Genomic DNA, 56541 nt, shown 5'->3' with positions numbered 1-56541 from the left:
GGCGATGAGCTTCGCGCGCTCCGGCATCGCCAGTTCCCCCGGTACCGGCACCAGCGTGCCACCCGCCTTCAGCACGGCCAGGGACCAGACGATGTGGTCGATCCCATTCGGGATGCTGATGGCCACCCGCGCGTGGCGCGGAAACAACGGCGACCGCTCCAGTGATGCGGCGGCCTGCTCCATGAGGGTCCGCAATTCGCCATAGGTGACCCGGATCCCGTCCTCCACTAGGGCGGTGGCGGTGGGGTCGCAGCGGCGGAAGATTTCATCGGTGATGTTCATGGTCTGCCGGTGAGGGATGAAATGAAAGCGGCCTGGAGCGCGGATGCTTCCTCCGTGGTGAGCACCCCGTCGCGCCAGGAGGTGGTGATGGCCATGCGGCCGCGGTGTTCTCCCACGAAGACTCCGGTGCCAGGTGGTCCGTAGAATCCGGGGGCATGCCATGCGTTGGTGATGGCGGCCCCGCAGAATGATTCCAGCCCGCCCGCGAACAGCCCGGTGTGGCTGTGGTGGAAGGAGGTGGTCTGGCCCTTCATCTGCATGTCCAGGAACTTCGCGTACACCGGGGAGGGCAGGATCATCATCCACCGCTGCATTTCCGCGAAGGAGTCCGCCAGCTTCGCACGCATGGCTTCCTGCTGCCTGCGGATGAGCGCGGTGGTCAGCGTGGCGATGTCACCGGCCTCGTCCTGCCTCGTGTGAAGGAACATCACGGAAACATTATTGCGGAAGATGGGGCCGGGCTTGCCGCGCGGCCGGTCCTGCAGGGGCAGGGCGACCACATCCTGCTCCGGCAGTCCGCCGCGGAACCCCCGCCAGACGGCGTGGTGGGCCAGGATGGCGGCGGCCAGGTAGAAATGCGTCTGCACCAGCGGCCCGCCAATGGTGGCGGCCCGTTGCTTCACCCCCGCGGATTCCTCCTCGGTCAGGACGTGCCGGGAAAACCTGAGCCTGCCAACCTTCGAACCCGGTGGTGTCAGGGAGCGGATGCCGGTTTTGAGCAGCCCCATCAGGTGGTCCAGCATCGGCTTCGTCGCCTGCCAGCGTTCGTGGAGGCTGTCCCTTTTCGATCCGGTGGGATGGGAGAAACCGGGGGCGACGGACTCCGCCGACGGGTCCTTCCACAGCGCGGCGATCTCACGGACCAGCCACTCCGCCCCCACGCCATCCAGAACGATGTGCCGCCAGGTCAGGATCAGGTCGCAGGTGCCGCCGGCGTGGATCACCGCGTCCATCCGCACATGGCAGCGGCGTGGCTTTTCCAGTTCCGGACCGGCGTCATTGAGGAGGTGGTCCAGCAACGCGGCGGCGGAACCGCCTTCGTGGAGGTGGAGGGGAATGGTGTCCGCGGCATGCTTCGAGCGGACATACCAGGCGTGCAGGGATGGCAGCGGGCGGCTGACAGCGGACCCCAGGATGGGATGACGCCGCATCGTCTCCTCCAGCGCCGTCCGCAGCCGGGTGAAGTCCGGCACGGCGGAAAGTTCCAGTACGGTGCAACTCACGTGGCGGCCCTGCCGGCGGCCCATCCGGCTCTCCGTCGCCAGCACGTAGGCGTCGGTCTCGCCGACTTTGACCAGCTTGTCCCCCATTGCCGCGCTCACGCCGTCTGTTTTCCGGTCACCAGCCCCGAGATCGCCGTGGTGGTGTGGAAGTTATCCCGCGTGACCTCCCCCATGGGAATCTCCACGCCGAAGTTCTCCTCGATCAGGAGCAGCAGTTGCATGATGGCCATCGAATCCAACCCCGCCTCGAACAAATCATCCTCAGCGCCGAATCCGGGGGATAGCTCGATCAACTGGCCGTCGATCAGATCGCGGATCCGGTCGGGTGTGGGAGTGGAGGCGCTGGGCATTGGCTGGTCAATGCGGAGGCTAGAAAACCCGGCCATCCACCGCAAGCCGGAATGGCCGCGATGGATCCTGCCCGGGCGGAAGTCCGCCACCCGGGCCCCGTGGATTTTCCGCCTCACACCATGGAGTGCAGGCCCACGACGTTCCCTTCGGTGTCCTTGAACAAGCCCATGAAGCCGTGGGGCGGGATGGCGGTTCGCGGCTTGATGACTTCTCCGCCCGCGCCGGGGATCCGGGAGAGAACACCGTCGAGATCACCTCCCGCGTTCAGATAGACCAGCGTGCCACCCTCGCCGGGCTTGCAGCCATCCATGAGGGTGATGCAGCCGCCCACGCCCTTGTCATACTCGGCGGGGAAAAGCGCCATCTTGCACCCGCAATCGGTCACCTCCATCGGCGCGCCGAGGATCGTTTCGTAGAAGGCCTTCGCACGATCGAAGTCGGCCACCATGATCTCAAACCAGTTCACTGCGTTGTTTTTCATCTTTTCGGGTAGTTGGGGTTGGAACGTCCGGAGTCATCCCGGACACGCAGCCATCCAACCACCCGCCACTGACAACCCTATGTCAGCAGGTTGAAAAAATTTCCGCCGAAATCCTCAGGCCGTTCCTAAAGCCGCATCACCCTCCCTACTTTTTCTTTCGCGAAATACTCGATGGTGGCTCCCTTGGGCAGCCGGTATGCACCCAGTGCCCCAACAACCAGATCGAGACTCTTCTTCCCATCATAGATCAGCAGATCCACGTAGCAATTCCGGTTCCCCATACCCCCGCCGACAAGCCTCCCGGCAGCATGCTTCCGCAAGGCTTCATCCAGAACATCCTCCAACTCCGCTCTCTGTTCGACTTCCCTCCCTGATTCCAGAAATCCATTGGGGATACGGACATAAATGTAATCAGCCCCTACTCCCTCGAACGGATCATCAAGCTGGCCCTCCGCCTTCTGATAATCATAGAACAGATGCGGGACAGCCGTACTCAATGTCATCAGGTCCCCTCGTGGAAATGATCTTTCCCCGGGACTGATCCGAAAAAGATTATGAGCCTCACCGGGCGGATACTTTTTCCAGCCTTTGGCTGCCGAAATTCCAGAGACGTATTCAGGCAGCTCCGAAAGAGGAAATGATTCCGCCAGCCTGTCATCCCCAAAACGGATCTGCCCGATCCACCACTTCGTACCATATTCGCCGAGAGCTTCGTCCAGAAACAAAAACACCACCGTCCACCGTTGCCGCTCTTCGATGCGAGGCCACTCAGGATGCCAGATCGTCAGGTCAATGCGTTCATCCTCCTCATCAATCACGGGAGTCACCCACATGCCTTTGGCCTCGAACTTCGTCCCCCCGATTTCAAAATAGCCCTCTGGATTTCCTGGTTGCCTCGAAGCATGGAAAGTCCACCCCTCGATGCGTGGTGCCAAAGACAACCAATGTAGTGCGAGCAGTTGACGGCTCTCGACTCCCTCTCCGCTCAGAGTGAAAGAATGCCCTCCATGTTCACCCGGGCCATAGACCCATGCAAACCCCGGAAAAAGCTCATGGACCTTTTGGCTGGTGACGTCCGTGAGATCGCCACAGCGGCCATCGTCGATCGCTTGTCTGAATTCCGGAGCCACCTGCTGGAACCAATTCCAGAACCGGCGGACTCTGTCGTTGAACGTGTTTTCCCGATTTTCCGGAGCGCGTCGTTTGAAAATGGATAGCATGATGTTATCAGGCCACCATGACTAGCCTGTCGGCAAGGCCATGGCAATGACCAGAATCTCCAGGTGAGGAACCATGTCCCTGCCAAGGGTCAGCAGGGTGAAAAAATTTCCGAAAGCCGGTATCTCCCCGCCATTTGCCCCACCAGCGAGCGGATTTCCTCCCGCAGTTCCGCCGGTTCCTCCACCTCCGCATCCAGGCCGAAGCCCATCACCCAGGACGCCATCCACTTCGTGCAGGAGGTCAGTCCCTCCACCCTCACCCAGCCATCGCCCAGCGGACACTCCGTGAGGGAGGCGGAGTAGCACTCCGTCCGCACGCGTTCCATCACCTCCTGCCGGAAGCGGATGGCCATGGGGATGATCTCGTGCGCGCGGATCTGCTCCGCGAGAAAGTCCTTCATCGAAAAGTCATCATGGCCGTGGAAACGCTCTTCCAGCACCTGCCAGCGGTCCATGCGGTCCAGCCGGAAGTCCCGCACCGCCCCCCGGAGCTGGCAGTGGGCGATGAGATGCCACTGTCGGCCGTAGAACACCACCCCCAGCGGTTCCACCAGCCGGTCCGTGACCAGACCGCGCCTGCCCGCATCGTACGTCAGCGCCACGCACTGCTTCCGCACCACCGCCTGCTGCAGCGGCATCAGTGACTGGCGCTCCTCATCTCCCGAAGAAGGAACCGGCAGCCATACCCGGACGGACCGGGAAAGCCGGTTCAGGTAGTCCCGCTTTTCCGCAGGCAGCACCGCCCGTATTTTCAAAAGGGCATCCCGCAGCGCCTCGCGCAGCGATTCATCCGCGATCTGCTCCGTGACCTCCCCGCTGAGGAAAAGGGCTGCCGCCTCGTTTTCCGTGAACATCACCGGCGGCACGTGGTAGCCACGCATGAGCGAGTAGCCCATGCCCGCCTCGCCGATGATCGGTACGCCCGCCTCGCCCAGCGCCTGCAGATCCCGGTAGACCGTCCGCACGCTGATCTCGAAGTGCGCCGCGATCTTCTCCGCCGTGATCACACGGTGGCTCTGCAGCAGGAGGATCATCCCGGTGAGACGGTCGATGCGGTTCATCGTGTCCGTTCTATAACAGACACGGAACCGCGCAACAATCGCGGGGTAGTGAACTTCCCCGGGGTAGCGAACTTCGTGAGAAGTTCGGCTGGGAAGACGTCCACTACGGAAAAGCTCAGGCTCGCCGATGGATTCCTGCTGCTTCCGTTGGAAGGAAGTGCACCCCGCCGAAGGTCTCACGACCTTCGCTACGGAAGATGATCCCTCAGACCGCCGCGGCGATCTTCGCGAACTTGTCGTCGATGAAGCGCAGTACCAGTTCTTCCGTCGCGTCGTCCTTCAGGCGTTCCACCACCTCGACGGAGAAGCCGCGGGCGATGAGCTGGCGGGCGGTCACCGGGTCGATGCCGCGGGCGCGGAGGTAGAAGATCTCCTCATCGCTGATCTGGGCGGAGGTGCTGCCGTGGGAGCACTTCACCTGATCCGCGTTGATTTCCAGGCCGGGCATGGAGTTGGCTTCCGCATCGTCGCTCATGAGCAGGTTGCGGCAGGTCTGGTAGGCGTCCGTGTAGTGCGCGCCCTCATCGACGAAGATGAGGCCGGAGAACACCGTGCGGGTGCGGTCGTAGAGGGAGTTCTTGTAGAGCAGGTCCGAGTAGGCGTGGTCCGAGGCGTGGTGCTGGAACGTGCGCTGGTCGTATTCCTGTTCGTGGGAAGGGATCGAGACGGAGAGCATTTCGGACCGTGCGCCCGGCCCTTCCAGGCGGGAGAGCGATTCGTTCCGCACCCACGACGCGCCGGTGTTCACGATCAGGCCGATGGTCGATGCGTCCTTCGACGTGCCGGTCTCGTTGATCTGGATCATGCGGGTCTGCTCGTTGAGCGCCTGCAGGGCGATGTAGTCGAGCTTCGATCCGGCGGAGGTGCGCAGGTCGTTGAAAGCGATAACCACGCCCGGCTCCGCATCATCCGCGGAGCGGAACATGTCCACCACGCGCACCTTGGCGTGCTTGCCGGTGGCGATCAGCGTGTGTGGGAAGGCGATGACGTTCTTTCCGGAAATCCAGTGGTGCACCTCGATGGTGCCGGCCACCTCGACATTGTCCGGCACGTGGACGAACAGGCCGTTGGTCAGGGACGCCTCGTGCAAGGCGGCGAACTTGGCGGAGCCCAGACGCGTTTCCTGCTTCATGAAATGTTCCTGCACCAGTTCGCCATGCGAGACGAGCGCCTCGGCGAGGGAAAGGCAGACGACGCCTTCCGGCAGACCGGCGGACGCGGAGCTGACCAGCTCATCATTCACAAATACCAGCTTCGCCGCCGGGGCTTCCAGGCCGGTGGATTTCGCCACCAGCGCCGCGGACTCCACCTTTCCGGCGCGTTCGAAGCCGGTGAAGTCGAGCTGTTTGAGGTTCGCAAAACGCCATGGCTCGTCACCGCGCTTTGGCGCTGGGGTGGCGAGGTAGCGTTCCCAGGCCGCCTTCTGGCGGTCGGCGAACCATGCGGGGAATGAGGCGGAAGTCTGTGGCGCCGGAGCGAGCGTAGTGGACATTTCGGGAGAGCTGAGGAAATCAGGCGGAGTGACGGAAATCATGGATCGGCGGGTGCGGGATCAGCCGACGGAGCCTTCCATCTCGAGATCGATGAGGCGCTTGAGCTCGACGGAGTATTCCATCGGGAACTCGCGGACGAGGTCGTTGATGAAACCGTTCACCGCCAGCGACATCGCCTGGCCTTCGTTGAGACCGCGCTGCATGAGGTAGAACAGCATGTCTTCGGAAACCTGAGAAACGGACGCCTCGTGCTGGGTGGAGTGCTTGTTGCCCTTCACCGTGATGGCCGGGTAGGTGTCCGTGCGGCTGTTGGTATTGATGAGCAGCGCGTCGCACTCGGTGTTGTTCTTGCAGCCCTTGAGATGCTTCGGGATGTGGACCTGGCCCCGGTAGGTGGAGCGGCCCTCGCCGACGGAGATCGACTTGGAAACCACGTTGGACGTCGTGTAGTCCGCCGCGTGGATCATCTTCGCGCCGGTGTCCTGGTGCTGGCCGTTGTTCGCCAGCGCGATGGAGATCACCTCGCCGCGCGCGCCTTTGCCCTTCATCACCACGCCGGGATACTTCATCGTCAGGCGGGAGCCGATGTTGCAGTCGATCCAGCGGATCTCCGCGTCCTCCATGGCCAGACCGCGCTTGGTCACCAGGTTGAACACGTTGGACGACCAGTTCTGGACGGTCACGTACTGGATCTTCGCGCCCTTCAGAGCCACCAGCTCCACCACCGCGGAGTGCAGCGTGGAGGTTTCGAACTTCGGTGCGGTGCAGCCTTCCATGTACATCACCTCGGCGCCTTCGTCCGCGATGATGAGCGTGCGCTCGAACTGGCCGAAGTTTTCCGAGTTGATGCGGAAGTAGGCCTGCAGCGGTTGCTTCAGCTTCACACCCTTCGGGATGTAGATGAAGGATCCTCCGGAGAACACGGCGCTGTTGAGCGCGGAGAACTTGTTGTCACCGGTCGGGATGACCTTGCCGAAGTAGGGGCGGAAGATCTCCTCATACTTGTGGAGGCCTTCGGTGGAGTTCACGAAGATGACGCCCTGCTTGGTCAGCTCCTCCTTCACGTTGGAGTAGGCGGCCTCGGAGTCGAACTGGGCCTCCACACCGGCGAGGAACGCGCGCTCCTGCTGCGGGATGCCGAGACGCTCGAAGGTTTCGAGAACGTCCGGCGGGACCTCATCCCAGGAACGCTTCGGCTTCTCACCGTCGGAGAGGTAGTAGCGGATGACATCGAAATCGATGTTCTCCAGATCCTTCGTCGCCCAGTTGGTGGGCATCGGCTTGTCATTGAAAACCTTCAGCGCGCGGTGGCGGAAGTCGCGCAGCCACTGCGGATCTCCCTTCACATCGCAGATGTAGTCCACCGTCTTCTCCGTCAGGCCGCGGCCCGCGTCGAACTTGTTGCGCTCCGGGAACGTGAAGTCGCCCTTCGTGCGGTCGATGTCGATCGCGTCGCGGGTTTCCGAATCGAGAACGGCTGAGTCTTCGTAGGACATGATTTTCAGGGAAAAGGGAATTAGGCGAGGGCAGGTTCCTTGAGGAATTCGTAGCCGTCTTTCTCAAGCTCGAGCGCCAGTTCGGGACCGCCGGAGCGGACGATGCGGCCTTCGGCCATCACGTGGACGTAGTCCGGCTTGATGTAATCGAGCAGGCGCTGGTAGTGGGTGATGAGGAGGAAGCCGCGGTCAGGGGAGCGCATGGAGTTCACGCCCTTGGCGACGATCTTGAGGGCGTCGATGTCGAGGCCGGAATCCGTCTCATCGAGGATCGCGTATTTCGGGTCCAGCATGATGAGCTGGAGGATCTCGTTGCGCTTCTTCTCACCACCGGAGAAGCCTTCGTTCACGGCGCGGGCGGTGAATTTCCGGTCCATCTCCAGCAGGTCCATCTTGGAGTAGAGGTGCTTGTAGTAGGCCACGGCGTCCAGTTCCTCGCCCTTCGGCAGGCGGGCCTGCAACGCGGCGCGGATGAAGTTGGCGTTGGAGACGCCGGGGACTTCGGAAGGATACTGGAAGGCGAGGAAGATCCCGTCGCGGGAACGCTCGTCGATCGGCTTCTCCAGGATCTCCTCACCGTCGAGGGTCACGGAACCGGAGGTGACGACGTAGCCCTCATGGCCGGCGATCACCTTGGAGAGCGTGGATTTGCCCGATCCGTTCGGTCCCATGATGGCATGGACTTCACCTTTCGGAATTTCGAGGGTGACGCCCTTGAGGATTTCGGTGCCGTCTTCGAGCGTGGCGTGCAGGTCTTGGATGTGGAGGCTCATGTGTGGTGGGAGAGGTTCAGGCGTTTGGTTGGGCGGCGATTTTCCCGCTGACGGTGATCTCGATCTCATCGACCAGCGCACCGGGCGGCAGGTCGAGGAAGTCGGCGGGGTTCACCCCTGGCTTGAAATGCACGTCGAGGATCGATCCGGTCACGGAATCGTGGAAATGGCCGTGTTCCTGCAGGTTGGAACAGTAGCGCGACGGGCCGCGCTCGAAGTTCACCTGCCGGATGATGTTGTGTTGGACAAGCGCTTCGAGGCAGTTGTAGACGGTCGCCAGCGAGATGTTCGGCAGGCGGTCCTTCACCCGCATGAACACGTCGTTTGCCGTCGGATGGTCCGGTTCCTGCATCAGGATCCGGTAGACTTCCTGCCGCTGGCGCGTCATCCGGAGCCCGGAAATCTCCTCGGGGAGACCGGAGTCCGCTGGGTTGGATGAGTGGTCGCTGGCCATCGCGGCGGGAACGTCCTCCCACGGGCAACCGATATCAAGAATAATTCTAATTATTTATTTAGGATAATCTAAGTAATCAGGTGTCGGATGATTCCGCGCCCAATCTCCCGGGCAAGGAGCGGTGAAATCAGCTTTTGATGACCGTCGCGGCGACCTTTCCGATGACCCGGATTACCTCAAATGCAATGTCCAGGCCGGTGAAGGTGTCCAGGACGGTGTCCGCGGGCTTGCCCCACGTCCACTCCTCCCGCTTTTCCGGGAATTCGATGCTACCGCCCGTCGGGTTTGCTTTGCGGGGTGGCGGCGCGAACAACCGTCCGATCCGTTTCGCTTCTTCCTGCTGGTGAATGAGTTTTCCTCCGGCGCGCCACCATTCCGCGAGGCGGCGCAGTTCCCCGCCTTCTAGCCACAGGCCGTGGGTGCCGCAGCGGTCCAGGATCACGCCGCTGCGGCCGCCGAAGTTCAGGTGGCTCATCCGCTCCGCGCACATCGGGCATTTCCGGTAGATCACTTCGTGTTGGAAGCCGTAGTCCGCCGCCACTTGGTCGAGCATCAGGGAGTCGAACCGCACGGAGGCCTCTGTCTGCTGGTGCAGCACCGCCTCCAGCTCGCCCGGATTGAAGAACATGCCGAAGCATTCCCCGCAGCGTTCCACCTTCATCGGCGGTGAGCTCGCCACCTCGATGACGTGCAGGAGCTTCGTGCAGGACGGGCACGGCAGTGCGGTGTCCGGCACGCTCAGGTCCCGGAAATGCATTTGCCGCAGGTCGATGTCCTGCCGCACCCCGCAGTAGGGGCAGAAGTTCATCGGGCCTTTCAGGGCACCACCGCAACTGTGGCATTTCATGGACGCCGTATTTATAGAACCGTCCACCGCGAGTCCATTCCACACGGAGGCGGTGTTTCCATCGGGAAATCCCGACCGATTTCCCATGGTTGACCCTCCCCCCCGGCGTTGCTAGCGTCCGCGCCCCGTCATGAGTGACTCCGCAAAGAACTACAAGGACACGCTGACCCTGCCGCAGACGACATTTCCGATGCGCGGGGACCTCGTGGAGAACGAACCGAAGCGCCTGGAGCGCTGGGAATCGAGCGGACTCTACCAACGGATTATTGGCCGCCGCCGCGAACAGAACGCGCCGGAGTTCATCCTCCATGACGGCCCGCCCTTCGCCAATGGCGACGTCCACATGGGCACCGCGCTCAACAAGGTGCTCAAGGATCTGGTGGTGAAATCGAAGACCATGGCGGGCTACACCGCCCCCTTCATCCCCGGCTGGGACTGCCACGGCCTGCCCATCGAGTTCAAGGTGGTGAAGGAAGCCGCGGGCCTGGAGCCTGCGGAGATCCGCCGCCGTTCCGCCGAGTTCGCCAACAAGTTCATCGACATCCAGCGCAATTCCTTCCGCCGCCTGGGCGTGTTCGGGGATTGGTATAACCCTTACCTCACCATGGCCCCGGCCTATGAGGCGGACATCCTCCGCGTCTTCGCGAAGCTGGTGGAGGGCGGCTGCGTTTATCAGTCGAAGAAGCCGGTCCAGTGGTCCTACGGGGCGCAGACCGCGCTGGCCGAGGCCGAAGTCGAATACCACGACAAGGAAAGCCCGGCGATCTTCGTGAAGTTCCCGCTGCAGGACGTGCCGCAGTCCGTCTGCGCGCTGGAGGGAGCCTCCATCGTCATCTGGACCACCACCCCGTGGACGCTTCCGGCGAACCTCGGCATCGCCGTGCATCCGGAGTTCACCTACGTGGTCGGGCGTTTCGAAAAGGATGGCCGGGAGGAGATCCTCGTCATCGTCCGTGAGCTGGTGGAGGCCTTCGAGCAGAAGACCGGCTTCAAGCTGGCGAAGCCGCTGGAGGAGATCCGCGGCCGCGAGTTCGATGGCCTGCTGGCGCAGCATCCTTTCCTGGACCGGACCTCGAAGCTCATCCTCGCCAACTTCGTCACCACGGAGACCGGCACCGGTGCGGTGCACATCGCCCCCGGCCACGGCGCGGATGACTATGTCGCCGGCCAGCAGAACGGCCTGGCCGTGCTTTCCCCGGTGGACAACGAAGGCAACTTCACCGCCGAGGCCGGCCTCGACGAGCTCGTCGGCAAGCACGTCTTCAAATCGAACGACCGCATCATCGAGATCCTCGAGGAGAAGGGCGTCCTGCTCGGCAGGGAAGTCTACAAGCACTCCTACCCGTATTGCTGGCGCTCCAAGACGCCGATCATCTTCCGCGCCGTCGAGCAGTTCTTCATCTCGCTCGACACGCTCCGCGGCCTCGCGCTGACGGAGATCGACAAGGTGGAGTGGCTGCCCGCGTGGGGCCGCAACCGCATCTATGGCACCGTGGAGGCGCGCCCGGATTGGTGCATCTCCCGCCAGCGCACCTGGGGTGTGCCGCTGCCCGTGTTCTTCGACGAGAACAACAAGGCGATCCTCTCCGCCGATGTCGCCCGCAAGGTGGCCGATCTGGTCGAAACGGAAGGCACCAACATCTGGTTCGAAAAGACCGATGCGGAGCTGGCCGCCCTGCTCGGCCTGCCCGCCAACGTGACCCGCTGCCGCGACACGCTGGACGTCTGGATCGACTCCGGTTGCTCCCACGTTTCCGTGCTGGAACGCCATCCGGAGCTGCACGCCCCGGCCGACCTTTATCTGGAAGCGACCGATCAGCACCGCGGCTGGTTCCAGAGCTCCCTCATGATGAGCGTGGGCTGGCGCGGCGTGGCCCCCTACAAGTCCGTGATGACCCACGGCTTCGTCGTGGACAAGGACAAGAAGAAGCTCTCGAAGTCCGAGGCGGAGAAGGCCGGCAAGCCCATCGACGCCGCCCACTTCTACAACAAATACGGCGCGGACATCGTCCGGCTGTGGGTGTCCTCCGTCGATTGGCAGAACGAAGTGCCGTTCGGTGAGGAACTCTTCAAGCAGGTGGCGGAACCCTACCGCCGCCTCCGCAATACCCTGCGGATCCTCTTGGGCAACCTCGACGGCTTCGATCCGAAGACCGCCCCGGCGGCACCGGCCTACACGCTGCTGGACCGCTGGATCCTGGAACGCCTGCACGGGGTGACCGCGGAGTGCCTCCAGGCCTACGAGAACTACGAATTCCGCAAGGTCTTCAACGCGCTCAACCAGTTCTGCACCACCGACCTTTCCGCTATCTACATCGACGCGCTGAAGGACCGGATGTATTGCGACGCCGCGGACTCCCCGCGCCGGATCGCCTCCCAGGCGGCGATGCATGAGGTGTTCACCGTGCTGGCGAAGCTGCTCGCGCCCATCCTCGCCTACACGGCGGACGAGGCGTGGGAGCACGCGACCTTCACCGAAGGCACCATCCATGAGCAGGACTTCCCCGCCGCCAATCCCGCCTTCGCCCCCGGTGAGGCGACGAAGACGGTGGAGCGCCTGTTCGCCATCAAGTCCGTCATCCAGACCGCCATCGAGGGCCGGATCCAGGCGAAGGAGTTCACCCGCAACAACGAGGCGCATGTCACGCTCACGCTGCCTGCGGAGGATGAGGGCATGGTCTCGCTTCTCAGCGACCGGGACTTCGCCACGGAGTTCTTCATCATTGCCGGGCTGGATGTGAAATGGAGCGACCATCTCTCCGCGACCGCCGCGAAAACCGAACTCTGCCTCTGCCCGCGCTGCCGCAAGCATGAACCACTGCTGGAAAGCGGTCTCTGCTCCCGCTGCGACGCCGTGGTGTGATCCAAAAGAAACGATGACCTTCTTCACCAAGCTCCTGCTCTTCGTCACCCTCCCGCTCTACGTGATCGACCAGATCACGAAGTTCTGGACGGTGGCGAAATTCGCGCCCCCGTGGTCATACGACGCCCACCAGTGGGAGGTCATCAAGGACGTGTTTCACTGGGTGCGGGTGCACAACCAGGGCGTCGCCTTCGGCTTCGGCAACGGAACGGCCTGGGCGCCGGTCGTCTTTCTTTGTGTGCCCGTCATCGCGCTCACGATGATCCGGATCTTCTGGAAGAAAGGTGTCTTCGACAACGCGGCGTCCAAGGTCGCGGTGGCCCTCCTGCTCTGCGGCATCTTCGGCAATCTGACCGACCGTCTGGTCCAGGGATTCCTGCTGGAGGAGTTCAAGAACGGGTCCTTCTGGCAGCGCCTGTCCGAGGGCTACGTGGTCGATTTCATCTCGGTGAAGCTGCCGTTCTACGAAAAGATCGTCCCGGCCAGCCAGGGCTGGTGGCCCTCCTTCAACGTTGCGGACTCCTGCATCTTCATCGCCGCTTTCACCCTGTTCTTCGCCGGCATCCGGGAGGAAAAGAGGAAGAAGGCCGTGGAGGGCTGACGATGGGGCGGCAGGTTCGTCCCACGGTGGTGTCGGACTGAGCCTGCAAAGGCCGGTCCGCCTGAGCTTTCGTGCGCATCTGATGAAGGTCCCTTTCCAAGGGGGGCATGCCCGTTTCGATGAGGCGATACCGTGCTACGGACTGATTGACTTGGAGTTTGACAGCTTGGAAGGAATCGTGATTAATGCGCTTTTTCCAATAAAAAACCACACAAACAAAGAAAAACAAAATTTCCCGGTTTGTATGAAAACTCCTTTCTTCCTCATTCTATTGTCAGCCGCGCTGTCACTGCCGTTGTCAGCCGCGACCATGTCATTCCAGCAGGGAGTCTCCCCCGATGGATTCTACGAGCATGTTTCCTATGATTTCCGGAGCAATGACTCATCCAGCAACGTGGCGCTTCTGGCCATTGGCAATCAGGTCGGCGGCGTCGGCCTGATCCGGGGATTGCTCGGCTATGATCTCAGTTCCATCCCTTCGGGTTCCACCATCGACAGCATTTCCCTCACGGTGACCGCTGTGAGTGGCAACGCCGTGGGCACCATCAATCTCCACCAGATCACCCCCAACGGCAGCCTGACGAACGTCATCTCCGAGAACCAAGCCAAGTGGATCAACTGGGAAACCAGCGGCCCGACCGCGTGGAGCAATCCCGGCGGGGACTATGGCGGGATTTTGGCCACCACGACGGTCAGTTCGGTCGTTGACGGAGCTACCCATACATTCGGTTCCTCCTCCAGCTTCATCGCGGCCGCCCAGGCCGCGCTGAACGCGAATGCCCCCCTGCAGATGATCCTCATCGCCCCCGACTCGGAAGCGTCTGGCAGCACGACCTTGATCCGGTTCGGTTCAGACGATCACGCCACGCCGGCCTACCGTCCGCTGCTGACCATCAACTACACCGTGCCGGAGCCTTCCTCCGTGGTGCTGGTGGGGCTGGGGGTGCTCGCCATCTGCGGCAGGAGGAAGAGGTGACGGGACGGGGACACCGCTGGATCAGCATCCCCCGCCAGCGGCGACTGGTGGCCATCCCTTCAACGTGGCGGATGCCTGCATTTTCATCACTGCCTCCACCCTGTTCTTCGCAGGCATCCCGTAGGAAAAAGAAAGCGAAGGCGGAGGAGGGTTGAGCTGAAAACAGGTGTTCAGCGAATCCGTTTTCTCCAACCATCATCGTGCCGTGCGGCATGTAGCACGGCGATGACGAGAATCGCCCGTGCTGCTTCATCCACCGTGTAAATAACGCGGTAAGGGAATCTCGCGGGATAACGCCATCGCAGATCCAAGGTTGAATGACGTTTCCCGCCAATCAGCGGAAACTCGCAGATGTCATCCCAAACTTTGAAGATTTCTTCGATAAAGTCGTTGCCAAGCCCGGGCTCCCTCGACTCATACCAGTGAGCCGCCTGGGTGACGTCCCTCCGAACCTCCGGACGGAATTCCACCATCCAGCTCATCGCTTGAATTCCTCCCGGAGCAACGACTTCATTTGCTCAAACGGGATCGCCGAAGAAGGATCGCGCCGGTGATCCTCCAGTCTGGAGAGCACCAACCGCTCATCCTCCGGAGCAAGGCCGGAATCATCCAACTCCATCGCGCGGAGAACCAACATCTGCCTTTCCGCAACGGTGAGGGTCGGAAGTTCTTCAAGCACTTGGGCCAAGCTCATGTCGTCACCCTAATCCTTTGCGGGGCACAAGTCAGGGAAATTCCTCCCCGCCATCAAACCGCCAGCAGCCCGGTCGCGAACAATGCGCCGACGACGATGCCGAGTGCGATGCGGTACCAGCCGAAGACCGCCAGGCCGTGCTTCTGCAAGTAGCTGACCAGCCATTTCACGGCCAGGGCTGCGGCGACCGCCGCGGAGACGATGCCGATCACCAGCGCCAGCGTGCCATATTGGCTGTGCATCAGCATGGAGCCACCGAAAAGCGTGTCATATTGCGCGGGGATGCCCTCGCCGGAGACCGGCCAGATGGCCTTTTTCACGGTGGCCGCCGTCAGGGTCAGCACGCCCAACAGGAAGGAATACTCCACCGCCGCGCGCAGGGACAGGCCCACCAGCAGGCCGCCGACGATGGTCATGAGGCTGCGGCTCGTTCCCGGCCACATCGCCACGCACTGCAGTAGGCCGATGACCAGTGCCATCTTCCACGTCAGGTCCAGCAGCTCCCTGCCCTTGCCCACGGCTTCCTTCCGGTTGCGGAAGGATACCAGCAGGATCGCCACGCCACCGACGAAGAGTGCCGCGGTGATCGGCCAGGGGGAGAAGAGTTTTTCCTCGATCCAGTCGTTGAACAGCATGCCCAGCACGGCGGCGGGGAGGAAGCCTGCCAGGATGTTGAACGCCAGCCGGAGGCCCTCGGGGTCTTTTCCGAGAAAGCCCATGGCCATCTGCAGCGTTCTTTTGAAGTAGAGGCCCAGCACCGCCAGGATCGCACCGCCCTGGATGCAGATGGCGAACGCGTCCGCCGCCGCCTTGTCCATCGCCCCCGCCGTCCCGATCCCCATGAAATGCTGCGCCAGCAACAAATGCCCCGTTGAACTGATCGGGAGGTATTCCGTGATCCCTTCGATCACGCCGAGGACGAAAGCTTGCCAAGGTTCCATAAGCCGCGCCGAACCTGCGGGCAGAAAACACCCCCGGCAAGGCATTTGCGGTTGATTCAAAGGCGAACCCGACGAACCTTCCCGCGCCCGCTCCCTCACCGATGAAGAAACGCTATCTGAAACTGGTCCGCAGCGCCTTCCGCGCGTTGCGGCACAGGAAGCTGCGCCACCGTCCGTGGTGGCGGAGCATGACGAAGCCGCTCTTCGCCCGGGAACTGTGGGTGCCGTGCCGGGACACCGTGGCCAACGGCCTGGCCATCGGACTTTTCTTCTCGATGATCCCGATGATCCCGCAGGCGATCCTCTCGGCGATCATCGCCATGCGGGCGAAGGCGAACGTCCCCTTTGCGATGGCGGCCTGCTTTGTGAGCAATCCGTTCACCAATCTGCCCATCTGGGCCGCCCAGGTGAAGCTCGGCTCCTGGTTGTACCATTTGCTCCCGCTGCCGGACGATATCATTCCCGGCCACTTCAAGGTCCCCGGTGTGGGGCTTGTGAGCGCCGCCACCATCATCCTGGGAGTCATCGCTTCCGGCGTGATCCTCTCGTTGATCTCCTACCCGCTCGTCCATCTGTTCTCCGCGCTCATGCCGCACCATCTGCCGGCGCTGCGCCACAAGCCGGTCAGGATCGCCCGCCCGTCCCAAACCGGCGGGAACTGACCTCCCCGCCGCCGTAAGGCGCGCCCAGCCGCTCGGAAGCCTGGACGTCAGGGAAATAAAAGCATCTCCCGCCCCCGCGGCTGTCGGAGCGGTGCACCAGCAATGCCGCCATGAGTCCGAGCAGCGCCAGCGCGGCGGCGCCGCCCACGATGATGAGGCCCATTTTGACCGACCGGTCCCGGGACACCGGCTGGTTCTTGCGGAGGAAATACCCGTTGTAGCCGTCCACCACCTGGGATGCGAAAGTATCCAGCATCAGCTCCGCGGAAGCCGCATTCACATTCGTCTTGGCCTTTTCCAGGATCAGGTTCGTCTCATACGACGGAACCTGCCCGGCGGGTGCTTTCGTGGGATCCGCCTCCTGTTCGAAACTCTGGCCGATGCCGAGGCTGCGCGTGTCCATTTCGAACACCAGCACCATCCCGTCCCCTTTCGGGATCCAGCTCCTCCTCAGGCGGCTGGCCAGCAACTGGGGATCCCCGGACACGAGGACGGACTCCAGCAGGATATAAAGTTGGAATCCATGGTCATCCCGCAGTTGCCGGATGCCTTCCCTCAGCTTCGCCACCAGTGCCGGATTCCGGTGTCCCAACCCCGCATGATCCACCAGCCCATCCGCGGGCGGAGGGCCCACCGTGTCCTCGCCGCCGGGCATGGTGAATGTCTGGCCGGCTCCGCAGAGCAACGATCCCATCCAGAACCCGATCAATAGAAGCCACCGCCGCCAAGTGTTCACGTGGTCCGATCATTCCTCCGGACCCGGCCATTTGGCAAGCCCGCGCTCAAGCGGGAGACTTCATTCCGCATTTTTATGGCGAATTATCATTTTTGTTCGCGTGAACATCTTTTTGCTTGCGGTGAACACCTAGACCGGTCATCGGTATTCCAACTCACCACACTCCCATATGGCCGCACGCATCACTCCAGACGACTCCGTTTCCGACAAACTCGCCGAAGCCCGCAAACGCAACCTGGATCTGGCGATCTCCAACATCCAGAAGGAGTTCGGCGAAGCGGCCATCATGCGCATGGGTGATGAGCACCGCGTGGATGTGGATGTCATCCCCACCGGCAACCTGCTGATCGACCGTGCGCTGGGCGTCGGTGGCTTCCCTCGTGGCCGGATCATCGAAGTGTTCGGCCCGGAGTCCTCCGGTAAGACGACCCTGACCCTCACCGCCATCGCCCAGGCCCAGAAAAAGGGTGGTCTGGCCGCCTTCATCGACGTCGAGCACGCCCTTGATCCGCAGTATGCCAAGAAGCTGGGCGTGAACCTGGATGACCTCCTCGTTTCCCAGCCATCTTCCGGTGAGGAAGCCCTCCAGATCTGCGAGGCCCTCGTCCGCTCGAATGCCATCGACGTCATCGTCCTCGACTCCGTCGCCGCCTTGGTGACGAAGCAGGAACTCGACGGCGAGATCGGCGATTCCACGGTGGGTGCCCAAGCCCGCCTGATGAGCGCCGCCATGCGGAAACTCACTGCCCTCATTTCCAAGGCAAAGACCGTCTGCATCTTCACCAACCAGATCCGCGAGAAGATCGGCGTCATGTTCGGCAACCCGGAGACCACGCCCGGCGGCCGTGCGCTCAAGTTCTTCGCCTCCGTCCGGATCGACATCCGCCGCATCGCCCAGATCAAGGCCACCGATGGCACCGTGACCGGCAGCCGGACCAAGATCAAGGTCGTCAAAAACAAGGTCGCCCCGCCCTTCACCGAGGCCGAGTTCGACATCATGTACAACGAGGGCATTTCCTCCACTGGCTCCCTGCTCGACCTCGCGCTGGAGATGGACATCGTCCAGAAGCGCGGTTCCTGGTTCAGCTACAACGGCACCCAGCTCGCCCAGGGCCGGGACGCCGCCAAAGAACTCCTCAAGTCGGATGCCGCCATCTATGCCGACATTGAGGAGAAGGTGAAGGAAGGCCTCGAAACGCGGAAGAAGAGGTAAGGATTTCCGAGGAGTTCGCGTTCCCGGACGGGAGGGGGCCTGCGGGCCTGCCTCCCGGTTTTGTTTTGGTGATGATCGGCACGCTCTCCAAGCGGTAAGGATTGGCGTCAGCCAGGGAACCATACTGGAATTGCTGAAGCGGTCCGCCGGTCCAGGGAATTGGATGAAAATCCGTCCATGGGCTGTTCTTGGGAGGAAATCAGAGAATCATTGGGGCGATAGTGGATGGATTTCGGCCTGAGCCGAGGATAGGCCGGAATCTCAGGAGATTTTCAGGAGACTCACTGCGTGCAACCCTGGAACGTGCCTCCGGTCAGGACGGCGCGGGCATCCCCGACGAGGAAGAGGGAACCGGCGACGAGCACTGTCGGCCCGCTTTCCTTTGCGGCAGCGAAGGCGCTCGGGAAATCCGGGAACAGACGGTGCGGAGAAGCGCCTTCTGGCAGGGCTGCGGCGATTTCCTCCACGGGGGTGGCGCGCGGGGTATCGACCGGGCAGATGAAGATTTCCGAAGCGAGGGGTGCGATGGGGGCCAGGATGCCCGCGATGTCCTTTGAGGAAACCGCGCTGAAAACGAGTGCCGCTTTCTGGTCCGGAAACTCCGCATCCCACGTTTCCACCAGCACCCTGGCGGCGTGGGGATTGTGCGCGCCGTCGAGGATGACGGCCCGGCCATCGACTTCGAACCGCTCGAAGCGTCCGGGCCAGCGGACGCTGGCGAGGCCATGGCGGATGATGTCGGAATTCAGGGGCAGGCCGCATTTGAAAAGGGCGGCGACGGCCAGTGCGGCGTTCCATTTCTGGTGCTCTCCCGGCAGGGCGACGCCGTAGCCGAGCAGCGGCTCGGTCACGAACTCCAGCGGGCTGCGGGATTCGTTCGCCTCCACCTCCAGCACGCGGCGGGCGGCGGGATCCTGCGGGGATGAAACGGCGGGCTTGCCGGGGACGAAAATGCCCGCCTTCTCCGCCGCTACCAGTTCCAGCGTATCGCCCAGCCATTGCGTGTGGTCGAGGCCGATGGGGGTGATGACGGCGATGTCCGCCTGAACGGCGGTGGTCGCATCGAGCCGTCCGCCCATGCCCGTTTCCAGGATGATCACCTCGCACTCCCGCTCCCGGAACCAGCGCATCGCCAGCGCGAGCGTGATCTCGAAAAAGGTCGGGTGCGTTTCCAGGCGTTCGCAGAGGCCGCGCAGTTCGGTCAGCATGTCCGCGCACGCCTCTTCCGGGATGTCCACGCCGGACACTTTGATCCGCTCCCGGTAGTCGATGAGATGCGGGGAGGTGAACAGGCCGGTCCGCTTCCCGCTGGAGCGGGCGATGCTGTCGATCATCGCGCAGGTGCTGCCCTTGCCGTTGGTGCCTGCCACGTGGATGACCGTCACTCCGTGGGCCGGGTGGGCCAGGTATTCCTTCAGCAGGCGGCGCGGGCCTTCCAGCCCCAGCTTGATGCCGAACATCTGGGTCGAGAAGAGCCAGGCGATCGATTCGACGTAGTTCATCAGGTCGCGGTCAGGGAATCAGATGGCAGCAGATGATGAAAAGGATGGATGCGAGGATTCCGAAAGATGGATTCAGAATTCCGATGAGAAACTGGCTGCGAGCGGTCCGGAACTCCGAGGCCACACGCAGCACGGCGAACAGATGCAGGATCCCGAAGATGAAGCAGAGGACCATCAACGCCAGGGTCACAGGCGCGATCAGCAGCAGCAGGGAGGTCCCGAAATCGACCATGGCCTCCCAGCCATCCGGGGTCAGCGGGAACTTCCCGCCTCCGGCAGCGAAGAGCCCGAGAATCAGGTAGAAATGGATGGAGGACGGCAGCACCAGTCCCAGAAAAACCGACTGCGCCGTCCTTCTCATTCAGTTCACAGATCCTTCACCCAGATGTTCGCGAACTCGATGGCCTGGCCGTGGTGTTGCAGGCCGATGGGGCCTTTGGCGGGGATGCCGGGAAGCTGGGCTTCTTCGATGACCTTCCGCCCGTTGAGCAGGACGGTGAGGACGTCTCCCTTCAGCGTGATCATCATGCGGTTCCATTCGCCCTGCGGGCGGTCCATTCTCACCGTGGGGGTGACCCCCGCGCGGATTTCCTCCGGCTGGGACTTGTCCATCCGGTAGCCATAGACCTCGCCGGAGCCGACGCTCCAGTTCCAGAGGTTGACCTGGGCCTTCGTGGAGCCGCGGAGGTAGATGCCGCTGTCCATTTCCTCGATCTCTTCGGTCACCGGCTGGCCGTCCGGCCCCACCTTGTGGTTGCCGTCCGGCAGAACCACCGGCTGGGCTTTCTTGTTGCCACGGCCGGTCCAGCGCCAGTCGAAGGCCATCTGGAAGTCACCGTATTCCTTCTCCGTCCACAGGTCCTTGATCTCCGCGGCTTTCCCGTTGTGCTTGAGGATGCCGTTGACCGCCGCCCAGTTGGCGGTGTTCGGGTCGTGCTTCCAGCCGGCCAGGTCCTTGCCATTGAAGATCTGGCTGAACCCGGCTGCCGTCACTCCGGCGATGTTCGCGTCGAGCGGCATTTCCTCGATGGTGATGTTCTTGAAGGAAACCTTGTCGCCGTGGCCGAGGAACGCGATGTGCCCGGCGATGCGCTGGGCGCCCTTGTGCTTCCGGTTGCGGAGGGAAAGGTCGTCCAGGTCGCGGCGGAGGATTTCATTGCCGTTCAGCACCACCACCACGCTGGAGCGGGTGACGGTCACCTTCTGGTGGTTCCATTCGCCGACGGGTTTCAGGCTGCCCTTTTTCGCCGCGGCGAGAAGGTAGATGGAGCCGTGGAACTGGGCGTCCTTCAGGTCCTTGTACTTCTCCGCGGTATCGTCGAGGATCTGGAGCTCCAGCCCGGTGTAGGCGGCGTCGCCCTCACCCGGATAGTTGATGCCCAGGCCGTTGTTCGCTCCCGGTGTGAGCTGGAAGTCGAACTCCAGCACGTAGTTCGCGAAGGTGTCCTCCGTCACCAGGTTCCGCGCCTTGGGGGTGGCGACGATCGCGCCGTCCTCGACGATGTAGCCCTCACCCTTCCAACCCGTGAGGTCCTTGCCATTGAAAAGCGGACGGGCTTGGGCGAATGCCTGGCCCGCGGCGAGCAGGGGGATCAGAGGGAGAAGATACTTTTTCATGGTCGGAAATAAATGGGGTGGATGGGCCGGATTGGCTTCCGGCGGTTCCGCAACCTATGCGCCATCCCAGCAGAGGGAAAGAGAAGATTGGTGAAGGAATCCGCCCCCTTTCCACGTTTTTCCAGCATGGATTTCCGGTTTTCCGCCGCTTTGGTTCTGGCCGCCACCCTTTGTTCCGCCAGGGGCGAAGCGGTCGCGGTTTTCACGGAGGGTGACGATGGCTACCACAGTTTCCGCATCCCGTCCGTCATCGCCGCGAAGGATGGCTCCCTGCTCGCGTTCTGTGAGGCGCGGAAGAACAACCGCAAGGACCACGGCGACATCGACCTGGTGATGAAGCGGTCCACGGACCATGGCCTCACCTGGTCCGGCTTGGAGATGATCCATGATGGAGGCGGGGTGGGGGAGGTCACCATGGGGAATCCGGTGCCGGTGGTGGAAGCTGGATCGGGAACGGTCCACCTCCTCTTCTGCCGGAACAACAGTGATGTCCTCCACATTTCCTCCGGCGATAGCGGGAGAACCTGGTCCGCGCCGGTGGAGATCACACGGGGTCTCAAGAAAGATGGCTGGGGATGGTATGCCACCGGTCCGTGCCACGGCATCCAGCTTTCCTCCGGAAAGCAGAAGGGGCGGCTGGTGATCCCGGCGAACCACCGCCAGGGCATCCCCGGCGATGACAAGGGCACCTATGGCAGCCATGTCATTTACTCCGATGATGCGGGTAATACGTGGAAGCTTGGCGCGATCAATGGCGAAGCCGATGGCATCCACCCGAACGAAACCACCGCCGTCGAGCTCCCCGCGACGGAGGAGGGAGGCTCCCGCATCTTTTTCAACACCCGCAACAACAAAGGGGGGAATCCGCTGGGCCGCGCCTCCGCCACCAGCCTGGACGGAGGGGCGACGTTCACCTCCACCTACCGGGGCATCCCGGAAATCGACGCGCCCGCCTGCCAGGGCAGCATCCTCCGCTGGGACGAAAAGCGGATCTTCTTCACCTCCCCGCGCGGCGCGAAACGGGAGAACCTGACGCTGTGGAAGTCCACGGATGAAGGTGGCACCTGGGCGGGAGACCGTCTCATCTCAGCCGGGCCGGTCGCGTATGCGGACATCGTCCGGACGGCGGACGGAAAGCTCGGCGTGCTGTTTGAAAACGGCACGCGGCATTCCTACGAACGCATATCGTTCGACCGGCTGGAGATCGACTGACCGCTCAGCGCCGCTGCTCGAACAGCCACCGGATGGCGGCGTGGTCGTCTTCGGTGAACGCCTGCCCGGCGATGCCGTGCCCGCCCTCGGGATATTCGGTGTATTTCACCTTGCCGCCGAATCCTTCCAGAGCCTTCACGAGGTCCCGCGTGCGCTGGACCGGAACGACTTCATCCTTCGCGCCATGGAAGGTCCAGACGGGGACCTTTGAAATGGGTTCCGCCCGGGAAACCTCGCTCAGTCCGCAGACGGTCATCACCGCGGCGAACTGTTCCGGCTGCCGCGCCGCCCACGACCATGAACCACTGCCGCCCATCGAGACACCGGTGAGGTACACCCGCGCCGGATCGACGGGCTGGCGGTCCAGCACGTCCTTCAGGGCCGCCATCGCCGCCCGGAGCTGGTCGCTGGCTTCGTCGTCGCTCTTCAGCCAGAGGGCGGGGGCGGCGGTCTGGTTCTCCCACTTCGTCCAGTTGTAGGGCCTCCCGTCCTCATACAGTCCCTCCCGGCATTGCGGGACGAGGACGAAGCAGGGAAAGCGCCCGCGCATGTCGGGTGTCGCCAGCAGTTTCGGCAGGGGCTCGTTGACCGGCTTCAGGCCATCCTCGCCACGGGAGCCGCCGCCATGGAGATAGACCACCAGCGGGAATTTCTGGTCCGGCTTTTCCGCCACGCCCGCCGGTACCAGCAGGCGGTAGGTGCGGTTCACCGTGGTCGGCAGAGGGACGCTGTCCGGGATGGACTGGCGCAGGTAGAGCTGTTCCGCCGCGTGTGAGGCGAGGGCGGTGGCGGTGAGGAGGATGCCGGCGAGCAGGGATTTCACTTGGCGGGTGCGGGGGCTTTCGGTCCGTCTCCGGGGGTGGCGAGGTCTTTCCGCTGCCAGACCCGGACGTAGTCGATGACGAAGTCGGCGGGCAGTTGCTTGTCATCCACCGCATTGTTGTCCCAGCCGCCCTGGGGCAGGGTGTACATCAGGTGGGACTGGATGGCGGACATCCGGTCCGTCTCCCAGCGGGCCATTTCCACACCATTGAAGTAGTAGATGGCGGCGCCGGGGAGCCACAGCAGGCCGACGGTGACAAAGCCATCCTTGTCCGGCTGGACGTAGATGTTGCTGCTGCCGATCGCCTTGTGCTCCTTGCCGTAGCCGTCCCAGTGCATCGCCACGTTGTAGCGGTACGGACCCCAGCGGGTGAGGTGCTCGATGATATCGAACTCCATGCCGCCGTTGCCGGTGTCCTGGCGTTTCCACTTCTCGCCTGCGGCGGCGCCGCGGTCCGGCATCAGCCAGAATGCGGGCCAGAGGCCGGGGGACGTGGGGAGCTTGGCACGGGTCTCAAAGTAGCCGTAGCGCTGGGTCCACTTGCCGTAGGTGTCGAGGAAGCCGGTGGTGTAGTCGAACTTCTTGGCTTTCGGGTCGTCGTTGTGGTGGTTGGTTTTCCGCTCGTAGCGGAGCTTGGCGAAGCCGCCCTCCACCAGCAGGTTGTCCTTGGAGAAGGCACTGGCCTTGTCCCAATAGTTCTCCGCGTAGACGTTCCACTTCGCGGCGTCCGGAGAGGTGCCGTCGAAGTTGTCCTCGAAGGTCACCGCCCATTCGCCATCGACGGGTGGCTTCTTGCCCAGCCATTCCGGCATCTGCGGCGTGGGCGGGAGGTTCGCCTTCACGGACTGGAGGACGAGCGACCGCTCGCTGTCGATGTTCGGCACGGCGACGATCACGGCGGAAATCGCATCGCTGGCGATCTTCGTGCCCGGCTGGCCGCCGGTGGCCTTTTTGCCCTTCTGGCCCGCGTCCTTCGCGCCGATCCAGATTTCCTTGGCGGGGAAGGGGACCACCACTTCCTTCGATTCTCCCGGAGCCAGCGAGCCGGCGTCGATGGTATCGGAAGGACCGCCGTTGCTTTCCAGGCGGATGTTCGGGGAAACGGCGGTCGCACCGTCGTTCTTGATCTTCACCACCACCTGCAGGGATTGGGAAAGATCCCACCGTCCCTGTTCCGGCCGGAACACTAGGGAGCCGGTGTCCTTCCCGCCGGGATAGACCGCACGGATGCCGTCGGCAACCACGGTGGCGGTCGCCTTGTTCCAGGTGTCGATCTGCTTCTCCGCGTTGATCTTGGACGAGGCGTCATAGACCACGTCGCCCTTTGGCTTCACCCGGATGGTGGCGGGGTCGATGGCGGGGAGTTCGCCGGGAGTGCCGCCCGCGATCATCGACTCGATGCGGAACGACTGCTCCGCTTCGGACTTCGTGGCGAAAAACAGGATCTGGGAGATGTTCTCCGGCTTCAGCGGATAGGATTTCTTCTTCCCGTAGGAGTGGCCGAAAATGAGGTTCACCACGCCCGTTTCGCCGGGTTTGAGGTAGAGGTTCTCCGTGTTGTAGGGGTTTTTCTTCCAGTCATCCGGGTTGTCCAGACGCAGGCCCAGGGCCAGGTCCTTCTTCCCGGTATTGGCGACCTTCGCCTCCACGTGGCCGTGTTTCGAAAGATCGAAGGGCGTGCCGTCTTTCTTCGCGAGGGACAGGCCGGGATAGCCATCCTCACCCGGGGTGATTCGGACGGTGATGCCCTCTCCGCCCGCTTCCGCAGTCACCTGGGCGGAGCTGGGCTTGAGCTGGATGTTCTCCGCCTTGCCCTCGAAAACGGGCTTGGCGGGGACGCCGAATCCCTGGGCGTGCAGGGCGGCGGGAAAGGCAAGGCAGGCGGCAGTGACGGCGGAGAAGTGCTTCATCAGGGAAAAAACCGGGCTTCCGGCCCCGCAACCTCACCCTGCCCGCGCCGCGTTCCAATCAAAATTTCAGCTCAGCCGGGAAAGTTGTCGTCACCCTGCCCGTTCTCCCGCCGCATGTCTTCCAGAGTGCCGGACATGTCCTCCAGGGTGTCCCACAGTTCCCGCAGCACGTAGAGCGGTGCGCCGGAGCGCACCGCCAGGGCGATGCAATCGGATGGGCGGGCGTCCAGTTCCACGATCTTCCGCTCCATGATCTCATTCTCCGCTTCCAGGATCAGACGGGCGAAATAGACCTCGCTCTCCATCCTCACGATGACCGCCCGTGAGACGGTCGCGCCGAAGGCCTTGAGCGCATGCTGGAAAAGATCGTGGGTCAGCGGCCGCGGCGGAAGCTGGCCGCTCAGGGACGCGTTGATGGAGATGCCCACCGCAGGGTCGATGTAGAAGACGATCGATTTCTCCCCATCCCCCAGAAAAACGGCACATCCGGCCTGGGTGGGGAGCAGGGCGATCGGTTCAACTCGGACAAGATCTGGCATCGGGCGGATTATCCGCCGCAACCGGTCGATTTCCAAGGGGAGAAAATCAGCGGGCGAGGTATTTGCGCGAATTCACCACGTATTTCTCCGCCCAGTGCTTCACCTTCGCTTGTTCGTCCGGAGAAAGGGTGCGGACCACCTTTGCCGGGGACCCCAGAACCAGGGAGCCGGGCGGGATGATGGTGCCGCCGGTGACGAGCGCACCGGCGCCCACGATCGACCGTTCCCCGATGACCGCGCCGTCCAGGACGATGGCCCCCATGCCGATGAGGACCTCATCCTTCACCACGCAGGCGTGCAGGATGGCGGAGTGGCCGACCGTCACCAGCTCCCCGATGTGGCAGCCGAGGTCGTCCGCGAGGTGGATCACCACGTTGTCCTGGATGTTCGAGCGCGGGCCGATGGTGATCTCGTTGATGTCGCCGCGCAGGGTGGCGTTGTACCAGACGCTGGATTCCTCCGCGATGGTCACCCGGCCCACCACGTCCGCGCTCGCGGCGATGAACACGGATTCATGGATGGTGGGATGGATGCCTTCAAAACCCTCGATAGCCATGGCCGCAGTATAGGCTCAGCGGCTCCGGCGGCGCAACCCTGCCAACAGGGTGAGTCCACCCGCCAGGGCGATGCCGGTGGAAGGTTCCGGAACGACGGTGTAGTTCACCGTCAGGGTCGGGCGGTTGGATTCCGTCGCATTTTCGTCGCTCAGGAACCGGGCGAAACCGCTCCCGGACTCTGTCTGGAGAAAGAGGCGGATGGTATTGTCCGGATCGTTCGCCAAAACGTCGGCCACGGCGGATTGGAAAGCGGAGGTCGAGCCGAAGGTGCGCGTCTGGTTGACCGCATTCGGGACAAAGCTTTCCGAGCTCAGCAGGGTGCCCGCCACCCCTCCCGGGCCGCCCGGCGCATTGGTCCAGTTCACCGTCGATTCATCGAAATCCAGGTTGTTCCCCAGCAGGGAAAGCTGGAAATTCAGGGCGGTGGCGCCCGAACCGGCGGCGGATGAGGTCCGCAACGACAACGTCACGCTGTCGATGGTGAACGGGTTGCCGGCCGCCGCCGCCTCGATGGCGCTCAGGTCGAACTCGAAGAAACCGTGCAGGACGATGGTGCCGGTGGTGCCGGCGATGATGGTGTCCGTCGGAGGGGTCACGGCTCCAGTGGTGCCGGTGGATGGGTCGTCGCTGCGGACGGTGGCTCCCCCGGTGTTGTATCCTGCGGTTTCCCTGAAGACATAGGTCGCCGCTGATGCCTGGCCCGCTACAAGTGCTGCGGCCAAACCAGCCGCCCACATCGTGCTTACTCCGCGTTTTTCCATATCCCGATCCTATCGGGGGGACTACCCCGGTCAAGGAAAGGTCGCCGCGGTTCCGGCCAAGATTCTTCGCGCACCTGCTTGCCATGGGTGACGATTCCGCCACAATCCCGGCCCAGCCATGATTTCCATCCAACGCCTTTTCGGGAAAGAAGACCGGTTTTTCGAGCTGCTGCTCGCCAGCGCCAACGAGGCCCACGAAAGCATCGACTTCCTCACCGACATCCTGCGCCGTGAAAAGGAGCACTCCCTCAATGAGTTCGCCGCAGTGCGGAAGAAGGACAAACAGATCACCAGGGAAATCAGCGAGTTGCTGGTGAAAACCTTCGTCACCGCACTGGAGCGGGAGGACATCGAGGCTCTCTCCTCCGCTCTCTACAAGATCCCGAAGACCGTCGAGAAGTTCGTGGAACGCTACATGATCTCCACGGACCGGGTGGCCAGCACGGACTTCACGAAGCACGCCGCGATGCTTGATGAGGCCACCGTCCACGTCGTGGACCTGATCAAAACCCTCAAGAAGGGCATGGATATCGTGAGGGTCAAGGAGCTGAACGACCGCATCCAGCAGATCGAGGGGGATGCGGACAAGCTGATGCTGGATTGCCTGAAGGACCTTTACTCCGGCAAATACGATCCTCTGGACGTGCACATCATTTCCAAACTCTACGACCTCCTGGAGAAGGTGGTGGACCGCTGCCGTGACGTCGGCAACGTGGCGACCCAGATCGCCTACAAGAACTCCTGAGCCGCCTCCGCATGACGCTCATCCTCATCGTCATCCTCGTCGCGCTGACGTTCGAGTTCATCAACGGTTTCCATGATACCGCGAACTCGATCGCCACGGTGGTCTCGACGAAGGTCCTGACCCCGCGTCAGGCCATCATGCTGGCCGCCATCACCAACCTCATCGGCGCATTGGTCGGCCACGCCGTGGCGAAGACCATCTCCTCCGGGCTGGTGGACGCCGCGTTCGTGACCACTTCCACGATCATCTGCGCGCTTCTGGGCGGCATCGTCTGGAATCTGCTCACCTGGTGGCTGGGCCTGCCGTCCAGCTCCACCCACGCTTTGGTCGGAGGCTTGGTCGGCGCGACACTGGCGAACGCCCAGAACAACTGGGACGCCATCCTGTGGTCCACGGAGAAGATCAAGGATGGCAAGATCGTCCATGAGGGGATCCTGCACAAGGTGGTCATCCCCATGTTCACCTCACCGATGATCGGTCTGGTGGGCGGATTCGTCGTGATGACGCTCCTTTACCTCCTGCTGCGGAACTCGCGGCCGATGTGGGTGAACCGCTTTTTCGGCCGGGCACAGGTGTTCAGCGCCGGCTACATGGGCTTCGCCCACGGCCTGGCGGACGCCCAGAAAACCATGGGCATCATCACGCTCGCGCTGGTGACGGCGACGAGCGCGGGCACCTTCAACGATCTCCCGAACTGGCTGACCTTCCTGAAAATGGACAAATCCGCCGTCGCGGAGGAGCAGATCATGAAATTCGTGAATGGCGCCGTCGATCAGGAGGCCGCCGTCATCCTGGAGCAGGAAGCGGACAAGCTGAAGCCGGGTGAGTTCAAGGAATCCTTCTACGTGCTGGCCGGGATGGTGCACGAAGCGGCCGGTGACAACACCGCCGCCGCCGCCGTCCGGGCGAAGGCACATGAGATCCACAAGCAGGACATCGCCATCGAGAACGCGCGCATCCTGCCGAAGATCCCGCTCATCGGCACCTTCGCCGCCGCGGAACCCACGGAGTGGGATGTTGTCCTGGCCGGTGCGGCGGAATCCGCCGAAAAACGCGGCAAGCCGGGCCTGCCCGCCGCCGCCACGAAGGTGAACGACCTCACCCCCGGCGTGCCGCCGTGGATCAAGATCATCTGCGCCATCGTGATGGCCGCCGGCACCGCCTCCGGTGGCTGGCGGATCATCAAGACCATGGGCCACAAGATGGTGAAGCTGCAGCCCGTCCACGGCTTCGCCGCGGAAAGCACCGCCGCCACCCTCCTCGCCGTCACCGGTCACCTCGGCATGACGGTCTCCACCACCCACGCCATCACCACCGCCATCATGGGCGTGGGCGCGACGAAGCGTTTCAGCGCCATCGACGGGAAGATCGTGAAGAAGATCCTGGGTGCCTGGTTCCTCACCCTCCCCGCCGCCGCAGGCGTCGCCTACGTGACGATGTGGATCTGGCTGAAGGTGGCGGGTTGATCCCCACCTCGCTTCCGCCTCCGGCCCCTCAGTACTCCGCCACCGGGCTGGTGGCGGATTGCTCCGGGATCTCCGGCACACGGTCGGCGAGGGCAGCGATGGCCGCGCACGTCTCGTTCCACTTTTTCTCCGACCACGGGGCCGGGTCGTGGAGCTTCTTGCGGCGGAAGCGGTCCACGCGCTCCTTCGCCTCATCGACCATCCAGATGGGCAGCTCGGCGATGGCGCGTGCGGCGGTCTCCGCGCTGGCGATGTTGTGACAGATGAGGGCGAGGTCATTTCCCGCCTCGATGGCGAGCTTCACATCCGGCCCGCGGCCGTAGCGTTTGGTGATCGCGCCCATGTCGAGGTCGTCGGTGAGGACGACGTGCTTGTCGAAGCCGAGCTGGTCGCGGAGGAAGCGGCGGATGATCCGCGGGGAAAGTGAGGCGGGGAACTCCGGATCGATGTTCGGGAACTCGATGTGGGCGAGGAGGATGGCGTCCAGCTCCGGGGCGAGCGCGGTGTAGGGGATGATGTCCTCCTTCATCAGATCCTCGAGGGTGGCGTCGGAGGAAGGCAGATCGTGGTGGGGATCGGAAAGGGCGCGCCCGCAGGCGGGGAAATGCTTCCCGCAACTGGCGATGGAGCGTTTCCGCAGCCAGCGGTTCCAGTTGCCCGCGTGGTCGATGACCCGCTGCGGGTCGCGGCCCCAGCAACGCCCGCGCAGCGCGTTCTGCGCGCCCGGGTGGTAGTCCAGGTCCAGCACGGGGCCGAGGTCCATGTTGATGCCCAGCAAGCGGAGCAGATCTCCGGTGAAGGCGCCGGCGTTCGCACTTTCCAGCGTCTTGCCATGCGCGGCCAGCGCAGGGGCGGACGGGGCGACGGGGGCGATCTCCTTCGTCCGGGTGACGCGGCCGCCTTCCTGGTCGATGGCGATGATGGGCATCTCCGAGGAAAGGTCGCGCAGGTCGTCGGTGAGCTTCCGCGTCTGTTCCTTGGAAACGATGTTGCGGGAAAAGAGGATGAACCCGGCCGGTTGCAGGCGGCGGAAAAGATCCGCTTCCTCCACCGTCAACTCCGGCCCGGCCATGCCGAGCACCAATAAGGATCCATCCATCATGTGGCGGCAGCAGAACATGGAACCCGGAGGATGTCCATTCGGGGAAGCGGCTTATCGCAGGGTCACTTCATCCTGGATGAGGCTCTGGGTCTAGCGAAGCGTGAGACCTTCGGCGGGGCTGACGTCCATGAGGAGGCGGAGTGGTCACGGCATGGGGACGCCCACCCCGCCGAACCTCTCACGAGGTTCGCTACCCTCTCTACGGCACACACCACCACAGGATCAGCAGCAGGACCGCCAGTCCTCCGAGGCTGGACAGCAGTCCCGTCCGCCGCCGCCGCTTGATGTAGAGCAGCAGGGCGATGCCGGTAAGCGAGACGATGATCAGCAGGATGGCGGAGATGTCGATGACCAGCGACCATGCCTTTCCGGAATCCCTCCCCTTGTGGAGGTCGTTGAAAAAGGCGGTGGCCCCGGCGAACCGCTGGGTCACCTCATACTTGCCGGATTCGCGGTCGAGGAAGACATCCGCGGAGTAGGCGGGGCCTTTCAGGGTGATGGAGCACTCGCTTTCATCGACGGTGAAGTCATCCACCAGCCCACGGACGCGGTGCTCTTTCCTGAGATGCTCGACGATCTCCAGCTTCGCCGGTTCCTTCGCGGCGTCGCCCATCCACTCCATGGGCATGGTGCCCTTGGCGGTGTCCTCCTTCATCTCGCTGCCGAAGGTCCACGAGGGATGGTTGAGGGTGATGCCGGTGACGCTGAAGAACAGGATGGCGAGCAGGCCGAACATCGAGGAATAGATGTGCAGCCAGCGCATGGGGGAGGCCAGGCGCTGTTTGAGGCCCGGATTGTGGCGGGGCCTCGGCTCGGAGGAAACGGAGCGCCGCACGGGGCGCTCCGGGGGATTGTCCTGCGGCATCAGTTCGCTGCGGCCTTGGGCTGGTAGTCCACGGAGGCGGACTTGATCTCGACGTTCCCGCCGAGGTCTTTGGTGAATGCTTCGCCCACCTTGAACGGGTGCTTGATGATCTGGTAGGTGCCTTTCTCCCGCGCGGCCTCGATGTAGAGCGTGTATTCCCCGGCAGGCAGCGCCTTCTTGTTGTCGTCCAGACCATCCCAGGTGACGGAATATTTCCCGGGGTTCCGCGTGGCGGAGGTGATGAGCGGGACGATGTCCGTGGTGTCCGCGAGGCGGCGGGTCTTGTCGGAGCGGTTCCAGCGCTTGAGGTCAGGCAGCCAGCGGAGGCCTTTTTCGCCCTTCAGCAGCCAGAGGGAGAGGGTGCGGACGGGAAAGTCGTCCTTGTCCTCGATCCAGATGGCGACATAGGGGCGCAGGTAGCGTTCGGCCTCCGGCTTATCGAGCTCAAAGTCCACCTTCATTTCGAAAGCGGGCGCGGCATCAGCTGCCACAAGCATGTTCTGCTGGCGGTCTTCACGCCAGGCACGGCTGCGGAAGACGCCGCCATCATGGGAAACAATGAGGCAGGAAACACCGGGCATGGCGTCCGCCATGGCGAGGCTCTCCGACGGCTGCAGCACGTTGAAGATGGTCGCAAGCGCATCCGCCGTGGTGGCGTCCGGCGCGATGACGGAGGCACTGGCAATGTGGGTGGCCGGCTTTCCGCTCCGCGGGTCAATGATGTGGTTCCCCCGGCGGTAGTCGCCGCTGGTGGCGAGCGCCTGGTCGCGCAGCGTCACGGTGGCGAGCGGCGCGGCGTTCTCCGCATCGTCCCGCGGGTCCGCGATCATGATCGACTGCTCCCCGGTGACACGCAGATCCCCGCCAATGTTGAGGGCGATGCCGGTGACACCCGCTGCCTTTTCGACCGCACGGTCGATGATGTAGCCCTTTGCCAACGCATCCACGGTGATCCCACCAGCCTTCGCGGTGAAGGTGGCGGTGGTTCCATCCAGCGTCCAGGCGGGTGTCCCCATGTCGGCGGCGGAGGCTTTCACGCGGACGCTGAACGCACCCTCAGAGTCCGCCGCCCACTGGTCACAGGCCTTGAGCACCGCGGCGAGGTCGGCGGAAACGACCGCCGTTTTCCCGGAGGCCTGCCAGCGGGAGATTTCGCTGTCATTCGACCAGGTGTTGAGGACCGCGGTGAGGCGGTCGATCTCCGCGAGTACCGAAGCCTCCGCCTGTCTGGCCGTGGCTTCCGAGTCCGCGGAGACGCGAAGTTCGAGGGACGTGCCGAGCACGTTTTCATGGTGGAAGGAAAAGGTCTCCGCATGGGCGGCGACCACCGAAAGGGCGAGGAAAGGGACGAGGGACTTCATGGACTTAGGGGAAAATCAGACGCCGGGTTTCGGGGCTTCGCCATCCGGGCGCGGGCCGCCTTCACCGCGCGGAGCGGGTGGCGGGGTCTCCTTCTCGATGAGCTTCTCCAGCTCTTCCTCGGTTACGGCGCCGTCCTTGTCGCTGTCCGCGCGGCCGAGCATCGCCTTCATGCGTTCCGGCAACTCGTCTCCGGTGATCTTCTTGTCCTTGTTCTTGTCGAAGGCCTCGAAGGTGCGCTCCGCGATCTGGTGCGGGGTTTCGCCACGCGGCGGCATCACCGGACGGATCTCCTCGGCGGAAAGCTTGCCATCCCCATCCTTGTCGAGCGTGAGCAGGGCGGCGGAGGCTCCGGCGATTTCCTCCGCGGAGAGCTCCCCGTTCTGGTCCTTGTCCAGCGCCTTGATGACGGGCAGGCGGGCCATGAAGCCACCGGGACCACCACCGCGCTGGCCGCCACCACCGCCGCCTCCTTCTTCATGGGCTTGGGTGAATGCGGCACCGGACAGGGTGAGCGCGAGGAGGAACGGGATCTTGATTTTCATGAGGTTGGGTTGGGAATGGGATCGGGGAAAATTTCAGGCGGCGAATTGGTCCTCCAGTGCGGCGTGGACGTCGTTGGTCCAGTCTTCGATGAACTCTTCGTAATCGATGTCCGCCTCGGCACGGGCGGCGATGCGCACCGCTCCCTTTGCCTCCAGCCCGGCATCCAGCTTCCGGCCGAAGCCGCAGAACTCATCATAGCCGGAGTCCCCGAGCGCGTAGACCGAGTAAAGCAAGCCATCAAGATCCCCGGATGCTAGGCCCTCGAGATCGCCGAAAAAGTCGATCGCTTCATCCGGCGGTTCGCCATCGCCCCAGGTGCTGACGACGAAAAGCACCGGCTCGCCACGGGCCGGAAGACTCTGCGGCGTATGCTTTTCGATGTTGGCGACGGAGACGTCATGGCCGGATTTCCGGAGACGTTTCGCGATGTTTTCCGCCGCATCTTCGGCGTTTCCGGTCATGGTTGCGAACAGGACGAGCATGCTGAGGAAGAGGTTGCTGCAGCGACTATTATTTATTGAGACGCATTTGCAATAAGGAATTTTAGGAAAGGTAAGGAGGGAGGACACTCTTGAGGTGAGTTAAATGGTTGGACCATTTGTCCCCGGAGAATAGAGGACAGTCAGAACCAACCATCCCCATGAGTGCCCAGTATAGTGATGAGTTCATGATCCGTGCCGTTGCCTTGATCGACGCCTGTGGATCGGTCACCGAGGTGTCCCGCCAGCTCGGCGTGGCGCGCAGCGCCCTCTACCGCTGGCGCGACAAGGCACGGAAGCCCGCCCCGCGCCCCACCTCCCCGCAAAAGGAAGCCGCCTTGGTTTCCGAGTTGCAGGCGGTCCGCCGCGAACTGGCCCGCCTCACCCAGGAGAACGACATTTTAAAAAAAGCCTCCGCGATCCTGGGCTCCTCTGTTCCACCCGATCCAGAACGCTGATCAAGGAGCTGCGGGAAAGCAGCGGGGCCAGCCTGCGCAGGATCTGCTCGGTGCTGGGTTTGCCGCGCAGCACCTATCACCACAAGCCCCGTCCTCCCGCGCAACCCTGGCCGGATCAGGAACTCGCCGCCCTCATCAGCACCATCTTCCACGCCAACCGCCGCTGCTACGGCTACCGCCGGATCGCCTGCGAATTGGCCAATCGTGGCGTCTCCTGCGGCTGGCAGCGGGCGCGCAGGATGATGCGCCGGCAAGGTCTCCACGCCATCCAGCGCCGGCGCTTCACCCCGAAGACCAGCGATGGCAAGGCCTCCCATCCCTGTGCCAACCTGCTTGCCAAACTGCCGCCACCCCAGGCTCCCGACCAGGTCTGGGCCGGGGACATCACCTTCATCCCGAGCCGTGAGGGTTGGCTCTACCTCGCCGTGGTCATCGACCTGTGGTCACGCCGGATCATCGGCTGGAGCCTGTCACGCTCCATCGACCGCGCGTTGGTCACCGATGCCCTGCGGCAGGCGCTCCAGAGCCGCAGGAAGATCGTTTCCACCATTTTCCACAGCGACCGGGGCAGCCAGTATTCGAGCACCGCGTTCAGGGCGATGCTTGCCGGATCAGGCCTGCGACAGAGCATGTCGCGGCTGGCCAATCCCTACGACAACGCCAGGACCGAATCCTTCATGGGTACCCTCAAAGCGGAAATGGCGGAGGAGGAAATCTTCAGGAATCTGGATGAGGCGCGGCAGAAGATCTTCAGCTACATCGATGCCTTCTACAATCCGAGGCGGCTCCATTCGTCGATCGGATACCTCAGTCCCAACCAATTCGAAGCCCGATTCCAGAGACAGAAATGAAGGACACCAGTGGTCCAATTTAGGGTTGCACCTCACTCTTGTCCTCCGGCTGCAATGGCGAACCGAGGACGAGAAGTTTTTAGTGTTCAGTCTTCGGATACGAGAAGAAGGCCGACCGCGAATCATGCGAATCGTGAAGAATTTCACGATTAGCCTTTGCGTGTTCTTCGCGACCTTAGCGACTTTGCGGTGAATCTCTTATGTTTCGCCAATGCCGCCGGAGGACAGGAATGGGAGCGAAGCGGACATAGCGGCTCGCCGCAATGTCCTCCCTCCTTACACCAGCTTCAGCTTGTCGTAGGACGCGCCGAGGATCGGCTTGGCGGACGGTGCCTTGAGCCAGTCCTCGATGAGGGTGGAGTAGACGCTGCGGAAATCGACGGTGTGCTTGAGGTCGCCGCCGGACAGGTCGGTGAGGCTGGGGTAGGCTCCATGGAGGCCGCCCTTGACGCCGGGGCCGGCGACGAAGAGGCAGGAGGCCTTGCCGTGGTCGGTACCGGCGCTGTCGTTTTCCTCCACGCGGCGGCCGAATTCTGAGAAAGTCATCAGCACCACGCGCTTGTCGTTCCCCTGTTGCTTCAGATCGGCGAAGAAGGATTTCAGCGCGCTGTCCAGGCTGCCGAGCAGGCGGTCGTGGGAGTTGACCTGCTGGTTATGGGTGTCGAATCCACCATGGCTGACGTAGTAGACGCGGGTGGGCATGCCACCGGCGATCATGCGGGAAACCAGGTTGAGGTTCCGCGCGATGGGGGTGCCGTCATACTGGACGGTGGTCTTGTGCTTCGCGGCGACCTCCAGGATCTGCTTCGAGCTGACGCGGGCGTCGAGGGCGACGCGCTCCAGGAAGGCGAGGTTCGTTTCGCCGACGATGCCGCCGGTTTTCCCGCCAGCGGGCATGTCGATGGAGGCCCCCTGGTTGGACATGCCATCGTCTTCCGGGGAGTTGAGGTCGGCGAAGAATTCCTCCGCCTGGGCTTTCTCGCCGCCACCATAGATCCAGCGGTAGAGTTCCGGGGTGTTCAGGCAGACGCCGGGGTTCTTCACCGCGCCGAAGCTCTCCGGCTGGGTCTTGTTGAAGCTGATGCCGACGGTGGGGTCGGAACCGGAGCAGGCGTTGTCAAAGTAGCGGCCCAGCCAGCCGGTGGCGGAGCGGTTCGCCGGATCCGCCGTTTCCCAGATGGAGGTGGAGACGAAGTGGGAGCGGTTCGGGTTCGGGTAGCCGACGCCCTGGACGATGCCGAGATTCCCTTCCTTGAACAGGGAGCCGAGGAACGGCATGGAGCCGTTCAGTCCGACATGGTCCGAAAGCCGGATGAGATCCTTTTCCTTTTTGCCGATGATGGGGCGGGCCTTGTGGTAGGCGTCATCCGCGAAGGGGACGACGGTGTTGAGGCCGTCGTTGCCGCCCGCGAGCTGGAGCACGACGAGGATGGTGTCATCCTTTCCGGTGGCGAACTGGGTGGCCTTGTCGCGGGTGCTCTCGTTGAGCTGGGCGAAGGTCCTGTCGACGAACATCGGCACGGTCCAGGCGGCGGAAGCGCCGAGGACGGTGGAGCGGAGGAAATCGCGGCGGGTTTTCATGAAGTCCGGGAAGCTCATGGTTTCAGGAGAGTTGGTAGTAAGGGGTGCTGAGCATGAGGTGCACGAGTTCCGCGACCTCCTTGTTGGTGAAGACGACGCCCTGCTTGGCGGTGGCGTACTCGATGAAGGAGCCGCGGGCCTTGTCCGGCACGGTGCCCTGGAAGAAGCGGAAGATGAGGGCGTCCACCAGGTCCGCCGGGTTTTCCCGGAGCTGGCGGGGGGCGATCTTTTCGTAGTCCGGGCCGCTCCACGCGCGGCTCCCGGCGCGGTCGGACTTCCGCATGGCGACCTTCCTCGGCGCTCCCTCATCCATCATCTCCATCATGTTCCCGCCGCCGGCATTGTCCGCGATGGGGCGGTCATCCGCGCCCTTCGTGATGTATCCGGCGAGGTTGTAGCGGGTGAGGAGGGTGTTGGTGTTGATCCATGCCTTCCCCCAGTCCCAGCCCGCGACATTCGGCGGGGAGAACAGTTGCTGGCCGAGTTCGCGCCCGGCACGGAGCTCGAAGCCTGCCGGGGGCGTGGCGACCTCCAGTTGCTTGAGCATCTGGGTGATGAACTGCACGGGCGGCTTGATCTGCGTCCGCATGATGCCTTCCGCATAGAAGTCCTGTGAAAGGAAGATCTCCCGCAGGAGGGTGCCGGTATTGAAGTTCCCGGCACGGAAGCTCTTGCCGAGCGCCTCCACAACGGGCGCGGGTGCTTCATCCGCGACGAAGTAGGCCCAGAGCTTCGACGGCACGTAGGTGGCTGCGGATTTCTGCTCGAAAATCAGGTCGATGACATCCTCTCCGGTGAATGCGCCTTTCTTCCCGAAGACCGATTTCTCGGATTCATCCCACTGCCGTTTCTGGAATACCATGGTGCCGGTGGTGCGGTCGATGCGGTAGCCGGTGAAGGCCTTCGCCGCTTCCCGGATGTCATCTTCGGTGTAGTTGCCCTCGCCGAGGGTGAAGAGTTCCATGACCTCCCTGGCGAAGTTCTCGTTGGGCGAGCCTTTCTTCGAGTTCTGGGAGTCGAGATAGGACATCATCGCCGGGTCCTTCGCGACGGCGTGGGTGAGGACCCTGAAGTCGCCGAAGGCATGCGTGCGGAACAGTTCGTTCTGGCGGACCAGCATGGGCGGCTGCTTCACCTTCTGGAAGGAGGTGGCGAAATGGTCGTGCCAGAAAAGGGTCATCTTTTCCCGCAGCGGGGCCTTGGTCGCCAGGATCTTGCCCAGCCACCATGCCTCCGCCTCCCGTCCCAGGTCGTTGCGGAGGCGCTGGTACTTTTTCTGGACCGCGCGTTTCACCTGGGAGCCTTCGAAGGCGGGCATCGATTTCGCCTTCTCCGCCGCTTCGCGCGCGGCTTCACGGTAGTCGCGGAAGATTTCCAGTGCCTTCGCGGGCTGGGACCACTCCGGCGGAGCGATGGCATCCACCGGCTCGCCGGGGTTGAGCAGGGAATCGACGGCCTTGGTCCGGCCGAGCGAGTGGAACGTCTTGATCTCGGCGGGGCTGCCGCCGAAACCCGCGCGGTTCAGCAGGTGCGCCGCCTCGAAAACGGTCCAGGAATCAGGTGCTGGTGTGAGCATGGGAAAGTGGGATGGGTCGATGAAGATAACCCCGCTTTGACGGAGGAGTTGCTCGAAGTACGGAAAAATTTCGCGGGTGCGGTGCGGATTTCGCTGGAATCCCGCCTGTCTTTCCGCTGCGGGCCGTGGTTTAGTCCCCGCATGCCCGCTGCCGATACCATGCCCGAACTGCTCTCCCCCGCGGGGAACTGGGACTGTGCGCGTGCCGCCGTGGCGGCGGGGGCGGATGCCATCTTTTTCGGCATGCCGAAGTTCAACGCCCGGCTGCGGGCGGACAATTTCACCGAAGAGGATCTGCCGGAACTCATGAACTACCTGCACCGCCATGGGGTGAAGGGCTTCGTGACGATGAACACGCTGGTCTTTACCCGCGAGCTGGAGGCGGCGGAACGCCAGCTCCGTCTGATCGCGGAGGCCGGGGTGGACGCCCTCATCATCCAGGACCTGGGCCTGGCCAAGATGGCGCGGGAGATCGCGCCGAAGGTGGAACTGCACGCCTCCACCCAGATGACCATCACCTCTCCGGAGGGGCTGGCTTTCATCGAGTCCCTCTTTCCCATGGAGCGAGCGGTGCTGGCGCGGGAGCTGTCCGTGAAGGAGATCGAGCGTTTCCAGGCTTACGCCGAAGATCACAAGACGCCGCTGGAGGTGTTCGTCCACGGTGCGCTCTGCGTGGCCTATTCCGGCCAGTGCCTGACCAGCGAATCGCTGGGACAGCGGAGTGCCAACCGCGGCGAGTGCGCGCAGGCCTGCCGCATGCCCTACGAGCTGATCGTCGATGGCGTGAAGCGGGAGATGGGCGAGAAGCGCTACCTGCTGAGCCCGCAGGATCTGGCGGCGGTGGATTTCATCCCGGGCCTGATCAAGGCGGGCGTGAAGTCGTTCAAGATCGAGGGCCGCCTGAAGTCTCCGGAGTATGTGGCCGCGGTGACGAGGGTCTACCGCAAGGCGATCGACGCCGCGCTTTCCGACGGCAGCGGCACCGCCCCGTCCCCCATCACCCCGGAGGACCGCTATGAGCTGGAGATGACGTTTTCCCGCGGCCTGACCGGCGGTTGGTTGGGCGGGACGAACCACCCCTATCTCACGCATGGGCGCTTCGGGAAGAAGCGCGGCCCGCTGCTGGGGGAGATCACGGACTGCGGCTACGGCTGGATCATCCTGCACAACACGTCCGGCATCCCGGTGAAGCCGGGCGACGGCGTGGTGTTCGACGCGGGGGAAAATCGCGACCTGGAACAGGGCGCGTCCGTCTGGAAGGTGGAGGGCGACCGGCTGGTCTTCCACCGCACCTACAGCGGCATCAACTTCGAGCGGATCAAGCCCGGCGACACCGTCTATAAAACTTCCGACCCGAAGCTGGAGTCCGACATCCGGAAGTTCTGGCAGAACGCCCGCCCGGCGGAGAAGAAGACGCCGCTGCACCTCACCGTGACCGGAAAGCCCGGCGAACCGATGACCGTGGCTGGGACATCCGGCCAGTCCCCGGTCACCGTGGCTGGGACATCCGGCCAGTCCCCGGTCACCGTGGCCAGTGCCATTGGCCTCCAGCCTGCGGCGAAGCACGCGCTCTCCACGGAGACGCTGGCCGCGCAGTTCGGCCGTCTCGGGGATACGTCGTACGAACTGGCGTCCCTCGACAACCAACTGGAAGGCGACTGCCATTTCCCGCTCTCCGCCCTCAACCAGCTCCGCCGCGATCTGGTCGCCGCACTGGACGCCGGGGATGGAGCGCGGACTTCAGTCCGCACCTCTTCGCCCGTTTCCCATCGCGATCTCCTCCCCGCCAAAACCTCCACACCCTCCGCAGCCCCGGACCTCAGCGTCCTCTGCCGGACCGAGGACCAGGTGGAATCCGCCATCGCCGCCGGGGTGGTGAAGATCTACTGCGACTTCGAGGATCCGCGCCGCTACAAGGACGCCGTCGCGCTGGTCCGCGGATCGGACTCCACCATCCACCTCGCCACCCCGCGCATCCTGAAGCCGGGCGAGGGCGGATACCTCAAGCTCATCGAGCGGGCGGAGCCGGACGGCCTGCTGCTGCGCAACCTGTCGTCGCTGGAATACTACAAGGACCGTAGTGACCTGGTGAAGACGGGCGACTTCTCGCTCAACGTCGCCAACCCCATCACCGCGCGGCTGCTGAAGGAACGCGCCAAGCTCGACCGGCTCACCGTTTCCTATGACCTGAACATCGGCCAGGTGCTGGACCTTCTCAACGGCGCGCCCGCGGAGTGGTTCGAGGTCACCCTGCACCAGCACATGCCCATGTTCCATATGGAGCACTGCGTTTTCTGCACCTTCCTCAGCACCGGCACCACCTACAAGGACTGCGGCCGTCCGTGCGAAAGCCATGTGGTCCACCTGCGCGACCGCGTCGGCCAGCTCCACCGCCTGCAGGCGGACGTCGGCTGCCGCAACACCCTCTTCAACGGCCGCGCCCAGACCGGCGCGAGGTTCTACCGCGACCTCCGCGCGACGGGGCTTTCGCATTTCCGCATCGAGCTGCTGGACGAGGACGGCGCCACCGCCGGGCGCACCATCCGCGCCTACCAGGCCCTGCTCGACGGGAAATCCACCGCCACCGAGCTGCTGGATGACGTGGAGGCCATCGAAAAACTCGGCGTGACCGAGGGCACGCTGGCGGAGAGGTGACTTGCTCCCGTAGCGTCATGGCTGCGCCATGACGGATGGGCGAACGGGGGCCATCTTTCCGTTTCGAACCGCAATGGATCGCTGTCTTCCCATCCGAAGCTGCAAGGAGTGGTTGGATCTCCTCACCCGTCATGGCGCAGCCATGCCGCCACTCCAGTAGAAGGTAGTCATCTTCCTCTCTCGACAGGCGAGGTGATGACCCGGTAACTCTTTGGTTTCCAATTTCGCATCCAAGTCCATCATGATCCTGCGTTTCTCCTTCGCCTGCCTCGCCGCATGGTTCTCCGCCGCCTCTGCCTCCCACGCCCAGCACGCACCCAGCTCCCTGACGGCGGGGCGGCTGCTCACCCAGAGCTCTTGGTTCGAGGAAACCGGCGGCTACTCCTACGAATCCAACATGATCTTCGCGGTCAAGGGACCGGGCACCATGGAGTTTTCCACCGCGCCGGGAACCTACACCTACACCAAGACGGGGCCGGACACGGCGACACTGGCCTTCAACATCAGTGATGCAGGAGCGACCTGGAACGCCGTCCACCTGATGACCTTCACCTCCCCGACCAGCGGCACCTACACCTCCACGGGAAACTACACCATTCCGGGCTATGGTAGCTTTCCGTTCACGGAAACGGGCACGTTCGGCTACCTCCTGCCGGTCTCCGCGACCCTCGCTCCTGTCGGCGACAACTTCGACGACAACGCCAAGGATCCCTCCAAATGGGGGGATGACATCAGCACCATGGAAACTCCGGGCACGCTGGCCGAAAGCAATGGACGCCTGCAGTTCGTGACCGGCGTCAGGGGCTCCCATGACGCGTACCGGCCGTGGGTCCGCACCGGAAACGCGACCTACGACAAAGACTGGGAGATGTCCGTGGACATCAGCAACACCATCGCACTGCCCTCCTCCGGATTCGCCACCGCAGGCATGGGCATCGCCATCGTTTCCCCGCATTCCATCGAGAACCACCACCAGGTGGAGCTGACCCGCTGGACGGACGATGGCGATTCCGGATACTCCATCGCCGCGAACTGGACCCTGGGGAGAATGGAGTACCCGGAGGCCGGAAATTCCGCTTCCATCCGCATGATCTACCGGGCGGCGGCGAAGCAGATCGTTTCCTTCATCGACAGGAACGGGCCCACGGGAGGCTACTTTTGGGAGCCGTTCTCCACATCGTCCGTGGCCGGGTGGGGGATGACCGGATCCGAGTCCTTCCGGGTCGCGGTTTTCGGAAATGCCGACAACCAGGTCGTGACGGCGGGCACCCTGTATGCGGACAATTTCACGATCACCCCGGAGCCGGAGATGATCGTCTGGAAGCGCCGGCACTTCGGCGATCCGGCGGCCCCGGATGCGGCGGATCTCCATGACGCCGACTTCGATGGCATCCCCAATCTCATCGAATACGCCTCGGGCCTCGATCCCTGGCACGCCACCCAGACGGTGATGACACCGGGCAGCGGGAACCGCGGGTTGCCCCATATCTCGCTGGCCGGGGCGAAGGGTTCGGAAAAACTCCGGCTCGAATACATCCGGCGCACGGCCTCTTCCCTGCCGGGCATCGTCTATCAACCGCAGTTTTCGGACAACCTGCTCCAGGCGGGTGCCGGATCATGGCAGGCCGCGACCGGATCGCAGACCGTCACGCCGATCGATGCTTCCTGGGAACGGGTCGTCATCGAGGATACCGTGGCCGGATCGGGCAAACGATTCGGAAGGGTGAAAGTCACCAAGGAGTAGTATCCGTAGGTATGATCCATGAACCGTCCCAGAGTGACCCTGCGCCGCAGGGTGAGGGCAACGCGGCGGTGGCGTGGTTCCGCGTTTTCGTATGGCTCATGCCCACGGCGTTTGTCGCAGGGTTGGCGATGCTGGTGGCCTGGGTGTTCATATCACTCGCGAAAAGGGGCGGGTTCAACGGCTCTCAGGGAGCGGAGGGTTTCGTGATCGTGCTCTGGATGGTCGGATCCATGGTTGGAGTCCTCGGCCTCGGCCACCTGGATGCCAGGCTGAAGCGCCATCAGCAAAAGATCTCCCGGGAGGACGACCGGTTCGATGACGGCTGGCATGTATTGAAATTCTTCCTCCTCCAAATCCTTGTCGTTCCCTGCCTTGTCTTCGTAGTGGTCGTCGTGATCGGGATGATGGCGCGGGCGGTCAGGCTCTGACAGGATGCCATCCGGTCCCGGAAATTTCCACTCGCCACGGGGGGCGGGGTTTTGCCTGAATCCGGGCGTGATCCACCCCACCGCCATCGTCTCCCCGCTTGCGCACATCGGCAACAATGTCCGCATTGGCCCGTATTGCGTGGTCGGGGCGAATGTGGAGATCGGGGATGACACCGTGCTGCACTCCCATGTGGTGGTTGAGGGACACACGAAGATCGGCCGGCACAACGAGTTCTTCCCGTTCGCGGCCATCGGGATGAAGACCCAGGACCTGAAGTACCTCGGGGAGCCGACGTACCTGGAGATCGGCGACCACAACGTGTTCCGGGAGAACACGACCATCCACCGCAGCACGGTGGCGGAGACGCCGACCCGCATCGGCGACCACAACCTTTTCCTCTGCTACTCCCACGTGGCGCATGACTGCCAGCTCGGCAGCCACATCATCATGTCGAACTCGTCCGGCATCGCCGGGCATGTGGTGGTGGAGGACCACGCGATCCTTTCCGCGATGGCGGGCTTCCACCAGTTCTGCCGCGTCGGCATGCACTCCATTGTCGGCGGCCTGTCGAAGATCACGCAGGACGTGCCGCCGTTCATGATCGTGGACGGGAATCCGGGTGTCACGCGCGGGTTGAACCTCATCGGCCTGCAACGGCGGGGCTTTCCGGAGGAGGACATCAAGGCGCTCAAGTTCGCCTACAAGAAGCTGTTCCTGAAGAAGGATGGCAACATGGCGAACGGCCTCAGCTCGCTGAAGGCGACGCACGAAGCCTCCGTGCCGCAGGTGGCGCACCTGATCAAGTTCATCGAGCAGTCCGAGCGGGGGGTCACCCGCTGATCCGGCGACGTTTCCGGAGATCAAAATTGCTTGAAACACCCGGGCGGGTGTTGACCATGGTCGGCCATGGACCGGACTTCGTTGCTGACCGCGCTGTTTTTCGCCCTTCCGTTCGCGGCCTCCGCGATGACGACCGGAACGGACGGCGACTGGAAGGCGCAGAAAGTCGAACTCAGTGACACGAAGGAAGCGGAACGGGTGATCCGCGTCGGGGACATCGACAACCTCGGTTTCGGATTTCCGGAGGGGTTCGATCCCTTCACCGGGCGGTCCACCGATCCGCACGGATTTCCTTTCGAGCCGTCCGCGGACGACGTTGCTCCAACCGACCGGATCCTGGTTGGCAGCGGCTTCACCGGCCGGGACGTGCCGGAGGGCGTGGACGGTTACACGTTCGATTTCCACCCCACCGACCGGCCTCTGAAAAACTCCCCGATCATGATCCCGCTCGGCTCCCTGAAGGAGGTGGTGATCCGTGACGCGGTGTTGTGCCTGATGGTGGATGATTTCCAGTCGCCCCAGTTCAAGAGCAATTTCCAGGTGACGGTCAATGGCGTCCGATTCCCGGAAATGGAAAAGACGGTCAACGCGCTCCTGCAGACAGGACCCATCGGCAAGGTGATCTACGTCCGGTTCACGCAGGAGATGCTGGACCAGCTCAAGGGGGAGTCCCTTTCCATCCTCATCGATGACCCGGCGACGAAGGCCGGGGACGGCTTCAGCTATGACTTCGCGAAGCTGATGGTGAACGTGAAGGAGTTCATCCACGTCGGCGTTGTGCCGGGGCGGGTGGTTGATGACGAAACCGGAGAACCCATCGCAAAGGCGAAAGTCGGCGCGATCGGGTTCGGGGATTCGGAGGCGTCCGGCAACGGCGGGTTCACCCTGCGGAAGATTCCCGCCGGCCTTGCCGTCATCCAGGCGGGAGCACCCGGGTATTCGTCCGCGCAGGCGACGGTGGATGTCATCGGCGGGGAGACTTCCGAGCCGGTGGAACTGCGGCTGAAAAAGTCCGCTTCCGCCACCTTCACCGGGAAGGAGATGCGTGAGGGGGATTCGATCACGCTCAACAAGATCCAGTTCGATGTGAACAGCGCCGTGCTGCGGGCGGAAGGCGTGGCGGAGCTGGACCGCATCGCCGCGTTCCTCAAGGAGAACCCGCGTGCGGAGATCCTGCTTTCCGGCCATACCTCCAGCGAGGGCACCGCCGCCCTTAACCGCGACCTTTCCTTCCGCCGGGTGCTCTCCTGCAAGAACAAGCTCGCCGAAAGCGGGATCGATCCTGGTCGCGTGACCACCATCGGCTTCGGGCCCGACCAACCGGTGGCGCCGAATGACACGGAGGAGAACCGCGCGCTGAACCGGCGGGTCGAGATGCGGATCACCCGCTTGTGATCAGGATTCCCATATTCGGGAAGAGATCCAACCACCGATGAACGGATGGCCGCAGATGGACGGGAAATTCCTGTTTCCTTTGCGATTCAATCCTTCGGGGCGGAGATTGTTGTTCGGATTCCCGGTGCCAGGCAGGCCTGGCGTTCATCTGCGCCCATCCTGTTCATCTGCGGTTCGGGCTGTGACCCTGTGTGGTCCCATCTTCTCCATTGACCTGCCGCCCTGCGGCTCCATAGTGGCGGCGCAGTGAATTTCACCGGGACACTTCCAAGCAGCCTCACCCTTCTTCTAGGGTTGGCCTCCCGCTGACCATTTCTTTCCTTCACTTCCGTTCCCCGGCACGCCCATCTTTTCGGCGCGGCCACTCCTTCTCCAAACTCCGTTTCATTTCCATTTTTCCATGAATCCGACTTCCCTGAAGAAATACCGGCCATTCCCGCCGGTGTCCCTGCCCGACCGCACGTGGCCGGACCAAACGATTACAGCAGCCCCCGAATGGTGCTCGGTCGATCTCCGCGATGGCAACCAGGCCCTGCCGCAACCGATGTCCGTGGAGGAGAAGCTCGAGTTCTTCGACCTGCTGGTGCGCGTCGGTTTCAAGCAGATCGAGGTGGGCTTCCCGTCCGCCGCTGAGACGGAGTTCAATTTCCTGCGCCGCCTGATCGATGGGAACCGCATTCCGGAGGACGTGACCATCCAGGTGCTGGTGCAGACGCGGGAACACCTGATCCGCCGCACCTTCGAAGCCATCGACGGCGCGAAGCGGGCGATCGTCCACATCTACAACTCCACCTCGCCGCTGCAGCGGCGCGTGACCTTCGGGGACGCGAGCCGGGATTCCATCAAACAGGTGGCCATCGAGGGCGCGAAGCTGGTGAAGGAACTGGTGCCGACCATCCCCCGCACGGAGGTGGTGCTGCAGTATTCCCCGGAGTCCTTCTCGGACACGGAGCTGGATTTCGCCGCGGAGATCTGCAACGCGGTCATCGACGTCTGGGAACCGACCCCGGAGAAGAAGATGATCATCAACCTGCCGGACACCGTGCAGTGGACCACGCCGAACATCCATGCCGACATGATCGAGTGGATGGGCCGCCACCTGCACCGGCGGGAGTCCGTCATCCTGTCCCTGCACACGCACAATGACCGTGGCACGGGGGTGGCCGCCACCGAGCTGGGCCTGATGGCTGGCGCGGACCGCGTGGAGGGCACCCTCTTCGGTAACGGGGAGCGGACGGGCAACCTGGACATCGTGACCGTGGCGCTGAACATGAACAGCCACGGCATCGAAACCGGGCTGGATTTCTCCGACCTGCAGTCGATCCGCAGCGTCTATGAAAGGATGACCCGGCTGGTGGTGCCGGAGCGGCAGCCCTATGCGGGCGAGCTGGTCTTCACCGCCTTTTCCGGCTCCCACCAGGACGCCATCAAGAAGGGTCTGGATCTCCGGGGAAAGGAAACCGCCGCAGACCCGGAGGTGCCGTGGGGTGTGCCCTACCTGACCATCGACCCACAGGACATTGGCCGCTCTTATGAGGCGATCATCCGCATCAACTCCCAGTCCGGGAAAGGCGGCGTCGCCTACGTGCTGGACCGCGAGCATGGCTTCGACCTGCCGAAGACGATGCACCCGCAGGTGGGCAAGCGCGTCTACGACCTGGCCGACGAGCTGGGCCGGGAGCTTTCGACGGATGAGATCCGCGATGCGTTTTTCCGCGAGTTCGTGAACACGGACGCGCCGCTGGCCGTGCTGGACTACGAGCTGGGCCACCACACCACGGAGCGCGGCCAGGTGCAGTGCAACGCGACCGTTGAGCTGAATGGCGAAAAGCGGGACATCCAGGGTCTCGGCAACGGACCGATCAACGCCTTCGTCCACGCGCTGGAGGAAGCGGGGCTGAAGAACTTCAAGCTCACCGACTACCGTTCCCACGCGGTGCGCGGAGGCTCGGACGCGAATGCGGCGGCCTACGTGCAGTTGCAGGCGGATGACGGCCGCCTCATCTGGGGCGCGGGGGTCGATCCCTCCATCGAGATGGCCGGCCTGAAGGCGCTGGTCACCGCCTGGAATCTGCTCAGGGCTTGAAATCCGCGGGCGCGGGGGCACAGTGCCCCCGCCAACCCCCATTTCTTCCCATGAGCCGATTCCTTGCCCCGTTCGCCGCACTCGCCCTCGCTTCCACCGCCGGAGCCGCCGTCATCCGCGTCGACTTCGGTGGCACGGCCAACCAGACCACGGAGTCCGGCGTGACCTGGAACAACCTGACGGGATATGCCGCCGGCTCGAACATCGCGAACCTTCGCGACACCGGGGACGGGCTGACCGGCATCCGGCTGGAGATCACCGGGGCATTCCGTGGCGTCAACAGCGGCGGGACGACCACCTCGACGCTTTTTCCATCGGATGCCTCCCGGGACAGTTTTTTCGGAAACACCGTGTCCACGGGGAGCTTTCCGGGAACCTACCTGGGTTCCCAGCTCACGCTGAGCGGGCTGAATCCTGCGGAAACCTACAGCATTTTGTTCTACGCGTCGCGCACCGGGGACTCGGTCAACCGTGAGACTTCCTACATTGTTGCGGATGGAAATGGCTCCCAGACCCGGACGCTGAACGCCAACAACACCAACGGATCGGTCGCGGCTTCCGGGCTTATCCCTGACAGCAACGGGCGGATCACCATCAACGTGACTTCCGGTGCCAACAACGCGACCACGGAGAAATTCTTCTACCTCGGCGTGATGGAGATCACCAGCGTGCCGGAGCCATCCGTCGCCCTGCTGGGAGCGGGGGCCGCGGCTTTCCTGCTGGTCCGGCGGCGGCACGGTTGATCAACGAACGAAAGTTGCGCGGCGGCGCGTATCTGGTGGCTGCATGATCAAAAAAGCCGCCCTGCTTCTGACCCTGAGCACCGGACTGCTCTCCGCGCAGCCCGTGGTTCCCCTGATCGAGGACGCGCAGCCTTCCAAGGGCTGGTCGTTCAACAACGGCCAGGAATTCGGAGGCGGGGCGAAAGGAGGTCTGGAGATCGACGCCTCCGCGCCTCGTGACGGGAAGCCGTCGCTCAAGCTCAGCGCGGACTTCACCAAGGCGGGGATGTACGTCCAGGCGGGGAAGCAGTTCCCGAAAACCGCGATCTCCGGGGTGTCCATGTGGGTGAAGAACCCCGGCTCCGACCGCTTCACCATGCGGCTCATCGACGGTTCCGGCCAGTGCCACCAGCTCGCGCTGGTGACGGATGCCTCCGATGGCTGGCAGAAGATTGAGTTCCCCATCGGGGAATTTTTCGCGAAGCGCGGGCAGTCGGACGCGATCCCCGGGGTGGCGAAGTATGAATCCTGGGGCGGTGCGAAGGACGGGAAATGGCACCAGCCCGCATCCGCGATCTACCTGCTGCTGGGCAAGACGGAGAAGCAGCCCGTGCGCACCCTCTGGCTGAATGAGGTGTCCCTGCTGCAGACGCCGCCGGAGACGCTGGTGAAAGCGACCGCCTCCCTCAGCGAGGGTGGCAGCGGCGCGTGGAACTTCACCAACGGCCCGGAGTTCAAGGGCGCGAAAGGTTCCCTCGGTGACGAAGACGGAGCGATGAAGCTTTCCGGAGACTTCACCGGCGGCGGTGCCTACGTCGCGGCGGTGAAGCGGCTGGAGGATCTCGCTTTCAAGGAGACCTCCGGCTTCCGGCTGAAATACCGGTCCGCCAATGCCTCCGGCATCCGCATCCAGCTCGTGGATGGCACCGGCGAGACGCACCAGGCGCGGGTGAAGATCACCGCTGATAATCAATGGAACGACCTGGAGATCCTGCCGTCGAAGATCGCCGGTGGCGAACACTGGGGCGGCGCGAAGGACGGCAAGTGGCATGCTCCGGCCAAGCTCATTTCCATCGCCCTCAACAGCGGCGCGGAAAAGGAGCCGGTTATCCTGCTGAAGGACATCACGGTGGAAGGCACGCGCGCCTCGGTGGTGGCGGAGGCATTCAGGGCGGACTTTGCCAAAGCCCCGTGGAAGACCCAGGGCGGTGTGTCCGTGGACGGGGACCGCCTGAAATTCTCCCGCACCGAGAATGAGGCGAACCAACCGGCCACGGCGGCCAGCCCCTCCTTCAAGGTCACGCCCGGGAACTGGCAGGTGTCCCTCGCCGTCCGGTCCGAGCTGAAGTCACCGGACAGTTCCTACAGCGGGACGGTGGTGCTGGAGGTGGCGGACGCCTCTGGAAAGGCACTGGAGAATTTCACCATCGCGGACGTGTACGGGCCGAAGCCGGAGACGGAGATCCAGCAGGCCGTCGAGCTGCCGAAAGGTGCCGCCTCCGCCCGGTTCGTCGCTCAGCTCAACAAGACCTGGGGGTCCTTCTGGATCGGAAACGTGAGCGCGGGGTTCCTCACTCCGGCCAGCGGAATGCCGAACGCCGTCACGCGCATCCTGTTTTCCACAGCGGCACTGGGGAACCTGCTGAAGCCGGAAGACCCGCGCACGGTCGCCATCACCGTGCAGGCTGCGAAGCCGCTGCCAAAGGATCATGAAATTACCTGCGTGGTTCGTGACTACTGGGGCGCGGAGCAGATGACGCCGGTGAAGCTGAAGCTCACCACGGGGGAAAAGAACACCTACACCGCTACTCTCGACCTGGCACAGGCACCGCTGGAGATCGGCCGCTACTATGAGATCGAGGCGACCAGCGAGCAGGCGGGTGCGAAACCATTCTCCCACCAGACGTCCTTCGCCATCCTGCCGGAGTCCACCAACCGGCAGTACAAGCCGGAGGAGGTGCCCTTCACCGCCCGCAACTGGGACAACCGGATCGCGGAATACATCCGCCTCAGCGACCGCGTGGGCATCCGCATCGTCGGCCTGTGGGGCGGGTGGTCGTCGAAGCCACCCTACAAGCCGGAGTTGCCCCGGATCGATCTGGTGAAGGAACTTGGACTCGGCTGGCTGACCACCACCCCGGCCAAGTTCATCGAGGACGGGAAGCGCGATTATGATGAAACCTCGCTGCGCCAGGGCGTGCGGAACTTCATCAATGAGTTCGGCGGCTACCGGCCGATGATCATCAACCTGGGCAACGAGCCGCACGGCACCGGCGAGCGCGTGAAGGCGAACGTGGAGGCCTACCGCGTGCTCTACGACGAGATCAAGAAAACCGACCCCACCATCCCGGTGGTGGCGACGTCCGTGGAGCCGAACCCGGAGTACTTCGGCCTCGGCTACGGGAAATACTGCGACGCCTTCGACTTCCACATCTACGAGCGGCCCGCGGACGTGCGGCGGACGATGGTGAAATACAAGGACCTGATGAAGCAGCACGGCGTGGTGAAGCCGCTGTGGTCCACGGAGCTGGGCCTCAACAGCCAGGGCCAGACGCGCCATGTGGTGGCGGTGGAGGTTTTCAAGAAGACGGCGGCCTTTTTCGCCGAAGGCGGGGCGAACATGTGCTGGTTCGGCTTCCTCTATCCGGACCCGGAGGGGAAGAGTCACGGCTCGTCCGGGGACTCGCACAACCTGTTCGACTGCCGGTTCAACCGCTACGCGCCGCGTCTGGATGCGGTGGCGTGGTACCACACGGTCAACGCCGTCGGCATCAAGAAGTTCGTCGCGGAGAAGACCTATGACGGCGGTGTGCAGGCGTTCCTTTTCCGTGACCGGGATGGCAAGTCACTGCAGTTCCTGTGGAAGGAATCCGGGGATGCCGACCTGGACATCCCTCTGGAAGGCGTGGGCGCGGTGAAGCTGGTGCGGGTGGATGGCACCACCTCCGTGCTGGATGCGGGCGGAAAGGCGCTCACCCTCAGCCTCGGCGCGGATCCCATCCTCCTGGTGTATGACGGCGGCGGGGAGCTTGCGGCGACACTCGGGAAGGGCGGCACCGGATTCGGTGAGGTTCCGTCGTCCGTCTCGCGCGCGGCGGAGACCCAGATCCCGGTGACCCTTTCCTCCGGCGTCACAACGAAGGTGATCGTCCCGCCCGGCTGGAAGACGGCGGGGAATCTCACGCTCACCCCACCCGCCACCACGGCGGTCCGGGAACTGCCCGTCACCATCGTGCTGGAGAAGGACGGCCGCGTCTCAGGTGAGCTGCACCGGCGTATCCCGGTGAAGTGAGTCGGGGGAGGAGTCCGACGAGCCATTCTCATGACCACTTGCCGGTGCGGGGGCCATCGGCTACGGTGGCACCGGAAAGTAGGCGTCAGGACTGCCGCAATGGTGATGAAACTGCCGATGAAACGAAACTGGCCGATGACATCGGGGATGAAGGTAGCGTGCATGCTGCTATTCCCGCTACCCCTCCTGGCGGCGGATCCCCGCGTGGAGTACGCGATGGGCGTGCGGGCGGAGGAACGGGGGGATGATGCGGCGGCGCAGACGGCCTTTGAGGCGGCGTGGAAGCTGGACCCGCAGGCGCTGCCGCTGGTGCGGAAGCTGGCGGAATACCGGCTGGCCGCGGACGACCGCGCGGGGGCGGTGAAACTTTACCGGGACCTGGCGGAGGGTGCGCCGGAGCGGACGGATGTGCAGCTCGCCTATGCCTCCATCCTGGAGCAGACGGGCCATGGGGATGCCATGGCGCAGAAGCTGGCGGTGGAGATCCTGGAGAAAGCGCTGGAGAAAAGTCCGGAAGACCTGACGCTGATCTCCCGCCTGTTGACCATTTTCCGGACCCGCGGGGACACGGAAAAGGCGACGGCGCTGATGGAACTCCTGCCGCCGTCGGACCCGGTCGCGGCGGAGATCTATGCCTCCACCGCGCGGGGATTGTTCAGGGGGGGGGACATCGTCGCGCGGGACCGGGTGGACCGCCGCTATCTTTCCGCGCTGCAGGCGCATCCGGAGGACCCGCACCTTGCCCGGGCGGCGTCGGATTACTTCCGCACCACGGGCCGTCAGGATGAGGCGATCCGCATCCTGTCCGACCATGTGAAGGCCGCTCCGTGGTCGCTGGACCTGCGGACCCGTCTGGGAGTCCTGTTCTTTTCGGCGAAGCGGGATGCCGAGGGTGAGGCCGCGCTGAAGGAGGTGGTGGAGATCCGCCCGAAGAGCGAGCTTGCCCTGCAGTCTCTGGCGAAGTTCCACCGGCTGAAGGGGAACGAAAAGGAAGCCCGCCACTACGGGGCGGAACTGCTCAAGGCCCGTGGCGGTTCACCGAAGGAGTTCGCCATCCTGGCGGATGAGTTCATCGCGGCGGGAGATGCGCGGGCGGCCAGGTTGTTGCTGGAGAAGGGGGTTTTCGACCATCCCGCGCGGCCGGAACTTGCCATGAAGCTGGCGGTCGCCACGCGGCTGGACCCGGAGACGAAGGCGAAGGCCGGGCGGTTGTTCCGGGAGGCGGAGGCCGCCATGGGCGACATGAAGCCGGACGCCGCCTTCCTGATGGAGTCCGCGGACTGCCTGCTGGAAGAGGGCCAGAGCAAGGCGGCGGAGGAGCGGCTGCGCACCGCCATCAAGTCATTCCCGCCGGAGAAGAAGAAGGAAACCGCGTCCGCGCTGAGGCGGCTGGCGGGGCTGTGGGATCGGGAAAACCGGAATGCGGATGCCGCGAAGGCCTTGAAACAACGGGCGGACGCCCTCGACCCGCCCTGAAGAAAGGCTTGCCACCCCGCGTTCCGCCACCTACTTCGCTGCATGGCTCTTGAGACCACTTTGATTTTGTTCAAGCCGGATGCGGTTCAGAAAAACCTCACCGGTGAGGTGCTTGCCCGTTTCCTGAAGGAAGGTTTCGTCATCCGCGGCATCAAGATGCTCGCGCTGAGCGACGAGATCCTCGCGGAGCACTACTCCCACATCGCCGACAAGCCGTTCTTCCCGTCCGTGCGCGGCTTCATGCAGGAGGCTCCGGTGATCGCCCTCGCCCTGGAAGGTGAGAACGTGATCGGGCGCGTGCGCGACCTCCTCGGACCGACCGACTCCACCCAGGCTCCCGCCGGCACCATCCGCGGTGACTTCGGCTTCAAGGACAGCGAGTCCAAGATGCGCAACGTCTGCCACGCCTCCGACTCCCCGGAAGCGGCGGAAGCGGAGATCAAGCGCTTCTTCCAGCCCGGCGAAGTCTTCAAGTTTTGAGGTGAACTTCCCTCCGGGGATGGATTAAGTGGGCGGCATGCCCACTTTCAGCCTTTTGCAAATCTCGCTCGATCAGACGATCGGGCGGGATTCTTTTTTGGAAACCGCCGGAGCGGCGGAAACCGTGGCGAAGGCGGACCTGGTGCAGTATTACCGGGACCTGTTCGGCATCGTGGTGTCCCGGCTCCCGCATGAGGATGCCGTGCGGATGAAGGCGGCGCTGGATGCGCGCGGGTTCCCGGTCGAGATCGTGGATGATGCGGAGCTTCCGCCGCTGCCGGCGGACTTCCAGGTGCAGCGGGTGGATGCGGACGGGGAGTGGCTGCGGTTCACGGACTCCATGGGACGGGTGACGTCCCGGGCGCTGGCGGATCTGGTTTTCCTTTCCGCCGGGCATGTCTCGAAGCTGAGGCCGAAGTCGGAAAACATCCTCAACCCGAACAACGGATGGAAGCGGAACGACCCGGAGACACGGATGGAGCGCACGTATCGGGAGGAAATGGAGAAGGAGTTCCGCATCGAGTTCTTTTTCTGGACGGAGCCGCAGCGGCTGAAGATGTCACTCGCCGCGGCGAAGGCGATCTTCGTGAAGGGGCGGTCGATCCAGCTCCACAAGCAGGAGGATCTCGCGGCTGGCATCGCCGAGCTGCGGGCACTGCTCCCGCCGGAGCGCGCGAACACCGGCATCCGCCAGCCGGACACGGCCTATCCCTCCCTGCGCGCGTATGAGGAGGAGATCCGCTGGCATTTCCACCGCATCGGGAAAGGCGGTTAGATCGAAGATGGAGCGCGGAATTCAGTCCGCTGGGATTCGCAGAGATAGGAGTCCAGTGCATACCAAGGATTGGAAATCCGAAGGCCCGAGCGAGTCATATTCAACGCAGATTAAGAGGATTAAACGGATTCCGCAGATTAAGAATAAGACGAAATCAGCGAGGGGTAAAAATAGCGCCAGCGGCGAATTGGAATCCGCGGAATCCTTCTTAATCCTTTAATCTGCGCTTAAAGAGGGCCGCCTTTCCCTAACAAGTATCCCCAGGCCTTGACGGTAGTGCCCTTCAGTTCGCTTGGTTTCGCAGGGACAGGTTCGAATGGGGCGGACTGAAGTCCGCGCTCCATCAGAGGTATGATAGATTCCTTGTGCGGATGAGGACACGGCTTAGGCTGGGCGGTGATGGCATTGATCAGTCCGGAGGTGATGGCTTGGCTAGGTATCGCGGGGGTGGCCACCCTCCATGTGCTGGGCCTGGTCCATGTCATCCATGCGGTGATGCACGTGCGCACGTCGCAGGGGACCATCGCGTGGGTGATTTCATTGCTGACGTTCCCCTACGTCGCCATCCCGCTGTACTGGCTGCTGGGACGGACGCGGTTCGAGGGTTACGTGAGGGCGCGCCGGAACGACGACAGCCGGATGAGCCGCCTGGCCGCCTCCATCTATGACAAGCTGGCCATCCGCGAGGTGGAGATCCCGCGGGACGATGCCTTCGCCCGCACCGCACGCTACCTGGGCGGGCTGCCCTTCACGCGCGGGAACTCGCTCAAGCTGCTCATCGACGGAGAGGAAACCTTCGAGGCCATCTTCTCCGCCATCCGGGCGGCGGAGCGGTATGTCTGCGTGAACTTTTACATCGTCAAAAGCGACCGCATCGGCATCAAGTTCCAGCAGCTCCTCATCGAGAAAGCGCGGCAAGGGGTGGACGTCTGGTTCCTGTTCGACGAGATCGGCTCCAGCAAGCTGCCCCGGCGTTACCTGCGGGAGCTGAAGGAGGCGGGGGTGCATTGTGAATCCTTTGGCACGAACCGGATGTGGTACTCCCGGCTGCAGTTGAATTTCCGCAACCACCGGAAGATCGTCGTGATCGACGGCGAGCTTGGCTTCATCGGCGGCATCAATGTGGGGGACGAATACCTCGGGCGGGCGCAGAAGTTCGGGAAATGGCGGGACACGCACCTGATGATGCGCGGCCCCACGGTGGAGGCGCTGCAGCTCGTGTTCCTGCAGGACTGGCACTGGGCGACGGACCATTTCCTGGACCTGACGTGGGAAAAGGAAGTGGAGGACGACGACCAGATCGCCGCGATCATCCCGACCGGCCCGGCGGACGAGCTGGACTCCTGGCAACTGATGGTGGCGGAGGCGGCGAACTCGTCCCGGGAACGGTTGTGGATCGCGTCCCCGTATTTCGTGCCGGATGAGGGGGTGATGACGGCGCTGCAGGCGGCGGCGATCCGTGGGGTGGATGTCCGGATCATGATCCCGAAACGGGCCGACCACCTGCTGGTGTGGCTTTCCGCGTTCACTTACTACGAGCAGTCGATTCCCTTCGGAGTGAAAATTTTCCGCTACCAGACCGGCTTTCTGCACCAGAAAGTGATGCTCATCGACGAACGGCTGGCGGCGGTGGGATCGGCGAACCTGGACAACCGGTCGTTCCGCCTGAATTTCGAAATCATGGCATTTTCTTCGGACAAAAAATTCATCCGGGAAGTGACGGAGATGCTGGAGCAGGACTTCCGGAACTGCGCGGAGGAGACGGTGGAGGACTTCACCCGCAGGCCGTTCCACTTCCGGGTGGGGGCGCGGTTGGCGAAGTTGCTGGCACCGGTGCAGTGAGGAGAAATTTCCGGGGGGTGGCTGAGGAAATCTCTCGCGCCGGGGAAATTCGTGCTAATAGTGCGGATGGAGCCGGGTGCGGATGCGTGTCCGGCTTCCACGCTAAAACCAAAGAAAACAACCGAACCCAAATGAAAGCCACCAACGCACTCGTTGCAGCCGCCGTCGCCGGAGTCCTCGCCGCCGGTTCCAACGTCGTCACCGCCGCCCCTCTCCAGGAGAAGGCCGTCGCCGCTGAGAAGAAAAAGGACGACTGCCCGAACAAGGACAAGAAGGAGAAGGACGACTGCCCCGGCAAAAAGAAAGAGGAGAAGAAGAAGGAAGGCACCCTCATCGCCGGCAAGGACAAGAAGGACAAGGATGACTGCCCCGGCAAGAAGAAGGAAGAAGAGAAGAAGGGCACCATTCTCTGATTTTCACGGAGACCCCGCGGCGCGCCACCGTGCCGCGGGGTTTCTTTTTTCCCGGAACCACCAACAGGGATGAGTG

At 63.3% G+C, this 56541-nt stretch carries 53 protein-coding genes (2 of these 53 only partly in view); 24 read left to right on the top strand and 29 right to left on the bottom strand.

What is annotated here, in order from left to right:
- The 11 genes from OVA24_RS01065 to OVA24_RS01015 all read right to left on the bottom strand — a co-directional run.
- Positions 1 to 282, bottom strand: partial view of a class I adenylate-forming enzyme family protein gene (locus OVA24_RS01065; RefSeq protein WP_267672630.1) — the 5' portion only. Its footprint begins 1131 nt before the window's first position; only the first 282 of its 1413 coding nucleotides appear in the window; its start codon is at positions 280 to 282; its stop codon lies beyond the left edge, outside the window.
- Entirely contained in the window at positions 279 to 1604 is a 1326-nt protein-coding gene (locus OVA24_RS01060; protein WP_267672628.1) for a non-ribosomal peptide synthetase family protein, read from the bottom strand. The genes OVA24_RS01065 and OVA24_RS01060 overlap by 4 nt, the downstream gene beginning before the upstream one ends.
- A complete protein-coding gene (locus tag OVA24_RS01055; protein WP_267672626.1) occupies positions 1601 to 1855 on the bottom strand; it encodes a phosphopantetheine-binding protein in 255 nt (84 codons plus the stop codon). The genes OVA24_RS01060 and OVA24_RS01055 overlap by 4 nt, the downstream gene beginning before the upstream one ends.
- 113 nt (positions 1856 to 1968) lie before the next feature.
- The gene (locus OVA24_RS01050; RefSeq protein ID WP_267672624.1) at positions 1969 to 2337 is read right to left on the bottom strand and encodes a VOC family protein; all 369 of its coding nucleotides are present in this window, start codon (positions 2335 to 2337) and stop codon (positions 1969 to 1971) included.
- A 125-nt stretch (positions 2338 to 2462) separates the two neighbouring features.
- Entirely contained in the window at positions 2463 to 3557 is a 1095-nt protein-coding gene (locus OVA24_RS01045; protein ID WP_267672622.1) for a hypothetical protein, read from the bottom strand.
- An 89-nt stretch (positions 3558 to 3646) separates the two neighbouring features.
- The gene (locus OVA24_RS01040; RefSeq protein WP_267672620.1) at positions 3647 to 4618 is read right to left on the bottom strand and encodes a helix-turn-helix transcriptional regulator; all 972 of its coding nucleotides are present in this window, start codon (positions 4616 to 4618) and stop codon (positions 3647 to 3649) included.
- 205 nt (positions 4619 to 4823) lie between these two features.
- Positions 4824 to 6110: a SufB/SufD family protein gene (locus tag OVA24_RS01035; protein WP_267672618.1), complete on the bottom strand. Its 1287-nt coding sequence runs from the start codon at positions 6108 to 6110 to the stop codon at positions 4824 to 4826.
- 60 nt (positions 6111 to 6170) lie between these two features.
- On the bottom strand, positions 6171 to 7607 hold the full coding sequence (sufB, locus tag OVA24_RS01030) for a Fe-S cluster assembly protein SufB (protein ID WP_267672616.1): 1437 nt from the start codon (positions 7605 to 7607) through the stop codon (positions 6171 to 6173).
- Between the two features lie 20 nt (positions 7608 to 7627).
- Positions 7628 to 8380, bottom strand: a complete 753-nt coding sequence (gene sufC, locus OVA24_RS01025; RefSeq protein ID WP_267672614.1) for a Fe-S cluster assembly ATPase SufC — start codon at positions 8378 to 8380, stop codon at positions 7628 to 7630.
- A 16-nt stretch (positions 8381 to 8396) separates the two neighbouring features.
- A complete protein-coding gene (locus OVA24_RS01020; protein ID WP_267672612.1) occupies positions 8397 to 8768 on the bottom strand; it encodes a Fur family transcriptional regulator in 372 nt (123 codons plus the stop codon).
- A gap of 193 nt (positions 8769 to 8961) precedes the next feature.
- Positions 8962 to 9681, bottom strand: coding sequence for a zf-TFIIB domain-containing protein (locus OVA24_RS01015; protein ID WP_267672609.1), 720 nt, complete (start codon positions 9679 to 9681; stop codon positions 8962 to 8964).
- A gap of 130 nt (positions 9682 to 9811) precedes the next feature.
- Between OVA24_RS01015 and ileS the strand changes: the two genes are divergently transcribed.
- The 3 genes from ileS (at position 9812) to OVA24_RS01000 (ending at position 14121) form a co-directional block, all read left to right on the top strand.
- Positions 9812 to 12544, top strand: coding sequence for an isoleucine--tRNA ligase (gene ileS, locus OVA24_RS01010; protein ID WP_267672607.1), 2733 nt, complete (start codon positions 9812 to 9814; stop codon positions 12542 to 12544).
- A gap of 13 nt (positions 12545 to 12557) precedes the next feature.
- Entirely contained in the window at positions 12558 to 13145 is a 588-nt protein-coding gene (locus tag OVA24_RS01005; RefSeq protein ID WP_267672605.1) for a signal peptidase II, read from the top strand.
- A 244-nt stretch (positions 13146 to 13389) separates the two neighbouring features.
- Positions 13390 to 14121: a PEP-CTERM sorting domain-containing protein gene (locus OVA24_RS01000; RefSeq protein WP_267672603.1), complete on the top strand. Its 732-nt coding sequence runs from the start codon at positions 13390 to 13392 to the stop codon at positions 14119 to 14121.
- Positions 14122 to 14291: 170 nt separating this feature from the next.
- On the opposite strand, the gene OVA24_RS00995 is transcribed toward OVA24_RS01000, so the two are convergent.
- Positions 14292 to 14603: a type II toxin-antitoxin system RelE/ParE family toxin gene (locus OVA24_RS00995; RefSeq protein ID WP_267672601.1), complete on the bottom strand. Its 312-nt coding sequence runs from the start codon at positions 14601 to 14603 to the stop codon at positions 14292 to 14294.
- A gap of 265 nt (positions 14604 to 14868) precedes the next feature.
- Positions 14869 to 15756: an undecaprenyl-diphosphate phosphatase gene (locus tag OVA24_RS00990; protein ID WP_267672599.1), complete on the bottom strand. Its 888-nt coding sequence runs from the start codon at positions 15754 to 15756 to the stop codon at positions 14869 to 14871.
- 101 nt (positions 15757 to 15857) lie between these two features.
- On the opposite strand from OVA24_RS00990, the gene OVA24_RS00985 reads away from it, so the two are divergent.
- Positions 15858 to 16418 carry a DUF2062 domain-containing protein gene (locus OVA24_RS00985; RefSeq protein WP_267672597.1) on the top strand — a complete coding sequence of 187 codons (561 nt, stop codon included), beginning with the start codon at positions 15858 to 15860 and terminating at the stop codon, positions 16416 to 16418.
- On the opposite strand, the gene OVA24_RS00980 is transcribed toward OVA24_RS00985, so the two are convergent.
- The gene (locus tag OVA24_RS00980) at positions 16381 to 17112 is read right to left on the bottom strand and encodes a TPM domain-containing protein (RefSeq protein ID WP_267672595.1); all 732 of its coding nucleotides are present in this window, start codon (positions 17110 to 17112) and stop codon (positions 16381 to 16383) included. The two genes, OVA24_RS00985 and OVA24_RS00980, sit on opposite strands and share 38 nt — an antisense overlap.
- A gap of 211 nt (positions 17113 to 17323) precedes the next feature.
- On the opposite strand from OVA24_RS00980, the gene recA reads away from it, so the two are divergent.
- On the top strand, positions 17324 to 18367 hold the full coding sequence (gene recA / locus OVA24_RS00975; RefSeq protein WP_267672592.1) for a recombinase RecA: 1044 nt from the start codon (positions 17324 to 17326) through the stop codon (positions 18365 to 18367).
- A 281-nt stretch (positions 18368 to 18648) separates the two neighbouring features.
- Here the strand turns inward: recA and OVA24_RS00970 are convergent, their stop codons facing one another.
- Genes OVA24_RS00970 through OVA24_RS00960 form a run of 3 tightly spaced genes read right to left on the bottom strand, consistent with a single transcriptional unit; the run spans position 18649 to position 21486 of the window.
- On the bottom strand, positions 18649 to 19869 hold the full coding sequence (locus OVA24_RS00970) for a bifunctional folylpolyglutamate synthase/dihydrofolate synthase (protein ID WP_267672590.1): 1221 nt from the start codon (positions 19867 to 19869) through the stop codon (positions 18649 to 18651).
- 10 nt (positions 19870 to 19879) lie between these two features.
- Positions 19880 to 20230: a hypothetical protein gene (locus tag OVA24_RS00965; RefSeq protein ID WP_267672588.1), complete on the bottom strand. Its 351-nt coding sequence runs from the start codon at positions 20228 to 20230 to the stop codon at positions 19880 to 19882.
- Between the two features lie 5 nt (positions 20231 to 20235).
- Positions 20236 to 21486: a 3-keto-disaccharide hydrolase gene (locus OVA24_RS00960; RefSeq protein ID WP_267672586.1), complete on the bottom strand. Its 1251-nt coding sequence runs from the start codon at positions 21484 to 21486 to the stop codon at positions 20236 to 20238.
- 126 nt (positions 21487 to 21612) lie between these two features.
- Between OVA24_RS00960 and OVA24_RS00955 the strand changes: the two genes are divergently transcribed.
- Positions 21613 to 22698 carry a sialidase family protein gene (locus OVA24_RS00955; RefSeq protein WP_267672584.1) on the top strand — a complete coding sequence of 362 codons (1086 nt, stop codon included), beginning with the start codon at positions 21613 to 21615 and terminating at the stop codon, positions 22696 to 22698.
- A gap of 4 nt (positions 22699 to 22702) precedes the next feature.
- On the opposite strand, the gene OVA24_RS00950 is transcribed toward OVA24_RS00955, so the two are convergent.
- From OVA24_RS00950 to OVA24_RS00930, 5 genes are all read right to left on the bottom strand, one after another.
- Positions 22703 to 23521, bottom strand: coding sequence for a carboxylesterase family protein (locus OVA24_RS00950; RefSeq protein WP_267672581.1), 819 nt, complete (start codon positions 23519 to 23521; stop codon positions 22703 to 22705).
- Positions 23518 to 25431 (bottom strand): family 16 glycosylhydrolase, encoded by a 1914-nt coding sequence (locus tag OVA24_RS00945; RefSeq protein ID WP_267672579.1) that lies wholly within the window; start codon positions 25429 to 25431, stop codon positions 23518 to 23520. Before OVA24_RS00945 ends, OVA24_RS00950 begins: the two co-directional genes overlap by 4 nt.
- A gap of 71 nt (positions 25432 to 25502) precedes the next feature.
- Positions 25503 to 25970 carry a bifunctional nuclease family protein gene (locus OVA24_RS00940; protein WP_267672577.1) on the bottom strand — a complete coding sequence of 156 codons (468 nt, stop codon included), beginning with the start codon at positions 25968 to 25970 and terminating at the stop codon, positions 25503 to 25505.
- 46 nt (positions 25971 to 26016) lie between these two features.
- A complete protein-coding gene (locus OVA24_RS00935) occupies positions 26017 to 26526 on the bottom strand; it encodes a gamma carbonic anhydrase family protein (protein WP_267672575.1) in 510 nt (169 codons plus the stop codon).
- Between the two features lie 15 nt (positions 26527 to 26541).
- The gene (locus OVA24_RS00930; RefSeq protein ID WP_267672573.1) at positions 26542 to 27288 is read right to left on the bottom strand and encodes a DNRLRE domain-containing protein; all 747 of its coding nucleotides are present in this window, start codon (positions 27286 to 27288) and stop codon (positions 26542 to 26544) included.
- A 118-nt stretch (positions 27289 to 27406) separates the two neighbouring features.
- On the opposite strand from OVA24_RS00930, the gene OVA24_RS00925 reads away from it, so the two are divergent.
- Positions 27407 to 28033 carry a DUF47 domain-containing protein gene (locus tag OVA24_RS00925; protein ID WP_267672571.1) on the top strand — a complete coding sequence of 209 codons (627 nt, stop codon included), beginning with the start codon at positions 27407 to 27409 and terminating at the stop codon, positions 28031 to 28033.
- Between the two features lie 11 nt (positions 28034 to 28044).
- A complete protein-coding gene (locus OVA24_RS00920; RefSeq protein WP_267672569.1) occupies positions 28045 to 29499 on the top strand; it encodes an inorganic phosphate transporter in 1455 nt (484 codons plus the stop codon).
- Between the two features lie 28 nt (positions 29500 to 29527).
- On the opposite strand, the gene OVA24_RS00915 is transcribed toward OVA24_RS00920, so the two are convergent.
- The 5 genes from OVA24_RS00915 to OVA24_RS00895 form a co-directional block, all read right to left on the bottom strand.
- Entirely contained in the window at positions 29528 to 30619 is a 1092-nt protein-coding gene (locus OVA24_RS00915; protein ID WP_267672567.1) for a glycoside hydrolase family 3 N-terminal domain-containing protein, read from the bottom strand.
- Positions 30620 to 30800: 181 nt separating this feature from the next.
- Positions 30801 to 31364 carry a PepSY-associated TM helix domain-containing protein gene (locus OVA24_RS00910; RefSeq protein ID WP_267672565.1) on the bottom strand — a complete coding sequence of 188 codons (564 nt, stop codon included), beginning with the start codon at positions 31362 to 31364 and terminating at the stop codon, positions 30801 to 30803.
- A gap of 101 nt (positions 31365 to 31465) precedes the next feature.
- Positions 31466 to 32827, bottom strand: coding sequence for a DUF2271 domain-containing protein (locus OVA24_RS00905; protein ID WP_267672563.1), 1362 nt, complete (start codon positions 32825 to 32827; stop codon positions 31466 to 31468).
- A 15-nt stretch (positions 32828 to 32842) separates the two neighbouring features.
- Positions 32843 to 33370, bottom strand: coding sequence for an EF-hand domain-containing protein (locus tag OVA24_RS00900; RefSeq protein WP_267672561.1), 528 nt, complete (start codon positions 33368 to 33370; stop codon positions 32843 to 32845).
- Between the two features lie 33 nt (positions 33371 to 33403).
- Positions 33404 to 33853, bottom strand: coding sequence for a flavodoxin domain-containing protein (locus tag OVA24_RS00895; protein WP_267672559.1), 450 nt, complete (start codon positions 33851 to 33853; stop codon positions 33404 to 33406).
- A gap of 158 nt (positions 33854 to 34011) precedes the next feature.
- Here OVA24_RS00895 and OVA24_RS00890 point away from each other — a divergent pair, with 158 nt between their 5' ends.
- Positions 34012 to 34308, top strand: coding sequence for a transposase (locus OVA24_RS00890; protein ID WP_267670354.1), 297 nt, complete (start codon positions 34012 to 34014; stop codon positions 34306 to 34308).
- The gene (locus OVA24_RS00885; RefSeq protein ID WP_324287896.1) at positions 34305 to 35159 is read left to right on the top strand and encodes an IS3 family transposase; all 855 of its coding nucleotides are present in this window, start codon (positions 34305 to 34307) and stop codon (positions 35157 to 35159) included. Before OVA24_RS00890 ends, OVA24_RS00885 begins: the two co-directional genes overlap by 4 nt.
- 276 nt (positions 35160 to 35435) lie before the next feature.
- Here OVA24_RS00885 and OVA24_RS00880 read toward each other — a convergent pair whose 3' ends face one another.
- Both OVA24_RS00880 and OVA24_RS00875 read right to left on the bottom strand, forming a co-directional pair.
- The gene (locus tag OVA24_RS00880; RefSeq protein WP_267672558.1) at positions 35436 to 36740 is read right to left on the bottom strand and encodes a DUF1501 domain-containing protein; all 1305 of its coding nucleotides are present in this window, start codon (positions 36738 to 36740) and stop codon (positions 35436 to 35438) included.
- 22 nt (positions 36741 to 36762) lie between these two features.
- Entirely contained in the window at positions 36763 to 38316 is a 1554-nt protein-coding gene (locus tag OVA24_RS00875; RefSeq protein ID WP_267672556.1) for a DUF1800 domain-containing protein, read from the bottom strand.
- A 159-nt stretch (positions 38317 to 38475) separates the two neighbouring features.
- Between OVA24_RS00875 and OVA24_RS00870 the strand changes: the two genes are divergently transcribed.
- The 14 genes from OVA24_RS00870 to OVA24_RS00805 form a co-directional block, all read left to right on the top strand.
- Positions 38476 to 40971: a peptidase U32 family protein gene (locus OVA24_RS00870; RefSeq protein WP_267672554.1), complete on the top strand. Its 2496-nt coding sequence runs from the start codon at positions 38476 to 38478 to the stop codon at positions 40969 to 40971.
- A gap of 241 nt (positions 40972 to 41212) precedes the next feature.
- Positions 41213 to 42715 (top strand): hypothetical protein, encoded by a 1503-nt coding sequence (locus OVA24_RS00865; RefSeq protein ID WP_267672553.1) that lies wholly within the window; start codon positions 41213 to 41215, stop codon positions 42713 to 42715.
- An 11-nt stretch (positions 42716 to 42726) separates the two neighbouring features.
- Positions 42727 to 43143, top strand: a complete 417-nt coding sequence (locus tag OVA24_RS00860; RefSeq protein ID WP_267672551.1) for an MFS transporter — start codon at positions 42727 to 42729, stop codon at positions 43141 to 43143.
- Between the two features lie 67 nt (positions 43144 to 43210).
- Positions 43211 to 43984 (top strand): acyl-ACP--UDP-N-acetylglucosamine O-acyltransferase, encoded by a 774-nt coding sequence (gene lpxA, locus OVA24_RS00855; RefSeq protein ID WP_267672549.1) that lies wholly within the window; start codon positions 43211 to 43213, stop codon positions 43982 to 43984.
- Between the two features lie 66 nt (positions 43985 to 44050).
- Positions 44051 to 45379: an OmpA family protein gene (locus OVA24_RS00850; protein WP_267672547.1), complete on the top strand. Its 1329-nt coding sequence runs from the start codon at positions 44051 to 44053 to the stop codon at positions 45377 to 45379.
- A 400-nt stretch (positions 45380 to 45779) separates the two neighbouring features.
- Positions 45780 to 47465 (top strand): 2-isopropylmalate synthase, encoded by a 1686-nt coding sequence (leuA, locus tag OVA24_RS00845; RefSeq protein WP_267672546.1) that lies wholly within the window; start codon positions 45780 to 45782, stop codon positions 47463 to 47465.
- A 50-nt stretch (positions 47466 to 47515) separates the two neighbouring features.
- Entirely contained in the window at positions 47516 to 48208 is a 693-nt protein-coding gene (locus OVA24_RS00840; RefSeq protein ID WP_267672545.1) for a hypothetical protein, read from the top strand.
- A gap of 43 nt (positions 48209 to 48251) precedes the next feature.
- A complete protein-coding gene (locus OVA24_RS00835) occupies positions 48252 to 51479 on the top strand; it encodes a hypothetical protein (protein ID WP_267672543.1) in 3228 nt (1075 codons plus the stop codon).
- Between the two features lie 117 nt (positions 51480 to 51596).
- Complete coding sequence (locus tag OVA24_RS00830; RefSeq protein WP_267672542.1) at positions 51597 to 52955, top strand: tetratricopeptide repeat protein; 1359 nt, start codon at positions 51597 to 51599, stop codon at positions 52953 to 52955.
- A 42-nt stretch (positions 52956 to 52997) separates the two neighbouring features.
- The gene (ndk, locus tag OVA24_RS00825; protein WP_267672540.1) at positions 52998 to 53435 is read left to right on the top strand and encodes a nucleoside-diphosphate kinase; all 438 of its coding nucleotides are present in this window, start codon (positions 52998 to 53000) and stop codon (positions 53433 to 53435) included.
- A gap of 97 nt (positions 53436 to 53532) precedes the next feature.
- The gene (locus tag OVA24_RS00820; protein WP_267672538.1) at positions 53533 to 54210 is read left to right on the top strand and encodes a hypothetical protein; all 678 of its coding nucleotides are present in this window, start codon (positions 53533 to 53535) and stop codon (positions 54208 to 54210) included.
- Positions 54211 to 54609: 399 nt separating this feature from the next.
- The gene (cls, locus tag OVA24_RS00815) at positions 54610 to 56052 is read left to right on the top strand and encodes a cardiolipin synthase (protein WP_267672536.1); all 1443 of its coding nucleotides are present in this window, start codon (positions 54610 to 54612) and stop codon (positions 56050 to 56052) included.
- 131 nt (positions 56053 to 56183) lie between these two features.
- Positions 56184 to 56465 (top strand): hypothetical protein, encoded by a 282-nt coding sequence (locus tag OVA24_RS00810; protein ID WP_267672534.1) that lies wholly within the window; start codon positions 56184 to 56186, stop codon positions 56463 to 56465.
- Between the two features lie 69 nt (positions 56466 to 56534).
- A protein-coding gene (locus OVA24_RS00805; RefSeq protein WP_267672532.1) for an MNIO family bufferin maturase crosses the window boundary here: on the top strand, positions 56535 to 56541 show its 5' portion. 857 nt of this gene lie beyond the right edge of the window; the window shows 7 of its 864 coding nt (coding positions 1-7); the start codon lies at positions 56535 to 56537; the stop codon falls past the right edge of the window.

The organism is Luteolibacter sp. SL250 (genome assembly GCF_026625605.1).
In the GTDB taxonomy this organism is placed as follows: domain Bacteria; phylum Verrucomicrobiota; class Verrucomicrobiia; order Verrucomicrobiales; family Akkermansiaceae; genus Luteolibacter.
This window is presented reverse-complemented; position numbering and strand designations above follow the sequence as displayed.

What these genes read in the sequence shown, in the direction of transcription:
- OVA24_RS00915 (WP_267672567.1), bottom strand. Translation starts at nt 30,619, where the DNA reads ATGTTCTGCTGCCGCCACATGATGGATGGATCCTTATTGGTGCTCGGC.
- leuA (WP_267672546.1), top strand. Translation starts at nt 45,780, where the DNA reads ATGAATCCGACTTCCCTGAAGAAATACCGGCCATTCCCGCCGGTGTCC.
- OVA24_RS00850 (WP_267672547.1), top strand. Translation starts at nt 44,051, where the DNA reads ATGGACCGGACTTCGTTGCTGACCGCGCTGTTTTTCGCCCTTCCGTTC.
- OVA24_RS01035 (WP_267672618.1), bottom strand. Translation starts at nt 6,110, where the DNA reads ATGTCCACTACGCTCGCTCCGGCGCCACAGACTTCCGCCTCATTCCCC.
- OVA24_RS00935 (WP_267672575.1), bottom strand. Translation starts at nt 26,526, where the DNA reads ATGGCTATCGAGGGTTTTGAAGGCATCCATCCCACCATCCATGAATCC.
- OVA24_RS00925 (WP_267672571.1), top strand. Translation starts at nt 27,407, where the DNA reads ATGATTTCCATCCAACGCCTTTTCGGGAAAGAAGACCGGTTTTTCGAG.
- OVA24_RS00930 (WP_267672573.1), bottom strand. Translation starts at nt 27,288, where the DNA reads ATGGAAAAACGCGGAGTAAGCACGATGTGGGCGGCTGGTTTGGCCGCA.
- OVA24_RS01050 (WP_267672624.1), bottom strand. Translation starts at nt 2,337, where the DNA reads ATGAAAAACAACGCAGTGAACTGGTTTGAGATCATGGTGGCCGACTTC.
- OVA24_RS00980 (WP_267672595.1), bottom strand. Translation starts at nt 17,112, where the DNA reads ATGGGATCGTTGCTCTGCGGAGCCGGCCAGACATTCACCATGCCCGGC.
- sufC (WP_267672614.1), bottom strand. Translation starts at nt 8,380, where the DNA reads ATGAGCCTCCACATCCAAGACCTGCACGCCACGCTCGAAGACGGCACC.
- OVA24_RS00940 (WP_267672577.1), bottom strand. Translation starts at nt 25,970, where the DNA reads ATGCCAGATCTTGTCCGAGTTGAACCGATCGCCCTGCTCCCCACCCAG.
- OVA24_RS00890 (WP_267670354.1), top strand. Translation starts at nt 34,012, where the DNA reads ATGAGTGCCCAGTATAGTGATGAGTTCATGATCCGTGCCGTTGCCTTG.
- OVA24_RS00995 (WP_267672601.1), bottom strand. Translation starts at nt 14,603, where the DNA reads ATGAGCTGGATGGTGGAATTCCGTCCGGAGGTTCGGAGGGACGTCACC.
- ndk (WP_267672540.1), top strand. Translation starts at nt 52,998, where the DNA reads ATGGCTCTTGAGACCACTTTGATTTTGTTCAAGCCGGATGCGGTTCAG.
- OVA24_RS01045 (WP_267672622.1), bottom strand. Translation starts at nt 3,557, where the DNA reads ATGCTATCCATTTTCAAACGACGCGCTCCGGAAAATCGGGAAAACACG.
- OVA24_RS00880 (WP_267672558.1), bottom strand. Translation starts at nt 36,740, where the DNA reads ATGAAAACCCGCCGCGATTTCCTCCGCTCCACCGTCCTCGGCGCTTCC.
- OVA24_RS00960 (WP_267672586.1), bottom strand. Translation starts at nt 21,486, where the DNA reads ATGAAAAAGTATCTTCTCCCTCTGATCCCCCTGCTCGCCGCGGGCCAG.
- OVA24_RS00955 (WP_267672584.1), top strand. Translation starts at nt 21,613, where the DNA reads ATGGATTTCCGGTTTTCCGCCGCTTTGGTTCTGGCCGCCACCCTTTGT.
- cls (WP_267672536.1), top strand. Translation starts at nt 54,610, where the DNA reads ATGGCATTGATCAGTCCGGAGGTGATGGCTTGGCTAGGTATCGCGGGG.
- OVA24_RS01005 (WP_267672605.1), top strand. Translation starts at nt 12,558, where the DNA reads ATGACCTTCTTCACCAAGCTCCTGCTCTTCGTCACCCTCCCGCTCTAC.
- OVA24_RS01000 (WP_267672603.1), top strand. Translation starts at nt 13,390, where the DNA reads ATGAAAACTCCTTTCTTCCTCATTCTATTGTCAGCCGCGCTGTCACTG.
- OVA24_RS01015 (WP_267672609.1), bottom strand. Translation starts at nt 9,681, where the DNA reads ATGAAATGCCACAGTTGCGGTGGTGCCCTGAAAGGCCCGATGAACTTC.
- OVA24_RS00830 (WP_267672542.1), top strand. Translation starts at nt 51,597, where the DNA reads ATGAAACGAAACTGGCCGATGACATCGGGGATGAAGGTAGCGTGCATG.
- OVA24_RS00835 (WP_267672543.1), top strand. Translation starts at nt 48,252, where the DNA reads ATGATCAAAAAAGCCGCCCTGCTTCTGACCCTGAGCACCGGACTGCTC.
- OVA24_RS01020 (WP_267672612.1), bottom strand. Translation starts at nt 8,768, where the DNA reads ATGACGCGCCAGCGGCAGGAAGTCTACCGGATCCTGATGCAGGAACCG.
- OVA24_RS00840 (WP_267672545.1), top strand. Translation starts at nt 47,516, where the DNA reads ATGAGCCGATTCCTTGCCCCGTTCGCCGCACTCGCCCTCGCTTCCACC.
- OVA24_RS00865 (WP_267672553.1), top strand. Translation starts at nt 41,213, where the DNA reads ATGATCCTGCGTTTCTCCTTCGCCTGCCTCGCCGCATGGTTCTCCGCC.
- OVA24_RS00990 (WP_267672599.1), bottom strand. Translation starts at nt 15,756, where the DNA reads ATGGAACCTTGGCAAGCTTTCGTCCTCGGCGTGATCGAAGGGATCACG.
- OVA24_RS00985 (WP_267672597.1), top strand. Translation starts at nt 15,858, where the DNA reads ATGAAGAAACGCTATCTGAAACTGGTCCGCAGCGCCTTCCGCGCGTTG.
- recA (WP_267672592.1), top strand. Translation starts at nt 17,324, where the DNA reads ATGGCCGCACGCATCACTCCAGACGACTCCGTTTCCGACAAACTCGCC.
- OVA24_RS01055 (WP_267672626.1), bottom strand. Translation starts at nt 1,855, where the DNA reads ATGCCCAGCGCCTCCACTCCCACACCCGACCGGATCCGCGATCTGATC.
- OVA24_RS01040 (WP_267672620.1), bottom strand. Translation starts at nt 4,618, where the DNA reads ATGAACCGCATCGACCGTCTCACCGGGATGATCCTCCTGCTGCAGAGC.
- OVA24_RS00875 (WP_267672556.1), bottom strand. Translation starts at nt 38,316, where the DNA reads ATGCTCACACCAGCACCTGATTCCTGGACCGTTTTCGAGGCGGCGCAC.
- OVA24_RS00870 (WP_267672554.1), top strand. Translation starts at nt 38,476, where the DNA reads ATGCCCGAACTGCTCTCCCCCGCGGGGAACTGGGACTGTGCGCGTGCC.
- OVA24_RS00945 (WP_267672579.1), bottom strand. Translation starts at nt 25,431, where the DNA reads ATGAAGCACTTCTCCGCCGTCACTGCCGCCTGCCTTGCCTTTCCCGCC.
- OVA24_RS00905 (WP_267672563.1), bottom strand. Translation starts at nt 32,827, where the DNA reads ATGAAGTCCCTCGTCCCTTTCCTCGCCCTTTCGGTGGTCGCCGCCCAT.
- sufB (WP_267672616.1), bottom strand. Translation starts at nt 7,607, where the DNA reads ATGTCCTACGAAGACTCAGCCGTTCTCGATTCGGAAACCCGCGACGCG.
- OVA24_RS00920 (WP_267672569.1), top strand. Translation starts at nt 28,045, where the DNA reads ATGACGCTCATCCTCATCGTCATCCTCGTCGCGCTGACGTTCGAGTTC.
- OVA24_RS00900 (WP_267672561.1), bottom strand. Translation starts at nt 33,370, where the DNA reads ATGAAAATCAAGATCCCGTTCCTCCTCGCGCTCACCCTGTCCGGTGCC.
- OVA24_RS00860 (WP_267672551.1), top strand. Translation starts at nt 42,727, where the DNA reads ATGATCCATGAACCGTCCCAGAGTGACCCTGCGCCGCAGGGTGAGGGC.
- OVA24_RS00965 (WP_267672588.1), bottom strand. Translation starts at nt 20,230, where the DNA reads ATGAGAAGGACGGCGCAGTCGGTTTTTCTGGGACTGGTGCTGCCGTCC.
- OVA24_RS00895 (WP_267672559.1), bottom strand. Translation starts at nt 33,853, where the DNA reads ATGCTCGTCCTGTTCGCAACCATGACCGGAAACGCCGAAGATGCGGCG.
- OVA24_RS00810 (WP_267672534.1), top strand. Translation starts at nt 56,184, where the DNA reads ATGAAAGCCACCAACGCACTCGTTGCAGCCGCCGTCGCCGGAGTCCTC.
- OVA24_RS00910 (WP_267672565.1), bottom strand. Translation starts at nt 31,364, where the DNA reads ATGCGCTGGCTGCACATCTATTCCTCGATGTTCGGCCTGCTCGCCATC.
- OVA24_RS00970 (WP_267672590.1), bottom strand. Translation starts at nt 19,869, where the DNA reads ATGAACTACGTCGAATCGATCGCCTGGCTCTTCTCGACCCAGATGTTC.
- ileS (WP_267672607.1), top strand. Translation starts at nt 9,812, where the DNA reads ATGAGTGACTCCGCAAAGAACTACAAGGACACGCTGACCCTGCCGCAG.